At 68.9% G+C, this 56,276-nt stretch carries 55 protein-coding genes and 3 pseudogenes (1 of these 58 running past the window's edge); 27 read left to right on the top strand and 31 right to left on the bottom strand.

Going from position 1 to position 56,276, the window contains the following annotated elements; all coding sequences use genetic code 11:
* The 4 genes and pseudogenes from HOV77_RS19645 to HOV77_RS19660 form a co-directional block, all read right to left on the bottom strand.
* Positions 1-609 (bottom strand): annotated as a pseudogene (locus HOV77_RS19645) (HD domain-containing protein); the annotation flags it as partial.
* Positions 610-1,908: 1,299 nt separating this feature from the next.
* Positions 1,909-3,312: pseudogene (locus HOV77_RS34800) on the bottom strand (trypsin-like peptidase domain-containing protein); the annotation flags it as partial.
* A complete protein-coding gene (locus tag HOV77_RS19655; RefSeq protein WP_290863892.1) occupies positions 3,291-3,641 on the bottom strand; it encodes a CU044_2847 family protein in 351 nt (116 codons plus the stop codon). The gene HOV77_RS19655 and the pseudogene HOV77_RS34800, both read right to left, overlap by 22 nt.
* 531 nt (positions 3,642-4,172) lie before the next feature.
* Positions 4,173-4,424, bottom strand: a complete 252-nt coding sequence (locus HOV77_RS19660) for a DUF6458 family protein (RefSeq protein ID WP_290863893.1) — start codon at positions 4,422-4,424, stop codon at positions 4,173-4,175.
* 314 nt (positions 4,425-4,738) lie between these two features.
* Between HOV77_RS19660 and HOV77_RS19665 the strand changes: the two genes are divergently transcribed.
* Positions 4,739-14,317 carry a calcium-binding protein gene (locus HOV77_RS19665; RefSeq protein WP_290863894.1) on the top strand — a complete coding sequence of 3,193 codons (9,579 nt, stop codon included), beginning with the start codon at positions 4,739-4,741 and terminating at the stop codon, positions 14,315-14,317.
* A gap of 61 nt (positions 14,318-14,378) precedes the next feature.
* Positions 14,379-16,301, top strand: coding sequence for a M14 family zinc carboxypeptidase (locus HOV77_RS19670; RefSeq protein ID WP_290863895.1), 1,923 nt, complete (start codon positions 14,379-14,381; stop codon positions 16,299-16,301).
* Positions 16,302-16,313: 12 nt separating this feature from the next.
* Here the strand turns inward: HOV77_RS19670 and HOV77_RS19675 are convergent, their stop codons facing one another.
* The 4 genes from HOV77_RS19675 to HOV77_RS19690 are packed head-to-tail and all read right to left on the bottom strand — an operon-like array spanning position 16,314 to position 18,588.
* Positions 16,314-16,682: a VOC family protein gene (locus HOV77_RS19675; protein WP_290863896.1), complete on the bottom strand. Its 369-nt coding sequence runs from the start codon at positions 16,680-16,682 to the stop codon at positions 16,314-16,316.
* Positions 16,683-16,740: 58 nt separating this feature from the next.
* A complete protein-coding gene (locus tag HOV77_RS19680; RefSeq protein WP_290863897.1) occupies positions 16,741-17,085 on the bottom strand; it encodes a DoxX family protein in 345 nt (114 codons plus the stop codon).
* A gap of 2 nt (positions 17,086-17,087) precedes the next feature.
* Complete coding sequence (locus HOV77_RS19685) at positions 17,088-17,756, bottom strand: NAD(P)H-binding protein (RefSeq protein ID WP_290863898.1); 669 nt, start codon at positions 17,754-17,756, stop codon at positions 17,088-17,090.
* 22 nt (positions 17,757-17,778) lie between these two features.
* Positions 17,779-18,588: an NAD(P)H-binding protein gene (locus HOV77_RS19690; RefSeq protein ID WP_290863899.1), complete on the bottom strand. Its 810-nt coding sequence runs from the start codon at positions 18,586-18,588 to the stop codon at positions 17,779-17,781.
* A 67-nt stretch (positions 18,589-18,655) separates the two neighbouring features.
* Here HOV77_RS19690 and HOV77_RS19695 point away from each other — a divergent pair, with 67 nt between their 5' ends.
* Positions 18,656-19,180, top strand: a complete 525-nt coding sequence (locus HOV77_RS19695) for a MarR family transcriptional regulator (RefSeq protein ID WP_290863900.1) — start codon at positions 18,656-18,658, stop codon at positions 19,178-19,180.
* 2 nt (positions 19,181-19,182) lie between these two features.
* Here the strand turns inward: HOV77_RS19695 and HOV77_RS19700 are convergent, their stop codons facing one another.
* Both HOV77_RS19700 and HOV77_RS19705 read right to left on the bottom strand, forming a co-directional pair.
* Positions 19,183-20,112, bottom strand: coding sequence for a YegS/Rv2252/BmrU family lipid kinase (locus HOV77_RS19700; RefSeq protein WP_290863901.1), 930 nt, complete (start codon positions 20,110-20,112; stop codon positions 19,183-19,185).
* A 23-nt stretch (positions 20,113-20,135) separates the two neighbouring features.
* Complete coding sequence (locus HOV77_RS19705; RefSeq protein WP_290863902.1) at positions 20,136-21,377, bottom strand: MFS transporter; 1,242 nt, start codon at positions 21,375-21,377, stop codon at positions 20,136-20,138.
* A gap of 47 nt (positions 21,378-21,424) precedes the next feature.
* Between HOV77_RS19705 and HOV77_RS19710 the strand changes: the two genes are divergently transcribed.
* The 5 genes from HOV77_RS19710 to HOV77_RS19730 all read left to right on the top strand — a co-directional run bounded on the left by HOV77_RS19710 (position 21,425) and on the right by HOV77_RS19730 (position 24,971).
* Positions 21,425-21,844, top strand: coding sequence for a helix-turn-helix domain-containing protein (locus HOV77_RS19710; protein ID WP_290863903.1), 420 nt, complete (start codon positions 21,425-21,427; stop codon positions 21,842-21,844).
* 9 nt (positions 21,845-21,853) lie between these two features.
* Positions 21,854-22,792 carry a ribose-phosphate pyrophosphokinase gene (locus tag HOV77_RS19715; RefSeq protein ID WP_290863904.1) on the top strand — a complete coding sequence of 313 codons (939 nt, stop codon included), beginning with the start codon at positions 21,854-21,856 and terminating at the stop codon, positions 22,790-22,792.
* A 177-nt stretch (positions 22,793-22,969) separates the two neighbouring features.
* Entirely contained in the window at positions 22,970-23,524 is a 555-nt protein-coding gene (locus HOV77_RS19720; RefSeq protein ID WP_290863905.1) for an EF-hand domain-containing protein, read from the top strand.
* A gap of 19 nt (positions 23,525-23,543) precedes the next feature.
* Complete coding sequence (locus HOV77_RS19725; RefSeq protein ID WP_290863906.1) at positions 23,544-24,005, top strand: DUF6069 family protein; 462 nt, start codon at positions 23,544-23,546, stop codon at positions 24,003-24,005.
* 33 nt (positions 24,006-24,038) lie between these two features.
* The gene (locus HOV77_RS19730) at positions 24,039-24,971 is read left to right on the top strand and encodes a cation diffusion facilitator family transporter (protein ID WP_290863907.1); all 933 of its coding nucleotides are present in this window, start codon (positions 24,039-24,041) and stop codon (positions 24,969-24,971) included.
* A 44-nt stretch (positions 24,972-25,015) separates the two neighbouring features.
* Here HOV77_RS19730 and HOV77_RS19735 read toward each other — a convergent pair whose 3' ends face one another.
* The 5 genes from HOV77_RS19735 to HOV77_RS19755 form a co-directional block, all read right to left on the bottom strand.
* On the bottom strand, positions 25,016-25,366 hold the full coding sequence (locus HOV77_RS19735) for a hypothetical protein (protein ID WP_290863908.1): 351 nt from the start codon (positions 25,364-25,366) through the stop codon (positions 25,016-25,018).
* A gap of 193 nt (positions 25,367-25,559) precedes the next feature.
* The gene (locus tag HOV77_RS19740) at positions 25,560-26,249 is read right to left on the bottom strand and encodes a YcnI family protein (protein ID WP_290863909.1); all 690 of its coding nucleotides are present in this window, start codon (positions 26,247-26,249) and stop codon (positions 25,560-25,562) included.
* Between the two features lie 112 nt (positions 26,250-26,361).
* Positions 26,362-27,216, bottom strand: a complete 855-nt coding sequence (locus HOV77_RS19745; RefSeq protein ID WP_290863910.1) for an SPFH domain-containing protein — start codon at positions 27,214-27,216, stop codon at positions 26,362-26,364.
* A 30-nt stretch (positions 27,217-27,246) separates the two neighbouring features.
* Positions 27,247-27,744 (bottom strand): hypothetical protein, encoded by a 498-nt coding sequence (locus HOV77_RS19750; protein WP_290863911.1) that lies wholly within the window; start codon positions 27,742-27,744, stop codon positions 27,247-27,249.
* Between the two features lie 95 nt (positions 27,745-27,839).
* The gene (locus tag HOV77_RS19755; RefSeq protein ID WP_290863912.1) at positions 27,840-28,343 is read right to left on the bottom strand and encodes a helix-turn-helix domain-containing protein; all 504 of its coding nucleotides are present in this window, start codon (positions 28,341-28,343) and stop codon (positions 27,840-27,842) included.
* 152 nt (positions 28,344-28,495) lie between these two features.
* On the opposite strand from HOV77_RS19755, the gene HOV77_RS19760 reads away from it, so the two are divergent.
* From HOV77_RS19760 to HOV77_RS19785, 6 genes are all read left to right on the top strand, one after another.
* Complete coding sequence (locus HOV77_RS19760) at positions 28,496-28,777, top strand: hypothetical protein (protein ID WP_290863913.1); 282 nt, start codon at positions 28,496-28,498, stop codon at positions 28,775-28,777.
* Positions 28,774-28,983 (top strand): hypothetical protein, encoded by a 210-nt coding sequence (locus HOV77_RS19765; RefSeq protein WP_290863914.1) that lies wholly within the window; start codon positions 28,774-28,776, stop codon positions 28,981-28,983. Before HOV77_RS19760 ends, HOV77_RS19765 begins: the two co-directional genes overlap by 4 nt.
* Before the next feature lie 158 nt (positions 28,984-29,141).
* A complete protein-coding gene (locus tag HOV77_RS19770) occupies positions 29,142-29,633 on the top strand; it encodes a sigma-70 family RNA polymerase sigma factor (RefSeq protein ID WP_290863915.1) in 492 nt (163 codons plus the stop codon).
* Positions 29,630-29,893, top strand: coding sequence for a hypothetical protein (locus tag HOV77_RS19775; RefSeq protein WP_290863916.1), 264 nt, complete (start codon positions 29,630-29,632; stop codon positions 29,891-29,893). The genes HOV77_RS19770 and HOV77_RS19775 overlap by 4 nt, the downstream gene beginning before the upstream one ends.
* Positions 29,890-30,486: a hypothetical protein gene (locus HOV77_RS19780; RefSeq protein WP_290863917.1), complete on the top strand. Its 597-nt coding sequence runs from the start codon at positions 29,890-29,892 to the stop codon at positions 30,484-30,486. Before HOV77_RS19775 ends, HOV77_RS19780 begins: the two co-directional genes overlap by 4 nt.
* Complete coding sequence (locus tag HOV77_RS19785) at positions 30,477-30,698, top strand: helix-turn-helix domain-containing protein (RefSeq protein WP_290863918.1); 222 nt, start codon at positions 30,477-30,479, stop codon at positions 30,696-30,698. Before HOV77_RS19780 ends, HOV77_RS19785 begins: the two co-directional genes overlap by 10 nt.
* Before the next feature lie 30 nt (positions 30,699-30,728).
* On the opposite strand, the gene HOV77_RS19790 is transcribed toward HOV77_RS19785, so the two are convergent.
* Positions 30,729-33,278 (bottom strand): LuxR C-terminal-related transcriptional regulator, encoded by a 2,550-nt coding sequence (locus HOV77_RS19790; RefSeq protein WP_290863919.1) that lies wholly within the window; start codon positions 33,276-33,278, stop codon positions 30,729-30,731.
* A 193-nt stretch (positions 33,279-33,471) separates the two neighbouring features.
* Between HOV77_RS19790 and HOV77_RS19795 the strand changes: the two genes are divergently transcribed.
* From HOV77_RS19795 to HOV77_RS19805, 3 genes are read left to right on the top strand one after another with little or no spacing between them, the layout of a single operon-like run.
* Positions 33,472-34,863 carry a M20/M25/M40 family metallo-hydrolase gene (locus HOV77_RS19795; RefSeq protein ID WP_290863920.1) on the top strand — a complete coding sequence of 464 codons (1,392 nt, stop codon included), beginning with the start codon at positions 33,472-33,474 and terminating at the stop codon, positions 34,861-34,863.
* Between the two features lie 4 nt (positions 34,864-34,867).
* Positions 34,868-35,359 carry an SCP2 sterol-binding domain-containing protein gene (locus HOV77_RS19800; protein WP_290863921.1) on the top strand — a complete coding sequence of 164 codons (492 nt, stop codon included), beginning with the start codon at positions 34,868-34,870 and terminating at the stop codon, positions 35,357-35,359.
* A complete protein-coding gene (locus HOV77_RS19805) occupies positions 35,356-37,455 on the top strand; it encodes a glycogen debranching N-terminal domain-containing protein (protein ID WP_290863922.1) in 2,100 nt (699 codons plus the stop codon). The genes HOV77_RS19800 and HOV77_RS19805 overlap by 4 nt, the downstream gene beginning before the upstream one ends.
* 58 nt (positions 37,456-37,513) lie before the next feature.
* Here HOV77_RS19805 and HOV77_RS19810 read toward each other — a convergent pair whose 3' ends face one another.
* Both HOV77_RS19810 and HOV77_RS19815 read right to left on the bottom strand, forming a co-directional pair.
* The gene (locus HOV77_RS19810; protein WP_290863923.1) at positions 37,514-37,999 is read right to left on the bottom strand and encodes a hypothetical protein; all 486 of its coding nucleotides are present in this window, start codon (positions 37,997-37,999) and stop codon (positions 37,514-37,516) included.
* Between the two features lie 365 nt (positions 38,000-38,364).
* Positions 38,365-38,835 carry a helix-turn-helix transcriptional regulator gene (locus HOV77_RS19815; protein ID WP_290863924.1) on the bottom strand — a complete coding sequence of 157 codons (471 nt, stop codon included), beginning with the start codon at positions 38,833-38,835 and terminating at the stop codon, positions 38,365-38,367.
* A 191-nt stretch (positions 38,836-39,026) separates the two neighbouring features.
* Here HOV77_RS19815 and HOV77_RS19820 point away from each other — a divergent pair, with 191 nt between their 5' ends.
* The 4 genes from HOV77_RS19820 to HOV77_RS19835 are packed head-to-tail and all read left to right on the top strand — an operon-like array spanning position 39,027 to position 40,580.
* Positions 39,027-39,692 (top strand): sigma-70 family RNA polymerase sigma factor, encoded by a 666-nt coding sequence (locus HOV77_RS19820; RefSeq protein WP_290863925.1) that lies wholly within the window; start codon positions 39,027-39,029, stop codon positions 39,690-39,692.
* A gap of 5 nt (positions 39,693-39,697) precedes the next feature.
* A complete protein-coding gene (locus HOV77_RS19825; RefSeq protein ID WP_290863926.1) occupies positions 39,698-39,937 on the top strand; it encodes a hypothetical protein in 240 nt (79 codons plus the stop codon).
* The gene (locus HOV77_RS19830; RefSeq protein ID WP_290863927.1) at positions 39,934-40,389 is read left to right on the top strand and encodes a hypothetical protein; all 456 of its coding nucleotides are present in this window, start codon (positions 39,934-39,936) and stop codon (positions 40,387-40,389) included. Before HOV77_RS19825 ends, HOV77_RS19830 begins: the two co-directional genes overlap by 4 nt.
* Complete coding sequence (locus tag HOV77_RS19835) at positions 40,386-40,580, top strand: hypothetical protein (RefSeq protein WP_290863928.1); 195 nt, start codon at positions 40,386-40,388, stop codon at positions 40,578-40,580. Before HOV77_RS19830 ends, HOV77_RS19835 begins: the two co-directional genes overlap by 4 nt.
* 103 nt (positions 40,581-40,683) lie before the next feature.
* On the opposite strand, the gene HOV77_RS19840 is transcribed toward HOV77_RS19835, so the two are convergent.
* Complete coding sequence (locus HOV77_RS19840) at positions 40,684-41,397, bottom strand: 4'-phosphopantetheinyl transferase superfamily protein (protein WP_290863929.1); 714 nt, start codon at positions 41,395-41,397, stop codon at positions 40,684-40,686.
* Positions 41,398-41,418: 21 nt separating this feature from the next.
* Positions 41,419-41,991 (bottom strand): XRE family transcriptional regulator, encoded by a 573-nt coding sequence (locus HOV77_RS19845; RefSeq protein ID WP_290863930.1) that lies wholly within the window; start codon positions 41,989-41,991, stop codon positions 41,419-41,421.
* Between the two features lie 91 nt (positions 41,992-42,082).
* Here HOV77_RS19845 and HOV77_RS19850 point away from each other — a divergent pair, with 91 nt between their 5' ends.
* Positions 42,083-42,985 (top strand): NAD(P)/FAD-dependent oxidoreductase, encoded by a 903-nt coding sequence (locus tag HOV77_RS19850; protein WP_290863931.1) that lies wholly within the window; start codon positions 42,083-42,085, stop codon positions 42,983-42,985.
* 29 nt (positions 42,986-43,014) lie between these two features.
* On the opposite strand, the gene HOV77_RS19855 is transcribed toward HOV77_RS19850, so the two are convergent.
* Genes HOV77_RS19855 through HOV77_RS19865 form a run of 3 tightly spaced genes read right to left on the bottom strand, consistent with a single transcriptional unit; the run spans position 43,015 to position 45,766 of the window.
* Positions 43,015-44,409 carry a pyridoxal-dependent decarboxylase gene (locus HOV77_RS19855; protein ID WP_290863932.1) on the bottom strand — a complete coding sequence of 465 codons (1,395 nt, stop codon included), beginning with the start codon at positions 44,407-44,409 and terminating at the stop codon, positions 43,015-43,017.
* Between the two features lie 44 nt (positions 44,410-44,453).
* Complete coding sequence (locus HOV77_RS19860; protein WP_290863933.1) at positions 44,454-44,996, bottom strand: XRE family transcriptional regulator; 543 nt, start codon at positions 44,994-44,996, stop codon at positions 44,454-44,456.
* Between the two features lie 41 nt (positions 44,997-45,037).
* On the bottom strand, positions 45,038-45,766 hold the full coding sequence (locus HOV77_RS19865) for a polyprenol monophosphomannose synthase (protein ID WP_290863934.1): 729 nt from the start codon (positions 45,764-45,766) through the stop codon (positions 45,038-45,040).
* A 413-nt stretch (positions 45,767-46,179) separates the two neighbouring features.
* Here HOV77_RS19865 and HOV77_RS19870 point away from each other — a divergent pair, with 413 nt between their 5' ends.
* Both HOV77_RS19870 and pntB read left to right on the top strand, forming a co-directional pair.
* Positions 46,180-47,712 carry a Re/Si-specific NAD(P)(+) transhydrogenase subunit alpha gene (locus HOV77_RS19870; RefSeq protein WP_290863935.1) on the top strand — a complete coding sequence of 511 codons (1,533 nt, stop codon included), beginning with the start codon at positions 46,180-46,182 and terminating at the stop codon, positions 47,710-47,712.
* A gap of 5 nt (positions 47,713-47,717) precedes the next feature.
* The gene (gene pntB / locus HOV77_RS19875; protein WP_290863936.1) at positions 47,718-49,157 is read left to right on the top strand and encodes a Re/Si-specific NAD(P)(+) transhydrogenase subunit beta; all 1,440 of its coding nucleotides are present in this window, start codon (positions 47,718-47,720) and stop codon (positions 49,155-49,157) included.
* A gap of 108 nt (positions 49,158-49,265) precedes the next feature.
* Here the strand turns inward: pntB and HOV77_RS19880 are convergent, their stop codons facing one another.
* The 5 genes from HOV77_RS19880 to HOV77_RS19900 all read right to left on the bottom strand — a co-directional run bounded on the left by HOV77_RS19880 (position 49,266) and on the right by HOV77_RS19900 (position 53,051).
* Positions 49,266-49,772 carry an NUDIX domain-containing protein gene (locus HOV77_RS19880; protein WP_290863937.1) on the bottom strand — a complete coding sequence of 169 codons (507 nt, stop codon included), beginning with the start codon at positions 49,770-49,772 and terminating at the stop codon, positions 49,266-49,268.
* Positions 49,773-49,831: 59 nt separating this feature from the next.
* The gene (locus HOV77_RS19885; protein WP_253752733.1) at positions 49,832-50,038 is read right to left on the bottom strand and encodes a hypothetical protein; all 207 of its coding nucleotides are present in this window, start codon (positions 50,036-50,038) and stop codon (positions 49,832-49,834) included.
* A gap of 111 nt (positions 50,039-50,149) precedes the next feature.
* Positions 50,150-51,388: an amidohydrolase family protein gene (locus HOV77_RS19890; protein WP_290863938.1), complete on the bottom strand. Its 1,239-nt coding sequence runs from the start codon at positions 51,386-51,388 to the stop codon at positions 50,150-50,152.
* Between the two features lie 133 nt (positions 51,389-51,521).
* Positions 51,522-52,688, bottom strand: coding sequence for an SAM-dependent methyltransferase (locus tag HOV77_RS19895; RefSeq protein ID WP_290863939.1), 1,167 nt, complete (start codon positions 52,686-52,688; stop codon positions 51,522-51,524).
* 9 nt (positions 52,689-52,697) lie between these two features.
* Positions 52,698-53,051 carry a YchJ family metal-binding protein gene (locus tag HOV77_RS19900; protein WP_290863940.1) on the bottom strand — a complete coding sequence of 118 codons (354 nt, stop codon included), beginning with the start codon at positions 53,049-53,051 and terminating at the stop codon, positions 52,698-52,700.
* Positions 53,052-53,101: 50 nt separating this feature from the next.
* On the opposite strand from HOV77_RS19900, the gene HOV77_RS19905 reads away from it, so the two are divergent.
* Positions 53,102-54,043 carry a Ku protein gene (locus HOV77_RS19905; RefSeq protein ID WP_290863941.1) on the top strand — a complete coding sequence of 314 codons (942 nt, stop codon included), beginning with the start codon at positions 53,102-53,104 and terminating at the stop codon, positions 54,041-54,043.
* On the opposite strand, the gene HOV77_RS19910 is transcribed toward HOV77_RS19905, so the two are convergent.
* From HOV77_RS19910 to HOV77_RS19915, 3 genes and pseudogenes are all read right to left on the bottom strand, one after another.
* Complete coding sequence (locus HOV77_RS19910; protein ID WP_290863942.1) at positions 54,040-54,540, bottom strand: hypothetical protein; 501 nt, start codon at positions 54,538-54,540, stop codon at positions 54,040-54,042. The genes HOV77_RS19905 and HOV77_RS19910 overlap by 4 nt on opposite strands.
* A gap of 55 nt (positions 54,541-54,595) precedes the next feature.
* Positions 54,596-54,778 (bottom strand): annotated as a pseudogene (locus HOV77_RS34805) (nucleotidyltransferase domain-containing protein); the annotation flags it as partial.
* 6 nt (positions 54,779-54,784) lie between these two features.
* Positions 54,785-55,246 carry a methylated-DNA--[protein]-cysteine S-methyltransferase gene (locus HOV77_RS19915; protein ID WP_290863943.1) on the bottom strand — a complete coding sequence of 154 codons (462 nt, stop codon included), beginning with the start codon at positions 55,244-55,246 and terminating at the stop codon, positions 54,785-54,787.
* Positions 55,247-55,382: 136 nt separating this feature from the next.
* On the opposite strand from HOV77_RS19915, the gene HOV77_RS19920 reads away from it, so the two are divergent.
* Together HOV77_RS19920 and HOV77_RS19925 are read left to right on the top strand one after the other, a co-directional pair.
* Positions 55,383-56,087 (top strand): YbaB/EbfC family nucleoid-associated protein, encoded by a 705-nt coding sequence (locus HOV77_RS19920; RefSeq protein WP_290863944.1) that lies wholly within the window; start codon positions 55,383-55,385, stop codon positions 56,085-56,087.
* Between the two features lie 42 nt (positions 56,088-56,129).
* On the top strand, positions 56,130-56,276 hold the 5' portion of the coding sequence (locus HOV77_RS19925) for a hypothetical protein (protein ID WP_290863945.1). Its footprint extends 180 nt past the window's final position; the window shows 147 of its 327 coding nt (coding positions 1-147); its start codon is at positions 56,130-56,132; its stop codon lies off the right edge, out of view.

Consider the following 56,276-nt stretch of genomic DNA (forward strand, 5'->3'; position numbering starts at 1 on the left):
CTCGAAGGCGAGGTCCTCCAGCTCCCACTTGATCGTGTTCATGCCGAGCCGGTGCGCCAGCGGCGCCAGGATCTCCAGCGTCTCCTTTGCCGCCCGCTCTCGACTGATCGCCGAGAGATAGGTCAGAGTTCGCATGTTGTGCAGACGGTCAGCCAACACAATCACTGGTACTCGCGGGTCCTTGGCGGTGGCCACGACCATCTTGCGGATGGCCTCCGCCTTCGCCGTGTCGCGAAGCCTAACTTTACGGAACTTCGTCGCGCAGTCGACCAGGAGCGCCACGCTCTCGCCGAAGTCGGCACGCACCTGGTCCAGCGTGTACGCCGTGTCCTCAGCAACATCCTGTAATAGCGCTGCGACGAGCGTCGTGGTGTCCATGCCGAGCCCGGCGAGCACCCCGGCGACCGCCAGCGGGTGCGTGATGTAGGGATCGCCAGACTTCCGGTACTGCCCGCTGTGCCACCGGTCAGCCGTCTCGTACGCCTGCTGCAACAGGCGGATGTCGGCCCTCGGGTGCCATTTGCGGTGCTCGGAGATCAGCGGCACGAGCTCCTCGGCGACCAGGGTCGACTGCCAGCGGGCCTTGAACCGCGACAGGCGCCCACGTAATCCAATCCAAAGAACTCGTACCCGCTGTCTGTACGACAGCGAAACTCCAGGTAGGGTTCTGAGTACGGACGCAATATGCTCGCGTTGCCATGCGAATAGCCGATCGTCCACCGTCAGGTAAACAAGCTCCTTGACTCGGGCGATGTCCTCGATGTGGACGAGCGCCTCGAACGCCTGAACGCGGTCACTGACATCGAACCGAGAGTCTTTACAGATCCGGACGAGAAAGTCGAGTGTGTGTGGTTCGCGTGTTTCTGCTAGGGCTCTCAAAGAGCGCCATCGACCTGGGAATCCGGCTCCCGTGTCAACGCAGTACTCGCCGAGTGCGTCGATCGCCAGCTCTCGGGCTTTGGAAGGTGCCGCATGATCGTCGACAATATCCAAGAAGGTAAAGAAGGCCCGTGAGCTGTCGCTTATCTTGACGATCGAGTCCAGCGCGGCGCGAATCGTAGAGATGCTCGCGCTCGGACTTGTGGCGAGCCGCGACAATGCTCTGATCGTCTCCTCGGCAAGTCGTTCATTGATCACAACGCCATCTGAAGCGAGCGTAACGACTAGGTCACATACATCGAAACGGTCCTCCATGAGGGCGTCGATAATAGCGTTGAGGACGCCATTATCGTATGGAAGGGCGGCGGCTAATAGGAATCGCAGGTACGATTCCTGGCGTACCACATTTGATCCGTTGACGTCGGCCCTTTCTGCGGAGATGGCCTCAAGGATCTCCTCCTCAGCAAGCCCGGACACCGAAAATGCGTATTGCGCTGCGAGGAACTCCTGGATGGTCTGATGTAGAAAGTAAAAGTCCTCGACATGCTCGACGAGTATGCCGCTTCGACGAAGAACCTCGCGCAACATCGACTTCCATAAGTCTGCCGGAACTGTCGATGGCCGTAACGCAGCTGTCCATTCGTTTAGGAGAAGATCTGCTTGATCCGATATACCGCGTTGACGTGAATATGCTAGTTGGCATAGCCATCCGTCAGCTTCACGCAGAATCTCTTCAGCTGCGTTTTCTGCTGAACTTCCGAACGGCCTCAAAGTCTGGAGAAGCTGCTCCCTCAGGCCGCGACCGGAGGATTCGAACAACTGCGCGCGAAGCGTCGCCAGATACTCTTGATAGACAAGATATCGGCCTGGTGGGAGGGCCTTGCTCTCGTCCAAAAGGAAAAGCTGCAGGAGCATAGTCGCCATTAATGGGTTCTGAGCCAGGTCGCCGAGCCCGACCATCGTAATGGCATCTTCAAACCGCCGGGTCGATTCATCGATGTCGGGAGCACCCAGGGCTTTTAGCCAGCTCTGCGCAAGTGTCACCACCTGCTCGCCGTTGAAAGGCAACAATTCGTAAATTTGAAGTGCCTCGTAGAATTGTACAGACGCCATTTCGTGTTCCAGCGGTCGCGTCGCGATCATGAATTGGTACACGTCCGGCGACGATTCTGCCAGTGCGCGTAGCTTCTTGAGAATCGCATCGCGGCTGGTCGAGCTTGCAACCTCGTCAAGTCCATCGACGAGAATCAGCCAGCGTGCGCCGGACCACGGTGGACGGGAGAACACGTCCGCTGAAACCGGCGATATCAGGCCGTACGCACTCAACTCTGCGTTGATGCTGGAGGCGAGTGCGTCGGCTACCGTCTGCCGAGCAACCAAATCGGTTGCCATTACGCAACTAGGCACCTTCGTGACGTCAGTGAATGGGAGCTCCGCGAGCTCTCTTGTGACGGCGCGAAGAAGGCTCGATTTGCCGTAGCCTGCAGGTCCGGTAACGCAGAGGTCATCGTCGATATGGAGTAAGTCGTCTGCTGCCATAACGCGATTTGCGCCAGTCGATGTCGGTCTGGTCTGTGCTGCTGCGACCTGTCTGACATAGACGGATGACAGCGCGGGTAGCGGGCGACGATTGGGTCCCGGCGTGAATGAGTAGGGGTGAGTGTCGCTGTATCGCTTAAGCGAATTGATATACCGTCGAAGAGAGGTTGGCGGGTACTGCCATCTCCCCCTCTCAAGCTGTTCGTCCGACAGACTCTCGATCCATGGCAGATTGCTACGCGATGTCAAGGACCCAAGATAGATTCCGGCGGCCGCGATAATTTCACTCGCGGGCAACATGTGTGCGCTACCTCGCTCGTCCGAGGTAAGAAGCATGCCGCAGACGGCGCCCGTGGCTAGATTTAGGACAGCGCTGCCGCTATATCCAGGACCTACGGGGGTACCGAAGACTCTGCCCAACTCGACGTCTGGTGTCCCATCAGGGCGAGATCCACCCTGGTAGGTGAAGTTCGCGGATTGCCCGCGCTGATATCCGTTGGCCGGGTGCCCGAAGGTCCACAGCCTATCACCAATGTCAATGTAGGGATCCATTAGTACGTAGTCGAGTGCGATGCTTTCGCCGTCGATGCCGGTAAGAAACACCAGATCCAGGTCGCGAGATTCCTTGCGAGGTGCCTCTTGGCTGACCTGAAGATGTATCTGCCGACCGTGACTCGTGCGTCCGCGGACATTGGAGGACGCGCCGTCGAAGAGGTGTGCACACGTCGCGACGACACCCGGAGCGATGATGAAGCCGGTGCCGCGGATGGGCTGCAGGCCTTTGTGTGTACCCTCGACCTCTAGAGCGACGGTTGCCGCTCGCAGGATCTTCTCGGGTCCGCCCGCTTCTTCCGATCCTTGATCGGCGCTGTCTAGGCTTGCTCCCTGGTCCATTCAAGTCCGACCTTGATTGATGAATGTACGCTCGCCTTGCCGAGAATCGCCACGAGCCGACCGCTCTCCATGCCGAAGTTGCAGCCGAATTCAAGGGTGAGCTTTCGGGCGTCATGCTCTTGTATCTGACGGATCAGTTCGCCGGCGAAGGCGCAGAGCCCCGGAATGATCTGCTCAAGACCATAAGGGCTGGCCGCAATGTTCGATTCTCCGGAGTGAAACGTGGTGTCGACAAGATCGACTTTCAGGTAGACGAGTTCACCTCCCGCCATCACTGGCACCAGACGTGCGCTGGCCGGATCCTCGGACAGAGATCGTTCATCAATCAAGACGGCTCCCAGATAACCACGTTGTCCTATTCGCAGCCATTGGGCAACGATGCGCCGTTCATCCCAGCCAACGGCTACCCGGTGCGACGACTGTTGCCTGCTACCGTAGCGAACGGTGTCGACATGGGATAGACGGCGCTTCCACTGACTCAGTCCATGTGCCCGTCGGCGAGAGCAGGCCGACTGGTCCCCGCCCACGCCGTACAAGTGGCCTGCTGTCGTGGCTCCATGGCGTGGGTGAACCAAATGCAGGACCACCGACTGCTTTGATCTGGATCCTGTAATGGGCGCTGGCGTTCATTGGGCAGGCGGTTCACCCCGGGCTGAATATGATCTCGTACAACAGCAGGCCTTGGGCGCGCTTCCCGGAGCCGTCAATTTCGAGCCGGGTGTGCAAGGCCTACGCATCGGTTGGACGGCGGACTCTTGAAACGCTGGAAGTAGCCCGTCGTCTGAGCGCTTCCTGGGAGAAATACACATGCGGCCGGCGTACTCCCCTCGAGGTACGCCGGCCGCAGTCTGACGGAACCGTCACCGGACGGGCGGCGGCGGAACGTCCGAGCGCTCCTCGACCCGCCGGTACTCGGCCGGCTCGTCGGCCACCGTGGTGGTGCGCGAGCGGCGGTTGCTCCAGAAGATCGACGTGATGACCAGGCCCAGGGCGCCGGCCGCCATGAGGATCCAGCCGACGGCGTCGAGATCGATCCCGGCGATGCTGACATTCAGCGCGAAGGTCAGGATCGCGCCGACGGCGAGCAGGAAGATGCTGGCACCGATACCCACGACGCACTCCTCTCTCTGCGTACGGCCCCCGTGCTGTCACCGCCGGTACCCAGTCGGCCCGAGGTTGACACCCGACAGTCCGGTCCTGTCCTCCGTTAGCGGCTGCCGGTCTGGCCGTTCGCAGCGAGCAGCCGTGACAGAGAGTGGTCCGATCATCGCGTTCTGCTGTCTCTCATCCGACAACGAGCTGGCTCCCAGTGACGTCCCGATGATCTGATCCGCCGAAGGCATATACATGCCTCACTTTCATGGAACCGGCCTCAGTGGACTGTCCTGTCTGGCCGGCGGGTGCGATCGGACGGGCGACAATGGGGATGGGGAGCAGATCCCGGCTGGCCAGGGCCATCCGGGCAGTGCTGGCGCTGGTCTTGGTGACTCCGCTAGCGGTGGTGGTGGCAGGCGCGCCCGCGCACGCCGATCCGCCCGCTTGGGAGACGGCGCTGCGCCAGGTGGTCGCCGACACGGCGACGTGGTCCACCGGGCTGAGCAAGGTGGGGCAGCTGGCTCAGCCACTGCCCATGCTCGGCGTCAGCGCCGGATCGCTGGTCGACGCCGACCACGTCGTGAAGGCGGCCTCCGACGGGCTGACCGCGTACGGGCTGACCAACAGTGACCGCGATCTCGGTGGCGGCGCCCGGTTGACCAGCACCGTGACGGACACCGGCGGCGTACACGAGCTCGATATCCAGCTCTCGGTGAAGCGCGAGGTGACGGCCAAGGACTTCGCCGCCGCGGGGATCACCGCCGCGCAGGCGGTCACCGTCACGGGGTGGGCGACGCTGCGGCTCAAGGCCCGCTCCGACGGCACCACCACCTACCTCGTGCGCGACGCCGACGCGCCGCGCCTGGACATCGACGCCGTCGCTCACTTCCGATCCGATCTGGACAAAGCGACAGCCTCGGTGGGCATCCTGGAGGTCGCGCTGCAGCCGGGCACGACTCTCTCGGCCTCGACGCACCTAGTCGTACGCGTGAACGACCCCAACGGCGACGGCAAGCTGGCCTTCGGAACCGGCGGTGAACTGAGCGCGCCCGGATCGCTGACCGGCCTGCTCACGGCGGCGTTGGACGGCGCCGGCGGCGGCAAGGTCTCCGACGACGCGACCGAGGCGGGACCGGGCTCGATCACCGCCACGATCAAGCTCGGGGCGGCCGCGACCGGCGCCCCCGTCGGACTGCCGACCCTGGCCGCTACGATCCTCGTGAGCTGGCCCGACGTCAGTACCGGTCAGCCGACGGTGAGCGCCACGGGGCTCGACGGCACGATCGCCAAGTTCAAGAACATGAGCCCGCTCGACCTCGCGGCCGGGCTGGCTCAGCTCGCGACGTTCCTGTCGGGCGTGCAGAACAGCAAGGCGGCCGGCAACCTGAACCTGCCGTTCCTGCGCGGCACGTACGCCGACGCGGTCGCCGTCAACGAGAAGCTCACCTCGTTCCTCAAGAAGAACACCTACCCGAAGCCGGAGGACCCCGACTTCGTCGCCGGGACCGACGACCCGGCCAAGGCCGGTCAGCCGCGGTTCACTTCGTTGCAGCAGCTGCTGAAGCTGCTCTCCGACGAGGGTCTGCTCGGTGCGACACCGATGTCGTTCGCCAATGACAAGCTCGTCTTCTCGCTGGCGTTGGCGCGTACGCCTGGCTCGGCGATCGCGCTGGACCCGGGTGCGGCGAGCGTCTCCGGCAAGGGGGCGACGTTCACCCCGAGCGGCTTCTCCGTCGCGACCAACCGCTTCACGCCGGGGGCGTTGAAGGGCCAGCGGGTGGTGGCCGGAACCTCAGCCGGAACCGTGCAGGACAACACCGCGAATTCCGTCACGCTGACCGGCGAGTGGATCGGCGGCCGGCCAGGTGACGACAGCAGCTGGGTCATCAGCAGCTCCGATCCGCACATCGGCGCGGTGCAGCTCGGCGACGCCTTCACCCAGACGCTCGACGACGGCAAGAAGACCGGGCTGCGTACGGCGAACGCGCAGGCGAGCCTCGCTCAGGTGAAGCCGGCCTACACGGCCGCGATCACGCTGGTCCTCGATCTGCGGGACAACGTCGGCGACGCCGCCGCGAACGTCGACCGGGTGCTGTTGCGGACCGATCCGAACACACCCCTGTTCACCGCCGACTTCCCGATCACCTCGACGATCGACTTCTATACGAAGATCGGCTTCCTCAAGCTCCGGGTGAACGGCTCGCTCACCGTGGCCAAGGCGTCCGGCGTACCCGCCATGCTGAGCGTGAAGTTCAAGCAGGCCCAGGATCTCAGTCTCGGCGCGTTGTTCCAGAAGTTGCAGTCCGACCCGGCTGCCCTGCTCGACGTCACCTCCTCGGTACGCACCACCGGATCGGTCCGGCTGACCGTGCCCGGCGACACCGGCGTACTCGGCGAGGGGGTCAGCGCCACCTTCAGCCAGACCGCCGGGGGCGACCCGGTGATCAACGCGACCAACCTCGACGGGCTCTTCTCGCTGGACTACAACCCCGATGACCCGAACGCCCTGTTCGGCACGGTCGTCGAGGCGATCAAGCTGATCAACCAGGCGCTGGCCTCGGCCAACGGCGGCAGCGGCATCATGGACCAGAAGATCCCGCTGCTCGGCAAGTCGCCGCGGGAGATGATGGGCAGCGACGAGAGCGGCGTCGGCACCTCGGTCAGCTACACCGCGGAGAACGACAACTTCCTGCTCAAGGACACCAGCCGGGATGTGAACTCGAAGTTCCCGCTCCGGTTGAAGGATCGCACCGTCGTCATCGGGACGAAGGCGTACCGGATTCTCGACGTCGTCGACGACCAGACGCTGCGGATCGCGGCGGCCGGGTCGGCGACGCCCGAGGCCGGTGCGGCGTACGCCGTCCGCCCGGAACTGGCCGAGGCGGTCGACCGGCTGCTGGCCAACCCGCCGGAGACGCTGCAGGACGCGCTCGACATGGTCAACAAGACCATCGGCGAGGGCAGCGGCCTGAGCTTCGCCCTCGATCAGCGGGAGGGCGGCCCTTACCTGCGCATCGGATTGGACTGGAAGCGCAAGTTCCACACCGGTACGCCCCTCACCTTCGCCTGGTCGGGCGCGGGCGACCTGGTCAGCCTCGACTCGTCGGGGACGGTGGCGCTGGACGTCACCGGCGAGGCCAGCCTCGGCCTGCTGTTGCCGTTGGCGCTGGACTCGGCTCCATTGCTCGACCACTCCTCGCACGCCGGCGTGACCGTGTCGGTCGCTGCGAACCAGGTCGCCCTGGCCGCCCGGGTCGGCCCGCTGGCGCTGGAGCTCGGCAAGCCGGGGGACTACGCGAGCGTTCAGGGCAACCTGAAGCTCGGCCTGACCACCGGCGCCGACGAGGACAAGCCGGTGCTGGACGGGTTCCTCGGGCTCAGCCCCGCGCTGACCACCGACGGCGTGGACTGCGGTGGCGGCGTCGGCGGCGCGAACGTCGCGCTGTGCGCCCGGGCCCCGATCTTCCTGAACGACTGCGACCCGCCGGCGGGCAGCAACGTGCTGTCGCTGACGGCGACCAAGGACTTCGACCTCACCCCGCAGCTGCCCGATCTCGGGCCCTGCCTGCAGAGCCTGGTACTCAAGCTGACCGACTTCAACGTCGGCATCGACGGCTACCTGGCGAAGCTGGAGGACGCGCTGCGGCTGGCCAGCTTCGACGGCAAACTGCCGTTGGTCGGTGACGACCTGCAACAAGGCCAGCGGTTCATCCACCAGTTGCGGGAGGACATCAAGGCGGCCATCGGCCCGGTCCTCGCCAACGCGCCCGCCAACAGCGACGGCCTGGACACCGCGTTGACCGCCGCGATGCAGCAACTCGATCCGGCGCTGTCCGTCGACGTCGCCTGCCGCCAGGGCGTACCCGAGCCGTGCTCGCTCGCGGAGGTGCAGTCCGTCCGCATCCAGCTGACGACGCAACGCGGCAATCCGTCCGCTGTGGACGGATGCGCCGGAACCGAGTGCCTGGGCACCGACGTCCCGCTGGATCTGGGCGTACCGGGGTTGGCGTTGAAGGCCAAGAAGGGGGCGACCGGTGGCGTGCACGTGGCGCTCGGGTGGAAGCTGCACCTCGACCTGGTCCTCGACCGGACCGAGGGCTTCTACGTGGCCACCCACTCGGGCAACGACCTGTCGCCCGAGCTGCAGATCGGCGCGAAGTTCGACGCGGACGACCTGGAGGCGCAGCTCGCCTTCATCCAGGTGCTCGCCGAGAAGAAGTCGTCCGCTCCGCTGGCGAGCGCGTACTTCGGGATCGACCTGAAGGGCTCGGCGGCCGAGGAGAGCTGCTTCGCGCCGAACCCCTGCACCGCCGACCCGAACGCCAAGCTGACCCTCGCGGAGCTCGGTGACCTCGGTTCGCTGATGAAGACCAACCTGACCGCGACCATCGCGATCGACTGGCAGCTGACCGCCAAGGTTGATCCGAGCACCGAGGTCGGCTCGGCGTTGCCGGGCATCAGCGCCCGGTTCAAGCTGGGCTGGGGGATCAGCAACCACACCGGCGAACTGGTCCCGGGGAACCTGAACATCGAGTTCTCCGACATCGCGCTGGACGCGGGTGCGTTCTTCAGCAAGATCCTGAAGCCGGTCCTGGACAAGGTGAAGTCCGTGACCGGGCCGCTCCAGCCGGTCATCGACACCCTGTACGCGCCGATCCCGGTTCTGTCCGACCTCTCCAAGGCGGCCGGTGGACCCGACATCACCCTGATCTGGCTGGCGAAGACGTTCAGCACCCTCAACGGCGGCCCGAACCTCGACTTCGTGGACACCGTCCGGGCGGTGATCGACTTCATCAACCATGTTCCCGACTGCACGACGAGCTGCAAGATTCCGCTCGGCACCTTCTTCGTCAACCCGGCGAAGGCGCTGACGACGCTGGCCTCGCCGGCCTCGGCGGCGGGCCTGATCGACAATCCGCAGCCGGTCAGCGCACAAGAGGTCAAGTCCAAGGTGGACGGAGCGTCCAACGGCGCGAAGCTGTTCGACGCCCCGGCCGGGCAGAAGAGCAACGCGGCGAAGATCGGCTTCACCTTCCCGATCTTCGACAATCCCGGGTCGTTGTTCGGCCTGCTGCTGGGCCAGGACGTCGAGCTGGTCGGCTTCGACTCGGGCCCGCTGGAGCTCGGCTTCTCCTGGCGGCAGTCGTTCGGCCCCGTGTACGCGCCGCCGCCGGTGATGATCACGCTGTCCGGCAGCGCCTCGGTGACCGCCCGGTTCATGGCCGGGTTGGACACCAAGGGGATCCGGCACGCGATCGAGGCGGCGACCAACGGCACCGCGGTCAACGCCGTGAGCCTGCTCGACGGGTTGTACTTCAAGACGACGGATGCCAACGGCGTGGTCGTCCCGGTGGTGACCCTACGCGGGGAGATCGCGGCGGGAGCCGAGGTCACCCTGCTGATCGTGAAGGCCGGCATCGAGGGCGGCGTACGCCTGACGGTCGGGTTCGCCTGGAACGACCCGGACAACGACGGGAAGTTCCGCCTCAGCGAGTTCCTGCAGGCGTTGCTGACCAACCCGATCTGCCTGTTCACCACGAGCGGTCAGCTGTCGGTGTTCCTGCGCGTCTACATCACCATCGACCTGTTCCTGTTCTCCAAGACGTGGAGCTTCACACTGGTCAACGCGGTCCTGCTGGACTTCCGCGCCCAGCCCGACTGTTCGCCGCCACCGCCGGAGCTAGGCGGGGTGAGCGGGGACACCCTGGTCGTCTTCGCGGGCAAGTTCGGCAAGTCGGCCCAGCGCGGTCACTCCGCGTGGGACAACACCGCCGGCACCTACCCCGGTGACGTCGTCAAGGTGTACGCGTTGCATTACGCCGACGCGAACGACCCCGGCGGCAGCGACGACTTCGACGGCTTCGCGGTCGAGGCGCTGGGGCGTACGCAGCAGTTCCTGGATCCGAACCTGAAGCGGGTGGTCGTCGACGGCCGGGGTTACTCGGTCAGCGACGCCGACAAGACCGCGATGTCGGTGATCTTCCTCGGTGACGGCGACCCGTCCGGCAACGGCACGGCGTCCCCGTTCGACAAGACCGCCGTCGTCTTCGGCTCGGACGGCAAGGACCAGATCCGCACCGGCACCGGCCCGGCGTACGTGGACGGCGGCCCCGGCGACGACACCATCGTCACCGCCGAGTCGGCGGGCACGACCGCGTGGGTCGCGGGCGGCTCCGGCAACGACAACATCACCACGGGCGACGGAACCGGCACGGTCGCCGGGGACAGCGGCCTCGGCTACACGACCCAGGACGTGACGGCGGGCGGCAAGACCCTCTCCGGCGTCGTGAACTGGTCCAGCCTGACCCCACCGGCGGAAGATCCCGACGGCGGGTCCGGAGTGGACACCGTGACCGTCGGCCACGGCGGGAACACCGTCTACGGCAACGGCGGTGACGACACGCTTGCCGCGATGGTCGACGACGCCAAGACAAACGGCACGAACATCATGGTCGGCGGAGCCGGGGCGGACAGCGTCAACGGCGGCAACGGGCCGGACAAGATCTACACGTACGCCCAGAGCGAGCCGTCCGACGCCGACGCCGACGGGGTGGGCGACGCGGGTCTGACCAACATGGTGGACACCGGCGGCGGGCAGGACGAGGTCTACGGCAGTGCGGGCGTCGACCTGGTCGTCTCCCACTCCGCCAACGGCCAGACCGGCACGATCAAGGGATTCGGCTCCGACGACGTGCTGATCGGCGGCTACGGCACCGACCAGATCTTCGGCGGCCCGGGTGACGACTACCTGATCGCCGAGCCCTCCGACGTCGGAGCGCCGGACGGAACCGACGGTTATGGACCGTTCCGCCCGGTCACCCACCACCCGCTGCCCGCAGGTACGCAGTCGCAGACCAAGCTTCTGGTCGGCGGCCTGGGTAGCGACCACATCATCGGCGGCGACGGCGGCGCGACGATCTTCGGGGACAAGCACCTGGTCGCCGAGGCGTGCGCCGACAGCGCCACCTTTGCCCAGCCGGTCCCGGCTGTGCAGGGCTCGGCCGACCTGATCCTGGGTGGCGCCGGAGTCGACGTGGTCACCGCGGGCGGTGGCGACGACCGCACCGACCTCGGCAGCGGGGCCGACCGCGCCTGTGGCCAGCTCGGCGACGACATCCTGGCCCTCGGCGGGGACGACGACAAGGCCTGGGGCGGTGACGGCGTCGACCAGATCTTCGGCGACGCCGGGCTCGACACCGTCTACGGCAACGCCGGAAGCGACGGTCTCTACGGCGGCACCGACGTGGACACCGTGGAGGGCAACGACGGCGCCGACCAGATCTACGGCGGCGACGGCGCGGACGTCCTCTACGGCGGAAGCCGGGCCGCGGGCGAGACCGACCAGGGCACCGACTACGTCTACGGCGAGGAGGGCGCGGACCGGATCGTCGGCGACAACGGCACTCCGGCCGACGGCTCCGCCGGGGCGTACCCGTTGGATCTGGCCGGGACCGTCCCGACCGCCGGCGCGGCCGACGTGCTGCACGGCGGCGGCCAGGACGACCGGATCTTCGGCGGCCTGGGCGACGACCTGATCACCGGTGACGGCGACCAGGACGTGATCGAGGGCAACAACGGCGCGGACACGGTCAGCGGCGGCGACGGCGACGACCAGATCATCGGCGGGTCCTCCGAGGAGGCCTCGGCCGGCGTGGGCCGTCCCGACGGCTCCGACATCTTGGTCGGTGACGCGGACGACGACCTCATCGCCGGTGACAACGCCAAGTTCACCGACGGCACGGTCGCCCGGATCGTGGCGGGACGGGCCGTGCCGCAGCGTGCCATCACGCTGCTCGACCTCGGTCTGAACCCGGTCGCGGGCACGAGCGCCGGCGACTACCTCGCCGGGCTCGGCTCCGACGACGTCCTACTCGGGCAGGGCGGACCGGACCGTGTTCTCGGCGGCGCGGGCGCGGACTACGCCGAAGGCGGTCCGGGCAGCGACTGGGTCGAGGGTGACCTCGGCGACGACGACCTGGTCGGCGGTTCCTCTACCGTGGACAACGCGGTCAGTGGAACCGGCCAGCCGGACGGCGCGGACGCCCTCTTCGGCGGGCCGAACTCGGACGTCGTCCTCGGCGACAACGGCGCGATCCTGCGCCCGTTGGCCGGGGAACCGGCGGCAGCGGTGACGGCGCGACTCGCCGCCGACGGCTCGGCGTACCTGCCGAGGGTCATCTCACTGCTCGACCGGGGCAACGCCGATCCGCTGCGTCAGGGCGGAGACCGCATCAGCGGCGGCGACGGCGTTGACATCGCGTACGGGCAGGACGGCAACGATGCGATCTCCGGTGACGGCGACGCCGACTACCTGGAGGGCAACGGCGGCACCGACACGCTGCGCGGCGACCTCGGGCTCGGCCAAGCCGGGCACAGCACGGTCACGCCGCTACCGGCCCAGCCGTGGCCGGGCGCACCGAGCGCGGCGGATGACCTCATCGGCACCGGTACGCCGGACGGTCAGGACGACCTGATCGGCGGCAGTTCGGCAGCCGGCTTCCGGGACGAGGCCGACGTCGTCGAAGGCGACGGCGGCGACGACGTCATCCTCGGCGACAACGGGTCGCTGCTCCGGACGGTGACCGCCGGCAAGGAGAAGGTGTACGCCGAGCGCTACCCGACCGGGGCGGATCTGACGAACGCCACAGTGGTGCGTACGCACGACCCGGCGTTGCCCGGCCCGTCCACCCGGTTCTGCACGACCGCACAGGCGACCTGCGAGCCGACCGGCGCCTGGGGTGCCGACCAGCTCTACGGCGACGGCGGGAACGACGGGATCTGGGGTCAGGACGGCGACGACACCGTCTGGGGCGGCTCCGGTGACGACGACCTGTTCGGCGAACTCGGCTCGGACACGATCTACGGCGAGGCCGGTGAGGACGCCATCGTCGGCGACCGCGGCGGCCTGATGAACCAGTACCTCAACGCCGACGACGTGGCGGCGCTCGGGTTCACGATGACGCTGTCCAGCGTTCCGCAGGAGACGTTCACCGGGTTCCGCCTCGGCGCGTACGACCGGCGGGCGGACCTGCGGCACGACACCGACGGCGACGCCTGGATCGGGTCGCCGACGGACCCGGCGATGCCGCACAACGGTCTGACCGAGGGCGGCTTCGACCTGATCCGCGGCGGTTCGGGCAACGACGACATCCACGGTGGCTGGGGTGACGACGTCATCAACGGCGACAGCGGTGGCGACGACATCTTCGGCGCGGCGGGCTCGGACGTCCTGTGGGGCGGCAAGGGCTGCGACCCGGTCCTCGACGCGGCCACTCCGGACTGCCTCGTCAACGGCGTGTTCACCGCGTCGTCGCGCGGCACGAACGACCGCTTCGTGGACCACGTCTTCGGCGGGTCGGGGGAGAGCCTCGACGAGGGCTTCGGCTCCGACGTGCTCGACGTGAAGCCGCGCGGGGTGTACGCCGACTGCCAGCCGGGCCGGTGGCCGACCGAGGTCAACGGGATCACCCGCGATCCGTGCCTGTGGTTCCAGTGGACCGACATGACCAATGCGTCCGATGTGGACAACCAGCACCACCAGGGCACCGACTGGATCTACGGCGGCTGGGACCGCGACGTGATGGAGGCGGACGTGGCGCAGAACGGGCCGAGCGCGGGTGACCGGCTGCTCGACTGGAACGGCGCCTACAACCTCTACCTCCACTGCAACGCGGCGTACGGCGGCTACAACGACGTCCGCCAGCACAGCCCGGCGATGCAGGACTTCATCACCCGGCTGGCCTGGGCGTCCGGAGCCGGGCGTACCGCGGCTGACATCGGCACGGCGGGCACGTCCGCCTTCGGCGAGCTCGCCTTCACCTACGTCGGCGACACCGGCGACCACGGGGCGGGCAAGGCGTACCCGGGCTCTCCGGGCCACTTCTCCGACCCGGTCTCCTGCACCGACTGACCCTCACGGCCGGTGGGCGGCTCCCGCCCACCGGCCCTCCCATTCCTCGCGGAGGTAATCCATGCGGCGACGAGTCGCGTCCGCCCTGTCGGTGCTCGCTCTGGGCGCCGCGTTCAGCCTGTTCAGCACGCCCGCGGAAGGCGCGGCCTCCGCGCAGACCTATCGAGTACGCGGACTGGAGCCGGGCCAGGAACTCCTGCTCGATCGGGCCGGAGCCGTCATCACCGACGTCGACGAAGGCGCGGTCTACGTGAAGGCCCGCCCGGATCAGGCAGCCAGCCTGCGCAAGCAGGGTTTGAAGGTGGACACCATGTCGGCGGCGACTCTTGCCGCCGGCCTGGGGCCCGTGGACCCCGGGTACACGGACTACACCGAGATGCAGGCCGAGGTGACCCGGCTCGTCGGCCTCTACCCGACGCTGGCTTCGCAGCAGGTCATCGGCAAGTCCTTCGAGGGCAAGGACATCGTCGCCCTCAAGATCTCCGACAACGTGGGGGTGGACGAGACCGAGCCGGAGATGCTTTTCACGGCGAATCAGCACGCTCGTGAGCACTTGACCGTGGAAATGGCGCTGTATCTGGCGAACATGCTGCTCAACGACTACGGGACCGATCCGGCGATCACCAAGATCGTGGACAACCGGGAGATCTGGATCATCCCGATGGCCAACCCGGACGGCGCCCAGTTCGACATCGCCTCGGGCACGTACCAGAACTGGCGCAAGAACCGGCAGCCGAACTCCGGCTCGACCGCGATCGGCACCGACCTCAACCGTAACTGGGGTTACAAGTGGGGCTGCTGCGGCGGATCGTCGAACGTCAAGTCGTTCGACACCTATCGCGGGTCGGCGGCCTTCTCGGCGAAGGAGACGCAGGTGATCCGGGACTTCGTGCTGAGCCGCCGGATCGGCGGAACCCAGCAGATCGCCGAGCACCTCGACATCCACACGTACTCCCAGCTCGTCTTGTGGCCCTTCGGATACACGACGTCGACCGTCGTCGGGCCGATGACCGCCGACGCGTACGCCGTTCACCGCGCGATCGGCACCGAGATGGCCGACCTCAACGGCTACTGGCCGGGGCAGTCCAGCGGCCTCTACATCGCCGACGGCGTGATCGGCGACTGGATGTGGGCCGACCAGAAGATCTTCAGCTTCACCTTCGAGATGTACCCGAAGCGGTCTGATCTGCTGGAGCAGTTCTACCCGCCGGCATCGGCGATTCCGGCGCAGACCAGCCGGAACCGGCAGGCCTTGATCCGGCTCGCCCAGTACGCCGACTGCCCCTACCGGTCGATCTCGAAGGAGAACACGTACTGCCCGGTGGCCGACGACTACACGCTGACGGTGCCGGGAGCGACATACCTGGTGGCCCAGGGCAGCTCGGTGAGCACCACGATCGCGGCGACGATGACGACCGGGGCGAACCAGCTGGTCTCGCTGACCGCGACCGGTGCGCCGGCGGGGATGACTCCCGTCTTCGGGCTGGGCTCGATCCCGACCGACGGGTCGACGCATCCGATCACGTTCTCCACCTCGGCGAACACGACGCCGGGGGAGTACACGATCGTGGTCCGGGGAGATGGAACCGCCGGCACCGTACGCACGACGCCCGTCACGGTGATGGTCACCGGCTCGGCGAACTGCCAGGGAGCGAACGCCACCGACGTCCCGATTCCGGACGATGGGACTGCCGTGACGAGCTCACTCACCATCGCGGGCTGCGGCGGCAACGCGAACGCGACCGCCCGGCTGGAGGTCCACATCGCCCACACCAACATCGGTGACCTGCAGCTCCGGCTCGTGGGGCCGGGCGGCGCTGTGCTGATCCACGACCGGGACGGCGCCGACATGAACAACATCGACAAGATCTACACGCTCGACCTGTCCGGTCAGACCGCCGACGGGACGTGGTCGCTGGAGGCGACCGATCTGGAGAGCGGCTCGACCGGGAAGATCGACTCCTGGACGCTGACCCTGAAGTAGGTTCGGCCCCAGTCAGCCGACGAGGCAGAACGGATGACCGGCCGGGTCGAGGAACACCCTCGACCCGGCCCGATTCGGCTGGTACGCCGCCTTCTTACCGCCCGCCGCGAGCACCACCGGCTCGGCGGCGTCGAGGTCGGCGACCCGCAGATGCAGATGGAACTGCATCGAGGAGGCCGGATCGGGCCACACCGGCGGCCGGTGGCCCGGAGACCGCTGGAACGACAGGTGGAAGGCGGACGACTCATCCTCGCCGAGCGAACACCAGTCGTCCGATTCGTAGACCAGCCGCCAGCCGGTCAGCCGCGCGTAGAACCGGGCGAGCGCGCGGGTGTCGGGGCACTCCAGGGCGACACCGCTGAGGCGGGCCAACGCTTCCATACCCGTCAGTATCCGCCTTGCGGATACCTGCATGCCGTCAGTATCCGCTACCCGGAGATCAGGTCGCCGCCTGAATCTGGACCAGCAACGCGGCCACTGAGATCGCCAGGTACAGGTGATGCAGTCCCAGGGCGAAATCGCGTACCCGGAAGTGCGCCACGAAAGCGGCCACGAAGAAGAGCACGAGACCCGCGGCCGCGGCCACCCCGAGGGGCGGATAGCCGAACCCCGCGAGCAGGCCGAGCGCACCCGCGGCCTTGAGCACCCCGAGGGGCGTCATCCACGACAGCGGCACCCGGCCGCGCTCCATGACCACCACGACCTGTTTGTAGCGGGCGAAATCGAGCGTGGCCGAGAAGCCGTTGGCGACCACCGCGAGCAGGGTGAGCGTGACGTAGGCCATGGTCAGTGCGCCACCCCGACGACTTGCCGGACCGTTTCCGGCTCGCCCAACAGCTGAAGCATGTGGTGGGCGACGTCGGCCCGCGAGATGGAGAATCCACTGCGGATATTGCGGTTCAACGCCGTCCGATAGTGGCCGGTGAGCGCCTTGTCGGTCAGCTTCGGCGGCCGGGACACCGTCCACTCCAGACTGCTGTCGCGCAGGATCTGTTCGGTGGCGGCGAGATCGGCGTAATGCGGCCCGAAGAGCGTACGCGCGATCCGGATGCCCAGATGCCGCATGAAGAACCCGTCGCCGGGGTCGTGCTTGGGCAGCACCCGCTGACCGGGGACGGGCACCGGCCCGACCGGGGCGGCGCTGACGATCACGATGCGGCGTACGCCTTCGGCCGCCATCGCGTCGACGATCGCTCGAGTGCCGCGTGAGGTGATCCCGGCGTCCTTCTTGGGATCGCGCGGGCCGAGCCCGGACAGCACGGCGTCGGCGTCCCGCACCGCAGTGCGCAGCGCGGCCGGGTCGGGGTGCTCGAAGTCGACCGCAACGGTGCGTACGCCGGCCGGCAGGTCCCGGGGTCGCCGGGCCACTGCGGTGACCTCGTGACCGGCGGCGACGGCCTGCTCGACCAGGTGACGTCCGATGCCGCCGGTGGCGGCGATGATCGTGAGTTTCATGGTTGTGCCCCCCATGCTCTGGCTATACGCGGAAGGCGGCGGCGTGATCCGCGGCCCACGTCGGGAAACTGCGAGCCGGACGGCCCAGCAGACGGCGTACGGTGTCGGTCGTCGGGCCGGGCTCGCGGGCGTAGTCGGCTTGGGAACCGAGCAGACGGGCCGGGACCTCGGCGGGCAGTCCGGCGGCGAGCAGGCCCTGGCGCACAGCCTCCGGCTCCACTTCGACGAAGGACAACTCCCGGCCGATGGCCGTCCCGATCGCGGCCACCTTCTCCGCCTGGCTGAGCGACTGCTCGCCGGTCAGCACGTACGCCTCACCGGCGTGCCCGTCGCTCGTCAGGGCCAGCACGCCGACCTCGGCGAGATCGCGCTCGTCGACCGTCGAGGTACGCGCGGCGGCGTACGCCCCACGCACGGTTCCGGTCGCCTTGATCTGCCCGGCCCAGGCGAACGTGTTGGCCGCGAAGTCGGCGCAGCGCAGCATCGTCCACTGCGGACCCATTGCTCGGACGGCGTCCTCGGTCGCCGCGAAGTGCTCGCGGAACCGCGGTTCGCCGACCGGAAAGGGGATCGTCAGCGAGGAGACGACGACGATCCGCTCCGGGCGCAGGGCGGCGATGTCGGCCAGCCGGTCGCCGAAAGCGCGCGGGCTGAGCAGTACGCCGTCGACGCCGCCGAGGGCCGTAACCTCATCGGGATGGACGAGCTGAGCTTCGGGCGGCAGCGCCGCGTGCGGATCACGGGTGACCGCCACGACCTTGAGTCCTCGTTCGGTCAGCAGGCGCACCGCGGTGCGGCCGACCATGCCGGTTGCTCCGGTGATCAGGAACATCTCCGTTTTTCCTCTCAGAGCCGTATCATATGAGAACCATACTAGTTGAGTTTGAGGTTCAGACAATATGAGTCACGTAACATCTCGCGCTCATACGGGCGACCCCGACAGCTCGGGCGACGGCGCTGCGGGTGGGCGTACGCGGCGGCGGTTGACGTCGCAGGTCAAGGACTCGCTGCGCGACCTGCGCAATCAGTTGTCGATGCTGAACCGGCAGGTGAGCGGAAAGGTCGAGCTCAAGGAGATCGACCTGGACTGCCTGGACCTGATCAGCCGGGAAGGTCCGTTGACTCCCAGTACGCTCGCTCGCCGGGCGGGGCTGCATCCGGCCACCCTCACGGGCATCCTCGACCGGCTGGAGAAGGCGAACTGGATCGTCCGCGAACGTGACCCCGCCGACCGGCGCGCCGTCACGTTGCGGGCGCTACCCGATCGCGGCCGGGAGCTGTTCGGCCTGTTCAGCGGGATGAACAACGCGATGGACGACATCTGCGCCGGCTACAGCGAGGCGGAGTTGAAGCTGATCGCGGAGTTCCTCGTGCGCGCCCAGGCGGCCGGTGACACCGCCACTCGCGACCTCGCCGTGTCCTGACCTCAGCGGTCGGGGAAATCCTTCGACACCATCACCCGCAGCGCGTTCGGCACGATGCGCACCCGCACCGGCGTACGCCCGAGCACCTCGCCGTCGACGTCGAGCGGCAACGACGGACTCGTCTCGACCAGCACTTCGGCGGCGGCGAGAAAGGGCCAACCCTCGACCGTCCGCAGCCGGCCGGTCAGCAGGTGCTGAAGGGTCGCACCGAGTAGATGCCTTCGCCCGTGCCGCCCCAGCGAGTACGCAATGAGCAGCTGGTCGTCGGCGCTGCCGTCGCGGGCGATCGGATTGCCCGCGTGGGAGTTGCCGTTGGCGATGTTGAGCTGATGCGTCCGGAGCCGGCGTACTTCGCCGCCCGCGGTCACCACCGCATCGAACGGCCGATGGCCGGGTAGCCGGGACAACGCCGTCAGCGGGTACGCCACCCGCCCGAGCCGCCGCTTGAGCCGATGCGGGACGTGCTCGGCGACCTGCGCGGACAGCCCGATCGACACGAGGTTGGTGAAGATCCGCCCGGCCGCCTCGCCGAGGTCGACGTCGGCCACCTTCCCCTCGGTGAGCAGAGCGAGCGCACCCGGCACCTCCAGCGGGACGCCGAGCGTACGGGCGAAGTTGTTGGTCGTGCCCAACGGCAGCAGCCCCATCGCCACATCGCGGTGGGCCAGATGCCGCGCCGTCTCGCTGATCGTGCCGTCGCCGCCCCCGGCCACGAGCAGATCGGGGCCGAGCGCGATCGCCTCGGCCAGAATCTCGGGCAGCCGCTCAGGCCGCTCCACCCCGTATCGCGCCAGCAAGTCGAACCCGGCCGCGTCCAGGTGCCGCGAGATCTGCTCGAAGTGGTCACGTCCGCGGCGGGATCGGGTGTTGACGAGCAGCACCGCCCGTCGATCCCGGCGGATCGCGGCGTCCAGCTCGATCTTGCTGCGCATGGCGGGAGATGTTACCGACCTGCTCACCATGTTGTACGCGGCTTTTCGGCGGCCACCGGGCGAAGCCCGGCTTCCGGCGTACTGCGCGGATCGGTTGCGATGGCTGCGGGCAGAGTCAGCCGGGCGACGATCGCGGCCACAAGGACCGTGGCGCTGGCCAGGAGAAGCGCTCCGAACAGGCCGATCCAGCCCGACAAAGCCGGTCCGAGGAGCGCTCCGGCCAGCGTCGCGAGGGAATCCGTGGCGTAGAAGGCAGCGAGCACCCGGCCGCGTACGCCGTCGGGGGTGGCGCTTTGCAACCGGTATTGCGTTGCCGCAACTGCGATCGCACCCGGTACGCCCGCCGCAGTGATGCCCGCGAGCGCGATCGGGAGGTTCGGTGCGGTGAAGAGGACGAGGAAGCAAAGTCCGACCGCGAAGTAGGTCGCACCGAGCAGGGTTCGAGTGGAGTAGCGGGGCAGCAGTCGTCCGGCCACAGCTGAGCCGAGCAGGTAACCGACGCCGAGACCGGTGATCAGGAGCCCCAACGTCTGTGGCGGTTGCCCGAGACGTACGGCGAGGAAGGGGATGAGCAGTGCCGTGAGCGCGGCGTTCGCCGTCCAGTACGCCCACGTCGTCACCGCCAAGGCCCGCAGGAACGGCGTACCGATGAGAAAGGCGAGACCAGCGCGGAGAGTGCCCGATGCGGATGCCGGTCCGACCGCGGACCTGATCGGAAGCCGGGCGAGCAGACCGGCGGCGACCAGGTAACTCGCGGCGTCGAGCAGGACGACGTGCGCGAACGCGCCCTGAGTGAGCAGCGCGGTGCCGAGGACGGGCGCGGTGAGCCGCAGGACGGATTGCGTGATCGAGGTCGTGCCGGTCGCGGCGATCAGGTCGGCGTCGGCCGGAACGACCTGCGGGGTGAGGGCGCGGATCGCGGGCTGGAGGAAGGCGACGACGGACGTCTCGAGAACCAGTCCGATGTAGATGGACGTGGTGCCCGGAAGGAGCATCACCAGGACCGCTACGGCCGCTGCGAGGTGAGCGACGACGAGCAGACGTCGGCGGTCGAAGCGGTCGGCCAGGACACCCGCCCACGGGGCGAGCAGAATGGCCGGCGCGGCTTCCAGGGCGAGCGCGAGCCCGGTCGCGGTGGCCTGGCCGGTGAGCCGGTAGACCTGCACCGGCACGGCGATGGTGAGCAGCCAGGAGCCGAGCGAGGAGACGGTGGCAGAAGTCCACAAGAGACGGAAGCCGGAGTGGCGGGCGAGGACGGGCCGCATATTCCGGAGGGTATTCTCAGGGGACAGTCTGTGGCAAGATATGTCGTGTGGAAATAGGCGACCTGGGCGCGCGGCTCCGCGCACGGCGTACGGCCGCCGGGCGGACAATCGCGTCGGTGGCGGCGGACGCCGGATTGTCGGTGCCCTACATCGCGAACCTGGAGAACGGCCGGGGCAACCCGACGCTCGCGGCGATCGCGGCGCTGGCCAGGGCGCTCGGCCTCACACTGCGGATCGAGTTCGCCGAGGATGCGGCCGACGCGGGGCCGCCCGACTCGCTGATCGAGTTCACCCGTGGGCGGCGCTTCCATGAAGAGGTGCGACACCTTCCCCCGGAGGCCCGGGAGCGCCTGCTCACGGCGATGGCAGCGCTCGGCGAAGTGGCCGGACGCCCGCTGACCGAACTCGACTGGCATCGCGTGCTCGACACGGTAGTCCTGCTCAATCGGCGTACGCCTGCCGGTTAGGCTGACGGCGTGCGCGACATCGCGGTCTTTTCCGGAAGTGCCCATCCCGAGCTGGCCGAGGAGATCTGTGATCAACTCGAAGTGCCGCTGCTGCCGACCCGCCTCTCCCGCTTCGCCAACGACTGCCTGGAGGTGCAGCTGCAGGCGAACGTCCGCGAACGGGACGTCTTCCTGATCCAGCCGCTCGTCCCGCCGACCCAGGACCACCTCGTCGAGCTGCTCATGATGATCGACGCCGCCCGGGGCGCTTCAGCGAGCCGGATCACCGCCGTCATCCCGCACTACGCGTACGCGCGATCGGACAAGAAGGACGCGCCCCGGATCTCCATCGGCGGCCGCCTCGTCGCCGACCTGCTCGTGTCGGCCGGCGCCAGCCGCGTACTCGCCATGGCGTTGCACTCGCCGCAGGTGCACGGGTTCTTCAGCGTACCGGTCGATCATCTGCACGCCCTGCGCGAGCTAGCCCAGCACTTCCGCGGATACGACCTGAGCAACACGGTCGTGGTCTCGCCCGACCTCGGCAACGCCAAGGAGGCCGCCGCGTTCGCCCGGCTGCTCGGCGTACCGGTGGCGACGGGGGCGAAGCAACGCTTCAGCGACGACCGGGTGGAGATCAGCGCCATCATCGGCGAAGTGGCCGACCGCGACGTCATCGTCCTCGACGACGAGATCGCCAAGGGCACGACCATCGTCGAGCTGCTCAAACACCTGCGGGAGCGGGGCGTCCGGACAATCCGGATCGCCTGTACGCACGGTCTGTTCACGGCGGGTGCGGTCGACCGGCTGGCCGAGGAGCCCGGGGTGGCCGAGATCGTCTGCACCAACACGGTGCCGATTTCGAAGGAGAAGCGCATCCCGAAGCTGACGGTGATCTCCGTCGCGCCGGCGTTGGCCGAGGCGATGCGGCGAATCCACAACGGAGAATCCGTCAGCGTCTTGTTCGGCTGACCCTCCCGCCGGGCGGCCGGCCGGGTTCCTGCAGATCACGGTTATCCATGCTTCCCAGCGCTGGGAGGGATGGATAACCGTGATCTGCAGGGAGACAAAACCCTGATCTAACGCCCAAACCGACCCCGGCGAGTTAGCGTCGTACTCGACGACTGCTTTCGCCGCCGGGAGGGCGCGATGCTGACGACCGAGGCCCGGCGGTTCCTGACCGCCAAGCTGGACCGGCGGTTCGACCTGCTCGATGTGGACGGCGACGGCCATCTCGGCGAACGGGAGCTGGACGATCTCGCCGTGGGCATCGCCGCCGGGTTCGACGTTCCGCTGGACGCGCCCACCGCCGTCGCGCTGCGGCAGGCGTACGGGCGGATGTGGAGCGAACTGTCCCAGCTGGACGCCGACGGTGACGGCCTGATCAGCCGGGGGCAGTACGTCGACGTCTGGCTGCGTGAAGCCGAGCATCCCGGGCTGCTCGCGGAACTCGTGCGTACCTGCGCCGAGGCGGTGGCCGCGGTGGCGGGTGCCGAGGGTGACTTCTACGAACCCGCCTTCGTACGCCTCCAGGCGCTCTCCGGAGCGCACCCCGACCAGGGAGCCGCGGCGTTCGCCCGGCTGGACAGCGACCACGACGGGATGGTGTCGGTGACCCAGTTCGCCGACGCCTACGCGGACTTCTTCAGCAGCACCGATCCGGCTGCGCCGGGTAACGCCCTGTTCGGCCGCATCGAACCGTGATGAGGGCTATCGTGAGCCTATGTCCGTGTATCACGCACGGCCCCTGGTTGATCCGCGCCGACTGTGGACCGGTGGCGTCGTCGCCGCGATCGTGGTGGCCGGCGTCGCGGTGGTCTGTTTCCTGATCGTGCGCGGCATCCTCGACATCCCGGTGCTCGGCGTCGACCTCTCCGGTGGCGTGTTCCTGCCCTCCATGCTCGGGTATGCCCTCGGCGCAGCGGCGCTGACGCTGATCATGACGGGCCTGGCCCATCTGCTGCTGCTCACGACGCCGCGCCCGCGCTTCTTCCTGGGCTGGATCATCGGTGTGCTCACCGCGATCGCGGTGATCGTCCCGTTCACCAAGGGCGCGCCGTTCGAGGTCCAGCTTGCGACCGCCACCGTCAACCTGATCGTCGGCTCCACCATCGGCGTCATGCTCTCCACCACCGCCGCGGCCAGCGCCGGACGCAACGTGCCACCTGCGTACCCGGTGGCATGACCGGCCCGGGGACGGTCATCGGCCGGCACGATCATGACCGAGACTGAGGCGCCCGCCGAGCGCGAGAGCCTCGGCACTGTCATCGTCGCGGGCCTGTCCAACCTCGCGATCGCCGTCGCCAAAGCGATCGCGGGCCTCATCTCCGGTTCGGCCGGCATGCTCTCCGAGGCTGCCCACTCGGTCGCGGACACGGTCACGGAGTTGTTGCTGCTCACAGCGTTGATCCGGGGCGATCGGCCGGCCGACGACGAGCATCCGTTCGGCTACGGCAAGTCTGCGTTCTTCTGGGCCTTCCTCGCCGCGATGGCGACACTGGTCGCGGGGGCTGGATTCGCAGTCACGCACGGTCTCCACACCATCCGCAACGGTGAGGAGATGGGCGACTACACCATCTCGTACATCGTCCTCGCGGTGTCGTTCGTCCTGGAGGGAATCTCGCTGCGGCGCGCGGTGCGCCAGGTCCGCGGTTCGGCTCGGCGGCTGCATCTCAAGGCGATGGCGTACCTGCGGCTCACGCCGGACACCTCGGTCAAGGCGGTGGTCCTGGAGGATTCGGCCGCACTGGTCGGCCTCGGCCTCGCCGGGCTCGGCCTGCTGCTGACCGAGCTAACGGGCGACACGTTCTACGACGGCGCGGCCTCGGTCGCGATCGGCTTGCTCCTGGCCGTGGTCGCGCTCACGCTCGCGCGCGCCAACGTGTCGCTGCTCGTCGGTCAGGCGCCCTCGCCTCGCTGGCAATTTGCGATACGCCGAGAGCTGGAATCGGATCCGGTGATCCAGCGGGTGCTGACCCTCAACGCCATGTTCCTCGGGCCGGACAGCGTGCTGGTGGCGGCCGAAGTCGACGTGGCCGACTCGGCGACGGGGGCCGAGATCGAGGCAGCCGCCGACGCAGCGGCGAAACGGTTGCAGGAGCGGTATCCGGTGATCCGCCACGTGTACCTCGACCCGACCGCCACCCCGTAGCGGCGCGGTGACCCTAGGGAGAGTCGCCGCGCCGAGGGGATGGGCTACTTCGCCGGGGCGGACGGGGCGCCGGACGGGGGAGTGCCGTGTGGACGGCCGGGGCCGCCGCCCAGCAAGCCCAGCTTGGCCGCCTTCAGTACGGCGTCAGCCTCGGCCTGGGTCAGCTTGCCCGCCTTGACGGCGGCGTCGAGCCGTTCCTTGAGCTTGGCCGTCCGGTCCACATCGGACTTGCCGTGCTCCCGGGGCTGGGGCTTGCCGGACTCGGTCGTCGACGCCGAGCCGGTCGGCTTGGGGGTTCCGTCGGCGGCCCAGGCGGCCACCGGGGCTGCGATGCCCAGCGCGAGTACGCCGGACGCCCCGAGCGTCACCACCATCTTCTTCGAAAGCTTCACCATTTTCTTCGCCTCCTCGCGATCGGGTGAGCCGTCGAAGCTGGCTGGCAATTCTCAATGCAAGACCCGGTCAACCTCAGGGGAGCCGCAAAGATCGGTCAATGTGCCGCCCGTTTCGTGGCCGGCCACCCGATCCGTCCGGTGGTGCGTTCAGCCGGTCGGCAGGTGGCGGGCAGGCGTACCGCAGCGATCTTCGTCAGTTCCCCGAGGGTCGGCGACGCCAGGCGAGCCCGGCGAAGACCGCCGCGAGAGCCGCCACGGCCAGCGCCGCGACGGCCAAACCGGTGCTCGCATCGGAGGAGTCGTCCGCGGTGGCGGTGACAGCGGCCGTAGACGGCGAGGCGGCGGTCTTGCCGGTCAGCTTGAGCACCGGCGCCGGGCGGTCGGGCTCGGGCCGGCCGTCCTGCGGGACCTCGATCCAGCGCACGACGTCGCCGTCGGAGTACGTCTGCAACGCCTTGAAAACGATCTGGTCGGCCTGCGGCAGCGGCCCGGCGGAGACGTCGAACTCCTGGAACTGGCCGGGCTTGATGGCGGCGTCGCCGGTGGCGGTCCAGGTGATCTTCGTGACCGCCTCGGTGATCTCGCTTTCGCCCGTCTTGACCGGGGCGGGCAGCTTGGACTTCTCGGTCGCCACCGTCCAGCCCGGCACCGGCTTGACGGAGATGTGCCCGATGGGCTGCTCGACGGGCAGGACGACCTCGAGCTTGGTCGTCGTGGCGGAGTCCTTCTCGTTCGGCACCCGGAAGGTCAGCTTGGCGTAGCCGCCCTGCACCGCCTGGCTCGGGTTCACCGTGACGTGCGCGGACGCGGCGCTCGCCGAGACGGCGACCACGGCCGTGGCGACGGCCAGCGTCACGAGTGCACGCTTGAAGAGACTTCTCATCGGACCTCATCCCATGTGACGTGCCCTGGCCCAGGAGCGGGCGAGGGTGCGCCATGCAGGTCGCCGGGATGCGCGGCTAAGTTCCCGCGGAGATCCGGATTGGCCGGAGATTTCAGTCGCTGGCCGGACGGGAGTGGGGGATCTCCGGCGGGATGGGCGGTTCGCGGCCGGCCTGACCCGCGTCGGCCTCGGGCTGGGCCATCCGGTCGAAGAATCGCAGCAGCTCGACGGGGAACGGCATGACCAGCGTCGAGTTCTTCTCCGCGGCGACCTCGACGACGGTCTGGAGGAGCCGCAGCTGCATCGCGCCCGGGGTCTCGGCCATGATCGTGGAGGCGTCGGCGAGACTCTGGGCGGCGCGGAACTCGCCGTCGGCGGTGATGACGCGAGCGCGCCGTTCCCGTTCGGCCTCCGCCTGCTTGGACATCGCACGCTTCATCTGCTCGGGCAGCTGCACGTCTTTGATCTCGACCCGATCGACGTGTACGCCCCACGCCTGTGTCGGCGAGTCCAGGAGCGCCCGCAGCTCGCGATGCAGCTCGTCGCGGTTGGACAGCAGATCGTCGAGCTCGCTCTTGCCGATGATCGACCGCAGCGACGTCTGGGCCAGCAGTTCCACCGCGACGATGTAGTTCTGGACTTCGATCACGGCTCGATAGGGATCGGAGACGCGGAAGTAGACCACGGCGTCGACCTTCACCGAGACGTTGTCCCGGGTGATGCCCTCCTGCGACGGCACGGGCAGCGTCACGATCTGCACGTTGACCTTCCGGAGCCGGTCGACGAGCGGGATGATGACCGCGAGCCCCGGTTGGCGTACGCGGGATCGGGCCCGGCCGAACCGGAACACGACACCCCGTTCGATCTGGTTGACGATCCGGACGCCGCCGAACAGCACCCAGACGAAGACCAACGCGGCCAGCGCGCACAGCGCCGTCCCCAGCAGTGTCGCGACCTCGCCGTCCATGACGGGCAGACTATCGAACCTTCACAATGCTTAGGGGGCCTCGTCGTCCTCTTCGTACGCCGACTCCCGGCCCTGCAGGAAGATCCGCAGGTCGTTGGAGATGACGGAGTCGCCGTTCTCCCGTCGTCGCAGGCCCCGCCGGATCGGCTGCGACCGCTTGCCGTTGCGGGCCGCGCCCGGCTGCGGCTGCAGCGTACGGATCTCGGCGCGCAGACCGGAGCAGGCCGCCTCCACGGTGGCGATCAAACGCGCCTCCGTCTGCGCCAGCTCTCGGCGTACTTTGGTCACCTCGGCTCGGGTGTACCCCACGACCAGCGCCAATACGGCCGCCGCCGCCAGTCCGATCACGACGCTGATCGTCTTCAGATGCCCGTCGCCGAGACCGGCGAGGATCCAGCCCAGGCTGACCACGAGTCCGGAGGCGGCGCAGATGGCCACCCGGATCATCAGCTCACCGCCCCGGCCGGTCGGCGTACGCGCGGCCGGCACGACGACCGGGGGCACCTGTTCGGAATCGCTCTCCGCCATGGCCGGCCTCCCGAACTGACTCATCGGTCAACTTCACTGGGGTATCACAACCACCCAACGGGCGCACGGCCAGGCGGCGAAGCTACTCGATGAGGCTACCTTCGACCGACCCCGGAAGGCTTCGGCCGGACGGCCCCGGGAGCGGGCTCCGGTTCGGCCTCCGGCCGGGACGGTCCCGCCGGGACGGTGTGCAGGTCGAGCTGCTGCCGCCAGTACGCGATCGCGCCCTTGACCGTCGCGCGCAGGTAATCCTTGACCTCGCCCGGGAGGCGGGGATCGGCCAGATGTCGCTGAGCATCCGCGAGCACGGGGTCGACGCGCGGCTTCGGCGACGGCGGCGCGACCATGCCGAGTTCCTCGCGAGTGGCCAGTCCGGACTCGACCATCAACTCGCCGAGGCGTACGCCGAGAACCGGGGCCAGCTTGCGCAGGTTCTCCGGCGTCGGGGTGATCTCGCCGGCCTGATATCGCGAGATGAGCGAGGCCGACACGCCCGAGGCCGCTTCGAGGTCGCCGTCGGATAAGAATCCATGGCTGTCCATGAGTCGCCGGAGATACCACCCGAAGGGACTCTGCGGGTCTCTGCGGCGGCGGCTCACGTGCCCGATGGTACCGACCGGTAAGGGGCGCCGGGCGGGCGCGGGACGCCGCTTTCGTGCGTCCGTGAAAGAGGGACTCCTCCAAATGGCTTGCAGGCTGTCACCCATCCGGGCGACTAGGCGTCGTGCATGCATGGCTCTATAGTGCATGCGTGCACGAATTTAGCAAGCTTCCACGCCTGGCGTACAACGGAAAAGCGTTCGACGAGATCTTCGAACTGCTGGGCCTGCGTACCGACGCCGAAAAGGCCAGATTCCTGGGCATCGCGGAGAGCAGCTTCAACCGGATCCGGCGCGGCGTCTCCATCCCAGGTGGACAGTTCGTCGCGAGCGCGCTGCACGCGATGAAGTCCGAACCCCGGCTCGGCGGCCTGCCGGCCGAGCACACCCGGTTCGACCGGCTTTTCACGGTTGCGGTGGGCCGGCCCAGGTGAGGCGCGCGCTGCGCCGTCACCTCCTCGTCCTGCTGTTGATGGTGCCGATCTGCGCGGTGGCGGTCGTGACGACGCTGCTCGACCCGTGGGCCGCCGCACTGATCTTCACCGGCATGGCGATCGCGCTGGGCGCGGGAGGCGAGGCGATGCGCGCGTTCACCGACGGCGACGCCGCCGATAGTTCGAAGGAGAGGCAGACGACGTGAGTGATTGGGTCAGGTGCACCACGGGGTCATACCGTCTGATCGGCGGCGATTCCCGGCACCGCAGGCCGAACGGTGGCCCGCGGCCTCGGCCCGTGGTAGCCGGCGCGGGACGGGGCCGGGCCGCGCCGGCGGCGGGCCGCACCGAGGCTTGGCACCTCGTGGAGCGCATCCAACGGGGCGACGTCCAGGCGGTCGGTGAGTTCTACGACCGCTTCAACACCGAGGTCTACAAGTACGTCTGGCTCTGGTGCGGCGAGGAGAAGCTCGCCCAGGAGCTGGTCCAGGAGGTCTGGGACCGGGCGCTGCGGCTGATCGGCGGGCTGCGGGCGACCGCCGATTCTCCGTTGAGCTGGTTACTGGGCCTGGCCCGCGACCGGGCGGTACGCCATTTCCACTCCCGCCGATATCGGCTGGGCCTCATCGACCTGGGTGCATTGCGGGGTCCCGAGGACGACGGGCGCGAACTGCTCGCCGCCGTACGCCGATTGTCGCCGCCGCAGCAGGAGGCGATCGCGCTGACGTTCTTCTGTGGACTCGACGACGTCGACGCGGCCGCCGTGATGGGGCGTACGCCGGCGATGGTGCAGGCGCTGACCCATCGCGGCCGGGTGAAACTGGCCGCGATGCTGACCGGCGGCGGTCTGCCGTGAACGCGCTGACTTCGCTGACCGTCGGCCAGCTGTGCCTGGCGCTCGTCGCGATCGTCGTCATCGTCGCGACGGCCACCGCTCTCCTGGCCCATGTGCGGGGCCGGGAGATCCAGGAGTTGTACAGCTACGTCAATCGCTGGGCGGGCGTCGACGACGACCTCGCCGGCACGTCGTTCATGGACGGCGTACCGCATGGGCCGGATCGCCGCCGGGTCAGTGATCCGAGGGCGACCGCACGGCATCGGGCGGCGCTGCGATGAGCCGGGCGCGACGGTCCGGCAGCGCAGCGCGCGCGGCCAAGCGGACTCATCTGGCCCGCCGGAAAGCTCTCCCCGAGGCGGTACGTCAGCTGGAGGTGCGGCCGAGTGCTCCCGACACGACGGCCGCGCCTCCGGCGGAGAGCCGGAAACGCAAGACTCCCGTGAAGCGCACGGGCAAGAGCGCGGCGGGATCGCCGGCGGCGGTTTCCCGGGAGAAGCCGAAGATCCCGCCGCCCCGGGAGCCGCACATCCGGGACCGGGCGAAACCCGGCAACGGTGCGGCGGGCCGCGGCGAAGTCGCCGGGTTGGGACGCACCGCGGTGGCCATCTTCGACACCTCCGTTCCCGTGTACATGCAGACGGTCCGGGAGACCAGCATCTGCCCCGAGCTGAGCCCGCTGCGGTCGTTGATCGCCGCGGCCGACGTCGCCGCCGCCGACCTGGCCGCGTACGCGTTCCGCACCGGAACCGTCGAGCCGAGCGGGCCGCCACCCGGCCTCGATCCGGCGTTCCTGTCCAGCAGCGAACCACCCCTGACCGCCCCGCACGACGGCCCGCCGGAACCGGCGGGGGAGGAGGAAAGATGGAGCTAGAAACGGTCGAGCAGACGCCGCAGCACGCGCATCCGCTCATGCGGACCGGCGAGGTCGCCCGGCTGTTCCGGGTCGACCCGTCGACGGTGATCCGCTGGGCGCAGAAGGGCAAGTTCCAATGCGGCCGGACTTTGGGCGGTCAGCGTCGTTACCTCCGCTCGGAGATCGAGGCGTTGGCGGAGGCCGACGGGATGGGGATGATCTGGCCGTGATCCACGCGGGCGGGCGCGCCGCCTCGGTGCTTACAACAGCCCGAGGCGGCGTGCCCGGCCGACGGCGTCTCGCCGGGTGCCGACCGACAGCTTGCGGTAGATGCTGCGTACGTGGGTCTTCACGGTGTTCTGCGAGACCGACAGCTCGGCGGCCACATCCCGCACGGTGAGCAGGCTCGGCAGGTACCGCAGCACCGCCAGCTCGCGATCGGTCAGCTCCTCCAGCAGCCGGTCGCCGCCGTTCGCGGTCGCGGCCGGGCGTACGGCGTCGAGGCGGACGCTCAACAGTGGATAGTCGGCGACCAGGTCCCGGTTGCGGTCGAGCAATGCCTGCGCTTCGCTGCCCGCCTCGCTGAACGGCGCGACGAGCCCGTCGACGTCGGCGATCACCAATGCGGTGCCGAGGGCGATCCGGACCGCGCCCTCGTGGCCCAGCCGGTCGGCCACCAGGCTCTCGGCCAGCCACGCGTTGACCTGCGCCCACGGCCCCGCCCCGGCGCTGGACCGATGGACCGCCTCCAGAATCCGGGCGGCGGCGTTCAGCTCGCCGTCCGCCAGGTGCGCCCGCGCCGCTAGCACACAGGCATGACTGTCCAGCGGCGTACGGCCGTCGCGCATCGCGTAGCTCGCCGCCGTCACGGCCTTCGCCGGCCGGCCCTCGGCCAGGTGCAGCTCGGCAGTGGCGACCGCGCGCCAATCGTCTAGAAGGGACGGTCCGGTCGCGGGACCGGCCAAGGTCAGCGCCTCCCGGGCCGCTGGCAAGTCGCTCAGCGTGAGAAGAATCCGGGTCCGCACAAGGCTCATCGCGTACGCACTCGGCCGGTCGTCGGCGTCACCGGGTTCGGCTGCCGCCACGGTCAGCGCGTCGGCGGCCGATCCCCGAAGCCACAGCACCAGGCCACGGGCCAGCCGCGCCGGTTGCCGGTACGCCGGAGGCACCTCCACCGCCGCCAGTTCGCGGGCGTACGCGAGTTGGGCGGCCTGCCCGACGTCACCGCGGAGGGCGTGCACGAGGGCCAGCCCACCCAGCGCCGCTCCGGCGGCCAAGCCGAGCTCCTGTCGGCCACAGTGGACGGCGGCGGTCTCCAGGCTGGACCGGGCCAGGTCGAGATCGCCGGACCACAGGGCGGCGTGCCCGAGACACTCCGCGGCGATGGCCCGCATGCCGTCGGCCGACGGGACCAGGCCCGGAACGGTCGCGTCGAGCAACTCGAGCAGGGCGGTCAGGGCGAGCCCGATCGCTTCGACGTCCTCGCTTTGCCGGGCCAGCAGCAGATCACCGAGGCACAACGCCGCCTGCATCGGCAGCCGGCGTTCGGCGGCGACCTCGCCGAACCGCTCCCGGGCCAGTCTCGCGTACGCCCCGGCGGTGTGCGCGTCGTCGCGGGCGGCGGCGGCCAGGGCGAGAACGGTCGCCGTCTCGGGATGGCGCACCGCTTCCCGGGCGGGCATCCAGGTGGCCAAGTCGAGGAAGACGTCCCGGGCACCGCCCAGCACCAGCGGAGCGGCTACGCGTACGCCCACCTCGGCGGCCAGCTCGGCGCGGCCGGAGGCGGCGGCGTGCCGCAGAGCCGCTTCCGGCCGATCATGCTCGGTGTAATGCTGGGCGGCCCGGGCGTGCACATCTGCGACGTGCTCGGCGATCAGCAGCCCGGCTTCGTCGCGCAGAAAAGCGGCGTAGGGTCGCCGCAGCCGCAACCGATCCGGGTTCTCCGTTGGGCGTACCAGTAAATGATGTTCGCGGCGCAAGTGATCCAGTAAGCGCGCGGCGTCGCGGCGGCCGGTGACCGCCTCCGCGGACCGGGCGTCGACGTCGTCGAGCAAGCTGCAGCGCAGCAGGAAGTCGCGTTGGTCGGCCGGGAGACGGCCGAGGAGCTCGGCCCGCAGGAAATCGGCCAGGACCTCGGTGAACCCGGTGGTGTGCGCGTCGGGCGCGCAGACACCGGCCGCGAGCCCACCCGTGCGTTCGACCAGCGCGGCGGCCTCGGCCGGGGTGAGGGCGCGATCCCGCAGCGACCAGAACTGAGCCGCTTCGCGCGGGCTGAACGCGAGGTCGTCCGGGCCGACCTCGGTGAGCCGCCCGATGAGCCGCAGCCGGCTCAGATGCGCGGCCGGGGCTTCCCGCGTGGCGAAGACGACGCGGACCTGCGGTAGGTCATGACTGAGCAGCGCGGAGACCGTGCCGGTCGAGCGGCGCAGATGCTCGCCGTTGTCGAAGACGATGACCAGCGGTTGCCGCAACCGGCCCAGGGAGTGAGCGAGCGCGCCGACCGATTCCGGCTGATCGAGGTCGCCGGTCGCCCGGCTGACCGCGGTCGTGAGCGAGGTCCAGAAGAACGCCGGATCGGAGTGGAGCGGACCGAGACTGAGCCAGGCGATCTGAGCCGTCGTGGCGACGTCGGCCGCCCACATGGCCAACGCGGTCGTCTTCCCCGAGCCGGGCGGGCCCGTCACCACCAGGAGATCTCCGGCTGCGCCCCGATCGAAAGCCTCGTGCAGCCGTGGCCGGAGCAGACCGGCGGCGGGCGGCGCCGAACTGTCCACAGTGGCCGATGCCACATTGTCGATGACGTGAGTCATGGTGTCCCCGACCCCCCGCGGGAGCGAAACCGCCCCGGCTGAAGGAGTCCGGCCGACTCCGAGCCTGGGCGCTTTCGTAGCATAAGCCCAATATGATGGCCTTCGTGGGCGAGTCCGGCCTTGCGTTTTGGCATCCCGTTTTCACCTGGCGCGGGTGACGTCGCGACCCGTTCGAGGCGGCGAAGGTGGGCGGGTGAATGCCGTCGAGTTGCGCGCCCGGGTGCACGGCCTCATGTCGTCGGCCCGGGACGATCTGGCCGAACTGATCGCCCTCCGGTCGGTCGCCGGCCCCGATGACCACACCACCGCGGAGTGCGTCCGGGCCGCCGATTGGGTGGCCGAAACCCTGCGAGGCGCGGGATTCCCGCAGGTCCGGCTCCTGACCGTGCCGGACGCCGGTCCGACCGTCTACGCCGAACGGCCCGGTGGCGGGCCCGATGCGCCGACCGTCCTGTTGTACGCCCACTACGACGTTCATCCGGCGCTGGACGAAGACGTCTGGAAAACGCCGCCCTTCGAGCTCACTGAGGTGGACGGCCGGTGGCACGGCCGCGGCGCCGCCGATTGCAAGGGCAACCTGCTGATGCACCTGACCGCTCTGCGCGCCTTGGGCGAGCCGCTGCCGGTCAACGTCAAGGTCCTCGTCGAGGGATCGGCCGAGCGGGCATCGGGCAGCCTGGCCCACTCGCTGGGGGAGTACGCCCCACTGCTGGCGGCGGATGTGTTCGTCATCGGCGACGCGGGGAACTTGGCGGTGGGCGTACCGGCGATCACGGTGAGCCTGCGCGGGCAGGTCGCGCTGTCGGTGACGGTGCAGACGCTGGAGACCGCGCGCGAAGCGGGCCCGTACGCCGGACCAGCGCCGGACGCGCTCGCAGCGCTGCTTCAGATGCTCGCGAGCTTCCGGGACCCGGCCGGCAACACGAACGTGCTCGGGCTGGACAACATGACCTCCTGGGGTGGGGCCATCTACGCCCCGGCCCGGCTCCGGGAGGACGCCGCCGTCCTGGACGGGGTGGGACTGCTCGGCAACGGCGCCGTCGCCGACAGCCTGTGGGCGCGCCCGGCGATCACCGTGCTGGACATCGATTACCCCGTACGCGGGGAGCACGCCATGATTCAGCCGTGGGCCCGCGCCCGGCTGGATTTGCGCGTACCGCCCCACGTCGACGAGGCGAAGGCGGCCCAGGCGCTCGTGGGGCACCTGAACTCGGTCGCACCCTGGGGAGCCCACGTACGCATGGAGCGCGAGTCCACCGTCCCGCCGTTCCTGGCACGTGCCGGCGGCCCCGCGTACGCCGCTCTCGCCGCCGCCATGCGCGACGTGTACGGCGAGGAGCCCGCCCAACTGGGCCGGGGCGGCACGAACCCGCTCTGCGTCGGGCTCGCCGAGAGTTTCCCGGACGCGGAGATCCTCCTGATCGGGGTGGAGGAGCCACTGGCTCGCCGGCACGAGCCGGACGAGAGCGTGGATCCGGCCGAGATCGCCGATATGGCGCTGGTCGAGGCCCTGTTTCTGCGACGATGTGGACGTGTCTCACCCATGGCGGGCGAAGACCCGGGCGGCGGGGGCCCCGGACGATGACCGGATGAGCAACCCGACCGAAGAATTCTTCACCGCGCTGGCGGATCGAGGTCAAGATCCGCGGCTGGCCGGTGCCTCGGGCGCCCTGAGGATCGACATCCACACCGATGGTGACCTGGCGGGCAAGCCCTCCGGGCACTGGTTGATCACCTTCGGCGACGGCGAGGTGGCGGTAGCCCGGGGCAAAGCGCCCGCGGACTGCGTCATCCAGGTCGCCGACGACCTGCTCGACCGCCTGGTGACCGGCGAGGCCAACGGCATGGCCTCCGTGCTGCGCGGCGCGATGGCCATCCAAGGCGACATCGAGCTGCCCATTCAGCTCCAGCGGATCTTCCCGGGGCCGCCTTCGTCGGCTCCATTCGTCCCACCTTCCGGGGGGCGGGCGCGGACTTCGGCTTCCGCGGCTTCTTCCGCCGGATCAGCTTCGGCGGGGTCGGCGGAGGTTCAGGCGGCCGGCAAGGGCCGGGCGCGCGACAAGCAGGGGGGTGCGCGATGAGCGTCAGCATCCTGCACGGGAACACGTTCGTGGTCAGCGACGACCGCGGCGACATCGAGGCGACGCCGACCGACCCGGGCGGGCTGTTCGCCTGGGACACCCGATTCCTGTCCCGCTGGGTCCTGACCGTGGACGGTCAGCGGCTCACCGCACTGTCCACAGACGACATGCAGTACTTCGAGACCAGGTTCTTCCTGGTCCCGGAGACCGGCACGGTGTACATCGACGCGAAGTTGTCGGTCATCCGGCGGCGTACGGTGACGCCGAGCGGCTTCGACGAGCAGCTCACCCTGCTCAACCACGCCGACGAGCCGGTGGAGCTGCACGTGCGGATGGACATGTCGTGCGACTTCGCCGACCTGTTCGACGTCAAGAACGCGCAGGAGAAGAAGGGCAAGCTCTACACCCGGCTGGACGGCGACCGGCTGGTCTGCGGCTACGAACGCGAGACATATCACCGCGAGACGATCGTCTCCAGTTTGGTGCCCGGCGTCGTGGACGACCACGGGATGTCCTTCTACCTGCACATCGCTCCGCATGAGCAGTGGACGACGGATCTGCATGTGGCTGCGGTGATCGTCGGGCCCGGCGGGCACCAGGCGACGCTGGCCCGCGATCGGACCAAGCCCGACCTCGAGAAGGATCTGGAGCACTGGATCCGGCAGGCGCCGCGCACGGAGTGCGATTGGCGTCCGCTGGCCGACATCTACCAGCGCAGTCTGACCGACTTGGCGGCGTTGCGGTTCTCGCCGCTGACCTCGGGCGGGCGGAGTCTGCCCGCGGCCGGGCTGCCGTGGTTCATGACGATGTTCGGCCGGGACAGCATCTTCACCAGCCTGCAAGCGCTACCGTTCGAACCGGAGCTGGCGGCGACGACGCTGAAGGAACTCGGGGCACGACAAGGCACCCGGCGCGACGACTTCCGGGACGAGGACCCGGGCCGCATCCTGCACGAGATGCGGTACGGCGAGTCGGCCGCGTTCGAGGAGCAGCCGCACAGCCCGTACTTCGGCAACGCCGACGCCACCCCGCTGTTCGTGGTTCTGCTGGACGAGTACGAACGCTGGACCGGCGACACGAAGCTGGTGAAATCGCTGGAGTTCCAGGCCCGGGCGGCGCTCGACTGGATCGACGACTACGCCGACCTGATGGGCAACGGCTACATCTCCTATCAGCGGCGCAACGAGGAGACCGGGCTGGAGAACCAGTGCTGGAAGGACTCCTGGGACTCGATCTCCTATCACGACGGCCGGCTGCCCGGCTTCCCGCGCGCCACCTGCGAGCTGCAGGGGTACGCATACGACGCGAAGGTGCGGGGTGCCCGGCTGGCCCGGACGGTCTGGGGCGATCCCGATCTGGCCGATCGGCTGGAGAAGTCGGCGGCCGACCTGAAGAAGCGGTTCAACCGGGACTTCTGGGTCGCCGAGGGCAAGTATTTCGCCCTGGCGCTGGAGGCGGACGGGTCGCAAGTGGACGCGTTGTCGTCCAACATCGGCCACCTCCTCTGGAGCGGGATCGTCGACAACGGCAAGGCCAAGGCGGTCGCCGGGCATCTGATGAGCCCGCAGCTGTTCTCCGGCTGGGGCGTACGCACCCTGGCCACCGACGCGCAGCGGTTCAACCCGATCGGCTACCACACCGGCACGGTCTGGCCGTTCGACAACTCGTTCATCGCCTGGGGTCTACGCCGATACGGGTTCAAGCGGGAGGCGGCCCGGGTGGCCGCCGGCATCCTGGACGCCGCGACCTACTTCGACGGTCGCCTGCCGGAAGCGTTCGGCGGGTACGAGCGCGAACTGACCCGCTATCCCGTGCAGTATCCGACGGCGTGCAGTCCGCAGGCGTGGTCCACCGGAGCGCCGCTGTTGTTCCTGCGTACCATGCTCGGACTCGAACCACTGGGTGACCACCTGGTCGTCGACCCGGCGCTGCCGGCCGGCATGGGTCACCTGGCGTTGCTCGACATTCCGGGCCGCTGGGGCGAGATCGACGCGTTCGGGCGCGGCCGGATCGACGTCGGCCCGGGGCGCAAGTCCCGGCGGCAACAGCTCGGCACCGACCAGGGACAGGACACTCTGTCCAGCAATTCCGCGTAGGTCTGGATCGTCCATAGTCCATCGTCCTGAGCTCAGTGCTCCTTCGCGGGTGCTGGGCTCAGGGCTCGTTGAAGCGCGATTCGCGTCCCTGCAAGTACATCTGGAACTCGTTCGAGAGGATCTGTCCCGGATCCTCGGCGCCCGGCCGCTGAGCCGCCCGGCGTCGGCGCCGGGGTCGATTCGGCCGCCGTTGCGCCGGTGCCGGTTGGGCCTGCGCCGCGACGGACTGAGCGACGGCGGCCACCGCCGACTGCATCCGCGCCTCTGCGACCACGATCTCCCGGCGTACCCGGGCCACTTCCATGAGGGCGTGCCCGGCCAGTAGCGCCGCGGTCACGGACAATCCGATGATCACCGACCAGGCCTTCACGACGGGATCGACCGCACTGCCGACGATCCAGACCAGGCTGACGACCATGGCCGAGACCACTCCGTACGCGATCCGCATGACCGTGTCGGTGCTGCTGCGCCCCGATTCCTCCGGGACCTGCGTGATGATGACCGGCCCGACGCCGGCCCAAGACTCCTTACGCTCCTCCGCCATTGCGGCTCCTCCCGGCGGCGTGACTGGTGCGTTCGGACCTTGGGGCCGACGTTCGCATCCGCCACGCGATCGAGTAGCCACCGTCCGTCACGAGCGAGGCGGTGCGACATCGTACTTTCGGGTATGCATCGCTAGCCGGTCAGGCGCGTATGCAAGTTCCACATTGCAAACCGCTGGTGCACGTGCATGCATGGACAAACATCGAAACATGACGTCAGAGGCGATACGACCGGCAGAAGCTGACAGGCATCCGTGGAACTTCCATCACCGAATTCCCAATTGGACGGGTGCCGTTCGGCCGAACAGCCGACCGCGTACGCAGGAAGCGACGGATAACGCTCTGTCAATGAAGGAGTGATGCCGGATCAGGCGGCGCGTACGCCGCGGCCGACGGCGCGTTCGGCCGCGCTCGGCTCGGCCGGTGCCTTGAGACCGGTCTGCTGACGCCAGAAGGCGATCGCCCCCCGCAACGTGTCCCGCAGGTACTCCTTGGCGGAGTCCGGGCGCGTGGGGTCGGACAGCAGCCGCTGTGCCTCGGCGAGACTGGCGTCCAGCTTGGTCGTCGCCGCCGCCCGGGGAACCATCCCGAGTTCCTCGCGGGTTGCGAGGTTGGCCTCGACCATCAGCTCGCCGAGGCTGACCCCCAGATAGGGGGCCAGGCGTCGCAGGTTCTGCACGCTCGGCTCGATGTCGCCGGACTGGTAACGAGAGATGAGCGAGGCGGAGACGCCCGTGGCCGCGGCCAGTTCGCCGTCGGAGGCGAAACCATGGGCCTCCATCAGGGCCCGGAGGTACCACCCGAAGGGTGTCTGCGGGTCACGGCGCTTCTTGCTCACATGCAAGATCCTACGCCCCAGGTCAGACGGCCGTCACGACAACGTGACGTATTTCTTGCACGTGTGCAGGACATTTCGGGTTAACCCGGGCTGCTATCACTCGAACGGTGGATATGATCCATGCATGCATGACTTTACTATGCATGCGTGCGTGAACACAAGAACGCTCTTCTGAGCCCGGTGGTGACGAGGTGACCTTGCGGAACGTTCGTCACCCCGCACCCCGCACTGTCGATCACCCCTCCGGTTCCGGCCGCGTACGCGACCGGGCAGCCCTGGCCGAATCCGACGGCGACCCGTGGTCGCTGATCGAACGGGCCCAACAGGGCGATGTCAGCGCCTTCGGCGAGTTGTACGCGCGGTACAACGCCGAGGTCTTCCGCTACCTCTGGCAGCGTTGCGGTCATGTTCAGCTGGCCCAGGACCTGGCCGGTGACGTCTGGGAACGGGCGTTGCGCGGCATCGGCCGGCTGAACTACCGAGGCGCGCCTCCGCTGGCCTGGCTGATGACGATCGCCCGCAACCGGGCCATCGACCATTTCCGCTCCGGCCGGTTCCGGATGGAAGTGCTCAGCGACGCCACCCGAGACATGGGTCAGATCGACGACTCGGCCGACATCGAGCAGATCGCGGTAACCCGGCTGGAGTCGGCCGTCGTGCTGCGCGCGGTCCAGGAGTTGTCAGCCGCCCAGCGACAGGCCATCACCTTGACCTACTTCGCCGGGCTGACCTGTCCCGAGGCGGCCGTCCGGATGGGTGTCACCGAGGACGCGGTGAAGGCCCTCAACATGCGAGCCCGCCGGACCATGGCCCGGCGGCTGAGCCACGGCGTCGAACGCGCCGCCCTGGCCGGGTGATGAGGATGCTGCGCGACTTCGGGCTCCTGATCGGCGGCGGACCGCGCCCCGGGTGGGCGGTGCTCCCGCCGCCCGACCGGGGTCCCTATCGGCAGGCGGTGCAGCTGCCGGACGCCGAAGTCAACGCATTACGCGCGCACGGCGTCGCCGCCCTCGGCGACCTCTCACCCAGCCGGGTCGTCGCGATCGCGCGGGCGGCTCGCGTACCGAACTTCCGCACCGCACCGCGAAGGAGAATCCGGTGAGCCTGCACGACAACGTGACGGTCGGTCTGCTGTGCCTGTCCTGCGGTGCGGCCGCCTTGGTGACGGTGGTCGCCACTTCGCTCGTGGTCCACCTGCGCCATCGCGAGGTGCGACGGCAGGCCGAGCACATCCGGCGCTGGGCCGAGTCCCGGCCGGAACAGCGGACTCGGCCGGCCCTGCCGCCGTCGTTGCCCGACGGGTTCGGCGAGGTGGCCGGGGCACCGGTCGTGTACGCCTGGTGGACACCGTCCAAGGAGGAGCTGACCGAGACGGCCGTCCTGCCCCGCATGACCGACGACATCCTGACGGCAGAGGCACTCCGCTTCGAGGTGACCCAGGTTCTGCAGACGATCCCGTGGCGGGACGCCGAGACGATTCCCGCCCGGCGCGGTCACCTCGACGTCATCGAGGGGTACGCCCGCGCCGGGCGGCACCGGGCGGGACCGCGGTGACCCCACCGGCCTCGACCCTGACCCAAGCCGGACCGGGCCGGCATCGGACCCCGGATCCGCCGTACGACCACCGCCGCGTCGCCGTCCTGGTGGTGGCGGCGGTGGCCCTCGTCCTCGCGGCCGGGATCAGCATCGCCGCCTTCGTCGCGGTGGCGTCCGATCCCGGTCCGCCCGCCGGCACCCGCCGCTGAGCCCGGTGGGTGATCATGCTGCCGCGAAGTCGATCAGGGAGCCGTGGACACGACACGCCGGGCGAGCACGCCCGATAGTTCATGATCGCGCGCAAAGGCAGCGCTAGGGGAGGGGGCCGCAGATCACCACGGTGTCGAGGGAGACGGTCGTGGCGACAGCCACGACGAGGTCCCCGCCGACGCGTACATCGGTCAAGTGGATGTCCTCGGCAGGCCAGTCCGGTGCCACGCCCTCGCCGGTCGCGAGCGGCCCCAACGTGTCGAGCGCGTCGAAGCGTACGGCGATTCCGTGGCCGGTCAGTTTGACGGCCGCTTCCTTGCGGGTCCACCGCCGCAGGAACCAAGCGGTTCGCTCGGAGGGTGGAACTGCGGCGAACTCGGCTCGCTCGGCGGGGGTGAGCGTACTGGTCAAGGTGTCCAGATCCCGGGCGGTTCCCCGCTGTTCCAGGTCGACACCGATCCGGCCCTGGCCGACGACGGCGAGGACGACCCACTCCCGCGTGTGCGTCACCGACAGATCGATCGACTCGCCCACGGTCGGCCGTCCGTGCGCTCCGCCACATCGATGACAGGTCCGCTCGATGGTCACGGCATCAGGCGCGATGCCCAGATATCGCGCGGCGATCTCGCGCTGCGAGCTGCGCGAGGTCAGGAAGGTGCGCCTTGCGTGGTCGGCCACGAACCGGTCCGCCTGGGCCCACTCTTCGTCCGAGATCCAACTGGTACGCGAGGAGACCGGAACGGGCCACAGATGGCAGACGCCGGCCGGGGGAGCCGACGCCGCGGGAAGGGTTGGCGCGCCCCAGATCTCGTCCACGGGGCATACCCTAGCGCGCGGTCACTTGCGCACGCTGCGCGCGCGGACGTGGAGGCGTTCGCCTTGGCGGCCGAAGAGGCTGAGCAGCTCGACCGGCCGGTCGGTCGCGCTGCCGAACCAATGCGGCAGACGGGTGTCGAACTCGGCCGCCTCGCCGGCCGGCAGCTCGAGGTCGTGGTCGGCCAGGCACAGGCGCAGCCGCCCGGACAGGACGTAGAGCCATTCGTAGCCCTCGTGCGTCTTCAGGTCGGGCTGCTCGCCCGCCGGCAGGATCAGCTTGTACGCCTGGAGCCCGCCCGGTTGCCGGGTCAGCGGGATCATGGTGCGGCCGCCTTCGCGAATGGGCTTCGCCCGGATCCGGGGATCGCCGACGGCGGGCGCGCCGACGAGTTCGTCGAGCGGGACCTTGTGGGCCTGGGCGATCGGCAGCAACAGTTCGAGGCTCGGCTTGCGCCGGCCGGTCTCCAGCCGGGACAGCGTGCTCTTGGAGATGCCGGTCGCCTCGGAGAGCGCGGCCAGCGTCACGCCGTGCTGTTTGCGTACCTCCTGCAGGCGGGGGCCGACCTGAGCCAGGGTCTTCGTGATCTCGTCCACCCGTCCAGGAAAGCTCGGATTCCCGGTTTCGGCAACAAAGGTTGTCGAAATTCCGGCGTACGCCGCACCATCGGACGCGGAGGTGAGCGCGATGAACGCGTACGACGTGGTGGTGATCGGAGGCGGTGCGGCGGGGCTGAACGCCGCCCTGGTACTGGGCCGGGCCCGTCGCCGGGTGGCGGTGGTGGACGCGGGCGAGCCCCGAAACGCTCCGGCTGCCCATATGCAAGGGTTCCTGTCGCGGGACGGTATGCCCCCGGCCGAGCTGCTCTCGGTGGGCCGGGCCGAAGTCGCCGGCTACGGCGTAGACCTTGTCGACGGCCGGGTTGCCGGGATCGAACCCGGCTTCGCGGTACGCCTGACCGACGGAACTACCCTGGGCGCGCGGCGCATCGTGGTCGCGACGGGGTTGCGGGACGAGTTGCCCGAGGTGCCCGGAGTCGCCGAGCGGTGGGGACGCGACGTGATCCACTGCCCCTACTGCCACGGCTGGGAGGTACGCGACCAGGCGATCGGCGTACTGGCGGGCGAAGCGCGCTCGGTGCATCAGGCGGTGATGGTGAAGCAGTGGAGCGACGATGTCGTGTTCTTCGCCCACGAGTACGCCCTGACCGCGGAGGACCGGCAGCAGTTGGACGCGCGGCGCATTCCGGTCGTCGAGGGACCCGTCGCCCGGCTGGTCGTGGCAGACGACGTGATCCGGGGCGTGGAGTTGCGCGGTGGCCGGGTGGTCGAGCGGTCGGCGATCTTCGTGGCTCCCCGGTTCGTGCCGATCGACGGGCTGCTCCGTGAACTCGGCTGCGAGGTCGACAACGGGCTCGTCAAGGTCGACCAGTTCGGGCGCACCACTGTGGACGGAGTATGGGCCGTCGGCAACGTGGTGACGCCGATGGCCTCCGTCGTCATGGCGGCGGCCGCCGGGGCCGCCGCCGCGATGGTCGTCAACGGGGATCTGGTGGAAGAGGAGGTCAGCGCTGCGCGTATCGCCGGATGAGCCGGCGGAAACCCGCGGGCGTCTTGGCTCTAGTGATTTGCTCGCGCGGCGTGGACGGCGTCGAGGATCGCCTCGGCGTCGGCGCTGCTCATCCGGGGGTTCACGACGCAGGCGCGGAACGCGAAGCGGCCGTCGACCGTGGTCCCGGCGAGGAACGCGCGGCCCTGGCGCTGGAGCTCGGCGAGGATCGCGCGATTCTCCTCGTCGGTCGCGCCGGAGCAGCGGAAGCAGACGACGCTCAACCCGTGCGCGAGCAGTTCGAGGGCGGCATCGGCGTCGACCGCGGCGGCGAGCCGATCGGCGATCGCGAGATCGCGCGCGATCAGCTGCCGGTAGCCGTCGAGACCGAGATGCCGCAGTTGCGCCCAGACCTTCAGCGCGCGGAACGGCCGGGTCTGCTCGAAGCCGAATTCGCTGAACCACGGCTCGTCCTCGGTCCGCAGATAGGGCGGCACGAGGCTGAAGGCGTCGCGGGTGAGCTGCCGATCGCGCAGCAGGACCAGCCCCGCGTCGACTGGCGTGTAGAGCCATTTGTGCGGATCGAGCGCGATGCTGTCCACTGCGGACAGTGCTGTTCTGGTGTCCGCGTACGCGTCCAGCAGGAGCACCGCCGGACCGCCGTAGGACCCGTCGACGTGCAGCCAGAGCTCGTGTTCGGCGCAGATCTCGGCGATCTCGGCCAGCGGATCGATCGCACCGGTGTTGACCGTGCCGGTGCTGGCCATCACGGCTACCGGAATCACGTCCGTCGCCAGGTCCGCCTCGACCTGCTCGCGCAGCAGATCCGGGCGCATCCGGTGATCGGCGTCGGACGGGATCAGCCGCACGTTCGCCGAGCCGAAGCCGAGCAACTCGGCGGCTTTCCGGGCGGTGCCGTGCCCTTCGGTCCCGAGGTAGAGGACGAACCTGCGCCCGGCCAGGCCGTCTCGGCGTACGTCGAGACCGTGGCGCTCGGCCGCACGGTGGCGGGCGACCGCGAACGCCGTGAGCGTCGCCATCGAGCCGCCGCTGACCAGGAGACCCGTGCCAGCCTCGGGGAACCCCGCCAACTCCCGGAAGACCCGGATCACTTCGCGCTCGACGTGGACCGCCGCGTGATCGCCGCCGGCGACGCTCGGATTCAGCGTGGCCGCCAGGGCGTCGGCGTACGCCCCGAGCACGTGCGGGGGAGAGTTGACCCACGCGGCGTACCGGGGATGGCCGTTGCCGAACGGATAGGGCATGACCTGCTCGGCGATCTCGTCCAGCACCTGATCCAGATCCACCGGGCCCGCGTCGGCCGGTGGCACCTCGCCCCGGTACGCCTGCCATGCGGGCTGCTCCGGCAACGTCGTCAGATGCTCGGTGATCAGCTCCGTCACCCGGTGGCCGATTCGGCGTACCTCGGCGGGGCGCCACTCCCAGGCGGGCGGAATCTCTGTCATCGCAGGTCCATGCGTCTCCGTCATCGCAGGTCCATGCGTCTCCGTCATCGCAGGTCCATGACGAGGTAGTAGACGCACGGTTCGTCGCCCGGGTTGGCGAACCCGTGATGACAGTCGCCGGCGTAGAAGACGCTGTCCCCGGCGTGCAACTCGGTCACCTCGTCGTCCAGCGACAACCGCAGCGTGCCCGACTCGACGGCGAGGTACTCCCGCGTACCGGGTCCATGGGGGGTGAAGACTCCGGCGTCCACCCCGGGTTCGACGGTCGTCCGCATGAACTCGAACTCGACGCCCGGCAGCACCGGGCTGAGAATGCGGCGCTGCCAGCCGTCGGCCTGGGCCACGTCCTGCTTCTCATGGCGGAGCAGGATGCGCCGCTCGGGCGACTCCGGCCGGAGCAGCCGGGCGACGCTGGTGCCCAATCCGGTCGCTATCCGGTCGAGGACTCCGACGGTCGGCGTACGGCTGCCTCGTTCCACTTCGGACAGCATGCTCCGGCTGACGCCACTGGCCGTGGCCAGTTCGTCCAGGGTGAGGTCACGACGGCGGCGTTCTTCGCGAACGCGTACGCCCAACTCGGCGATCATGAAAATCCACTATAGCGGAATTCCGCTATAGTGGAAGAGGCTCACTTCTTGCCGAAGCGGAGCTTCCACGGAACCATCGCCGACTCCAGCTGTACGCCCAGGCTCATCTTCGAAGCGCCTTCGACCCGCTCCTCGAACCGGATCGGCACCTCCGCGATCCGCATGCCCCCGCTGACCACCCGATAGTTCATCTCGACCTGGAAGGCGTACCCGTTGCTCTGGACCGAGGCGACGTCGATGGCCCGCAGAGTCTCCGCGCGCCAGGCCTTGAAGCCGGCGGTCGCGTCCTTGACGTGCAGCTGCAGGATCGTGTTGACGTAGAAGTTCGCCCAGGCCGAGAGGGCCTTGCGGTGCCACGGCCATTCGCTGGCGGTCGCGCCGCCGGCGACGTAGCGGGATCCGAGAATGACCGCCGCGTCGGTCGTGGCCAGCTTCTCGATCATCACCGGGATGGCGGTGACCGGATGCGAGAGGTCGGCGTCCATCTGCACCACGACGTCGGCGCCTTCGTCGAGTGCGCGCGTCATGCCCGCGACGTACGCGCGGCCGAGTCCGTCCTTGACCGTCCGATGCAGTACGCCCACCGGAATCGGGGCCTCGACGCCGAGCTTCTCGGCGATCTCCCCGGTGCCGTCGGGCGAGTTGTCGTCGACCACGAGGACGTGCAGGCCGGGCAGGTCCAGGCCGGCGAGGAGACTGACGAGTTTGGGCAGGTTGTCGCGCTCGTTGTACGTCGGCACGACGACAGTGATTTTGGGCGCGCTGCTCATGTCCACCTTCGTATGGTCGGTCTTCGTTGATGGGCGGCGGTTCTCGGACACCCGAGCGTACTATTCACCTCGCCTGATCAAGCAAAACCGCAGGTCCCGGACGTGTCGCCCGGCCACCGGACATCGGCAGCCGGGCGGGGAACCGATCTCAGGCGGCGGCGCAACTCACCGTCGGCGTGGCGTTCGCGGCCTCAACGCGCTCCACCAAGGAGGCATCGCCGGACGTTGATGTTAGCGCCTCGCAGCGCGTGTGGGCAATTTCACCACCGCCGACCCCGGCCTGCTAGCTGCCTGAGCTGCATGTTCTCAGGCCGTGGACCTTGCGCCGACCCGCTTCACGATCGCGCGGGATTGACCTAACCTGTTGTAACTTTCGCGGAAGGGTCACCTTCGCGTGACAGACAGGAGCGGACATGGGTCAACGGCTCGGTGTGGTGTCGGAGGCGGACGCCGGGGAAACCCGGGTGGCCGCGACGCCGGCGACTGTGCGCCAGCTCGTGAATCTCGGGTACGAGGTCATGGTCGAGGCCGGAGCCGGCGCGCGCGCCAGCTTCCCCGACGACGCCTACGCCGAGGCCGGCGCCAAGATCGGCAGTCACGACGACTGCTGGCAGTCCGACATCGTGGTGAAGGTGAACGCTCCTTCCCCGACGGAGATCGCCGAACTGCGCGACGGGGCGACGCTGATCGGTCTGCTCAGCCCGGCATTGCGGCCGGAGCTGGTGGACGCGCTCGCCGCCCGGCCCGTGACGGCGCTGGCGATGGACGCGGTGCCGCGTATCTCGCGAGCGCAGTCCATGGACGTGCTCAGCTCGATGGCGAACATCGCGGGATACCGAGCGGTCGTCGAGGCCGCCCATGCCTTTGGGCGGTTCTTCGCCGGGCAGGTGACCGCCGCCGGCAAGGTTCCGCCCGCGAAAGTCCTCGTGGCCGGCGCCGGAGTCGCCGGCCTCGCTGCGATCGGGGCCGCGAAGAGCCTCGGCGCGATCGTCCGCTCCACCGATCCCCGGCCCGAGGTGGCCGAGCAGGTTCGGTCGCTGGGCGGCGAGTTCCTCGCCGTGACGGTGGAGCAGGAGGTCAGCTCGGACGGGTACGCCAAGGCGACCTCGGCCGACTACGACCGGCGTGCCGCCGAGATCTACGCCGAGCAGGCCGCCGACGTCGACATCGTCATCACCACCGCGCTCATCCCGGGGCGTCCCGCGCCCAGGCTGCTCACCGAGGAGCACGTGGCGAGCATGAAGCCGGGCAGCGTCGTCGTCGACATGGCGGCCGCGCAGGGCGGCAACGTCGCCGGGACGAAGGCCGGTGAGGTCGTCGTGACCGAGAACGGCGTGACGATCATCGGATACACCGACCTTCCGGGCCGCCTGCCCGCGCAGGCCTCCCAGCTGTACGGGACCAACCTCGTCAACCTGCTGAAGCTGGTGACGCCGGGCAAGGACGGTCAGTTCACCCTCGACTTCGACGACGTCGTGCAGCGCAACATGACCGTGGTACGCAACGGCGAGAAGCTCTGGCCGCCACCGCCGGTGCAGGTGTCGGCGGCTCCGACGGCCGCGCCGGTCGCCCAGGTGGCGGCGCCCGTGAAGAAACCCGTCTCGACCGGCCGGGTCTACACCCTCGTCGGCGCGGCCGCCGCCGCGTTGTTCCTGATCACCGCGTTCGCCCCGAACCAGCTGATCGGCAACTTCACCGTCTTCTCGCTCGCCGTGGTCATCGGGTACTACGTCGTCGGCAAGGTCCACCACGCGCTGCATACTCCGCTGATGTCGGTCACGAACGCGATCTCAGGCATCATCGTGGTCGGCGCTCTCCTCCAGATCGGCCAGGGTGACGCCGTCGTCACCGGGCTGTCGTTCGTCGCCGTCCTGCTGGCCAGCGTCAACATCCTCGGCGGCTTCGCCGTCACCCGGCGCATGCTGAGCATGTTCTCGAAGGGCTGATCGAGATGAGTGCTGTCACCGCCGCGCAGGCGGCGTACATCGTCGCTGCGCTCCTGTTCGTGCTCAGTCTCGCCGGACTGTCCAAGCACGAGACGTCGCGCAACGGCGTGGCCTATGGCATCGCCGGGATGGCCATCGCGCTGGTCGCCACGGTCGGGCTCGCCTCGCGCACGATCAGCGCCATGGGCGTCGCCCTGCTGGCCGTCGCACTGATCGTCGGCGGCGGCGTCGGCATCTGGCGCGCCCGGGTGGTCGAGATGACGGGCATGCCCGAGCTGATCGCGGTCATGCACAGCTTCGTCGGTCTCGCCGCCGTGCTCGTCGGCTGGAACGGCTACGTCGAGCACAACGACATGACCGGCGCGCTGCTGCGCATCCATCACGGCGAAGTGTTCATCGGCGTCTTCATCGGCGCGGTCACCTTCACCGGCTCGATCGTGGCGTACCTCAAGCTGTCGGCTCGCATCAAGTCCGCGCCGCTCATGCTTCCGGGCCGCAACCTGCTCAATCTGGGCGCGTTGGTCGCGTTCGCGGTCCTCACCGTCGTCTTCGTGGTACGCCCGAACGTGTGGCTGCTGGCCGCGGTGACCGTCCTAGCGCTCGCCCTCGGCTGGCACCTCGTCGCCTCGATCGGCGGCGGGGACATGCCGGTTGTGGTCTCGATGCTGAACAGCTACTCGGGGTGGGCCGCAGCCGCCTCGGGCTTCCTGCTCAACAACAACCTCCTGATCGTGACCGGGGCGCTGGTCGGCTCGTCGGGTGCGTACCTGTCGTACATCATGTGCCAGGCGATGAACCGCTCGTTCCTCTCGGTCATCGCAGGCGGCTTCGGGGTCGAGGCGGCCACGGGCGGCGACGAGGACCTCGGCGAGCACCGCGAGACGAACGCCGAGGAAGTCGCCGAGCTGCTGCGTAACGCGAGCTCGGTAGTCATCACACCCGGCTACGGCATGGCGGTGGCACAGGCCCAGTACCCGATCGCCGAGCTGACCCGGATTCTGCGGGCGCACGGCGTCGAGGTGCGCTTCGGCATCCACCCGGTCGCCGGTCGCCTGCCCGGCCACATGAACGTGCTGCTCGCCGAGGCTCATGTCCCGTACGACATCGTGCTGGAGATGGACGAGATCAACGACGACCTCGCCGACACCTCGGTGGTGCTCGTGATCGGCGCGAACGACACGGTCAACCCGGCCGCGGCCGATCCCGGCAGCCCGATCGCGGGCATGCCCGTCCTGCGGGTCTGGGAAGCGGCCAACGTCGTCGTGTTCAAGCGCTCGATGGCCACCGGGTACGCCGGTGTGCAGAACCCGCTGTTCTTCCGGGAGAACACGCAGATGCTGTTCGGCGACGCCAAGCAGCGGGTCGACGACATTCTGCGGGCGCTGGCCCCGTCCGTCGGCAGTCAGCGGGAACCCGCCGACGCGGTGCCGGCCGGAGTGCGCTGACGCCTGCTCCGGCGCTGGCCCCTGGCGCTGGCCCCTGGCGCTGGATCACGGATCTCGGTCGAATCTTGGGCCGAGATTCGACCCGGAACCCTGATCCAGCGCTGAAAGCTACAGCGCGTGCGGCAGGGAGAGTTCCTCATGGGACTCGCCCTGTTTCGCGTACCAGGCCGGCTCGTCTTTCAGAGCGACGTCGATGCGCAGGCGTATCCAGGACTCGACGGCGGGCAGGTCGTCGGGCCGGAACCAGGCGACGTCGAGGGACTCGTCGTCGTTGACTCGAGCCTCGCCGCCGACCGCGCGGCAGCGGAACCAGACGTTGAGGTACTCGCACTGGTCGCCGTTGGGGTAGACCACGGGGTGCATCGCCACTCCGGCGAGGCGTTCGACGACGATCTCGACCCCGGTCTCCTCGAAGACCTCCCGCACGATCGCGTCGGCGGGCTGCTCGCCGGGGTCGACCGCGCCGGCCGGCAGGGACCACTGCCCCGAGTCGCTGCGCTGCCCGAACAGGATCTCCCCGGCGTCGTTCACCACGACGGCGCTCACGCTCGGCAACAGCAGGACGTCGTGGCCGACCAGGCCACGAAGGCGGCGGACGTACGGAGACATCGGCATCCGCCGGACACTACAGCAGGCCCCACAGTTCTGCGGGGCCTGCGGCGCGAACTATCGGGTCAGTCGGCGAGGGTGACGATCGCCTGAGCCCACTTGAAGTGCTTCTGCTTGGCCAGGTCACGGACCGTCTTGATGCCGAACGCCTTATCCAGGTACTCGGCGTCCTCCTTGGTCAGACCCTCCAGGGCGGTGACCGGGGCGTCGGCGAGCTCCTGGGCGCTCTTGCCCTCCCACTGCTTCATGAGCTTCTTCTCGAGTCCCAGCAAGGGATCTCTCCTTACGATCGGTTCGGGGGCTGCGACGGTCCGCCGGGACCGCCGGGAGGGATGCTATCGCCCACGCTGTCCTGGTGCGACGGTGTGGCGGGAGCCCGACAGTCACGGCGTACGCGCGTCGCGGACGATTTCCCCGTTCTTCATGATCACGACAAGGTTGGCGGGGTCGGCGAGCACCGTGAGATCGGTGAGCGGGTCGCCGTCGACGAGCAGGAGATCGGCGTACGCACCCGGCTCGATCACGCCCAGCGGCCGGGGATAGGGATTGCGCTCGCCCGACATCGCCAGCAGCTCGGCGTTGCCGGAGGTCGCCATGCGCAGCACTTCGACCTGGGTGAACCAGCGGGTCATCTTCGCCAGTTGTGCGCCCTGCCGCGTGGCCAGCTGCGGATCGAACAGGGTGTCGGTGCCCCAGGCGACGCGTACGCCGTGCTTGCGTGCAAGTTCGTAGGCCCGGTCGGTGCCCTCGACCATGGTGAGCTGCTTGGCGCGGTTGACCGGGTCGGTCATCGGAATGGCTTCCTCGTCGTCCAGGAACGGCTGCAGACACCACCAGACTTCCTGCGTAGCCATCTGCGCAGCGGTTTCGTCGTCCAAGAGGTGGCCGTGCTCGATGCACCGCACTCCCGCCCGGATCGCCTGCTGCACCGACCGGGGCGTGTACGCGTGCACCATGACATAGGTGCCCCAGTTCTCGGCGGCCTCGACCGCGGCTCGCAGTTCGCCCTCGGTGTACTGGGTGACGTCGAGTGGGTCGTGCGGAGAGGCGACGCCGCCGCCCGCCATGAGTTTGAGCTGGCTCGCGCCGAGCATCAGTTGCTCCCGGGCGGCGCGCAGCACCTCGTCCACCCCGTCGGCGATCGCGCTGACGCCCGAGGTCTCGATGAAGGTCAGCCCTTGTTTCGGCAGGTCGTGGGCGGTGCGGAAGTCGCCGTGGCCGGACGTCTGGCTGATGAACGCGCCGCTCGGAAAAATCCGGGGTCCCCGGATCAGTCCTTCGTCGATCGCTCGCTTGAGGCCGAAGCTCGGTCCGCCCGCGTCTCGGACCGTGGTGAACCCGCGCAGCAGCGTACGCTCGGCTTCCCGGCCGGCCGCCAGAGTGATGTAGCCGAGGTCGGCCGTGGCCAGCTGAGCCATCGGCAGACTCGCCATCATGGCGTGCCAGTGGGCGTCGATCAGGCCCGGCATGAGCACCCGGCCGCCGCCGTCGATCACCGTGCCAGACCTGTCGTCCGCGTCGACCGCGCTGATGAGGCTGTCCTCGACCGCTACCCGGGTGGGCGCGGTCAGCTCTGCCGCCCGACCGTCGAAGACTCGGACGTTGTCGAAGATCAGCGTCATGCTGTCGAGTGTCTCGACCGCTGGTGGATTTGTCCGGCGAATGCGTGGGATCGTTGCCGCCCGGATCTTTCGCCCGGCTGATGTCGTCAGGTGGTGCTGAGAACATCAGGAGGGCGAAAGTTCGGCACCGCAGTCAGGGGCGTCGAGCCACCACGTGCCAGATAGGCCGCTCGGGGTGGATCAGCCGAGCCGGCGGAGTCGGCACCAGCCCACTCGATCCCAGGTCGGCCGCCAGGTACGCCGACGCCGTCCAGCCGTGCCGGGCCAGCCAGGCGACCGGATCGGCGCTCGCCCCGACGAACGGCGAACCCCGGTCGACCATGTACGCGAGGAACTCCGCGTTGGTCGGGTCGGTGGCGTACGCCGAATGCGGGATGTCCAAGGCGAGCCGGGAATCGTCGGCGGCCACGGAGCCGAGCCGGTCGAGCAACTCGTCCGCCGCTTCGGCCGGAAAGTAGTAGAACAGGCCCTCCACGAGCCAGACCGCCGGTCGCGCCGGGTCGAATCCGGCGTGCGTGAGCGGCCCGGCCCACGGCGTACGCAGATCCACGTCGACGATCACCTGTCCGGCGGGGCCGATCCCGGCCTGGGCCAGCGTCGCGATCTTCGTCTCGACCTGACCTGGGAGGTCGGCTTCGTACACCGTCGCGCCCGGCGTCGGCAGCCGCCACGGCCGGGTGTCCGAGCCGGAGGCGAGGATGACGACCTGGTCGACGCCGGAGCGTAGTGCCTCGCCGATCACTGCGTCGCCGAGGCGGCCGCGGGTGATCACTACTTCCGACGGCCCGCCCAGCTTGTCCAGGGACGCCACGAGCTGATCCGGGCCGGCCAGCCACTCGGCGTACGGGTCGACGAGGTAGGCGTCCGGCTCGGCCGACTCCCGACGACGGATGACCGCCATCCAGTCGCTCGTTGTGCGTACCGCCGAGGCATTCTCGACCTGGTCAGCCACGTAGCCGAGCCTATCGGCGCAGCCGGGCCGGGGTGGTCCGGACGCCGAAGCCGACGGTCGCGCGGTGGGCCACTGACGCTGCTGGAAGGTTGCCCGCTCGCGAGCCGGACGGTCGAAGCGGTCGTGCCGGTCGCGGCGGTCGTCGAACTTCGAATGGCGCGGCCGATCATGCCGGTCGTCGAAGTGGTGACCGGCGGCGAAGCCGATGCCCAGGCCGATCACGCCGCCGACGGCGAGCCCGGCGACGCCCATCGCGCCGAGCTGGACGGCCCGATTGGCGAAAAACGGCGAGCGCCGCGAAGCGACCGGCTCGGCCGGAGGTTCCGGAGTCTCAGAAGGGGTGGTCATGTGAAAACGCTACAGCGAAGAAAGGTAGAACCATTGTCCGCCCTCGCGCCGGAACTCGCTGTTCTCCTCCAGCACCCCGGCGGTGTGAAACGCCCGGAAATGCACGGTGGCGACGGTCTCGAAGAGTGAACCACCGGTCTGCCCGACGATCTCCAGGCGCGTGTAGCGCGGGCCGCCAGTGAGGTCGAGCCGCCGGGGCCGCGTGCTCGCATGCCACGTACGCAGCAGATACGCGGTGTCGCCGCGCACGAAGGCGGTGAATCGCGAGCGCATCAGCAGTTCGGCGGTGGGCGCATCGGCGTGCTGCCAGCGGCCGCAGCAGTCGGCGTATGCCGGGCCGAGGCCACATGGGCAAGAACTCATGCTGTCATCGTCGCAGGATCATGGTCACAATGGGCGCGGGGGTGATCGATGTGGCGCGCGCCATCTGGACCGGTGTCATCAGCTTCGGCCTGGTCTCGGTTCCGGTCGAGATGTTCTCGGCGACCAAGGAGCACGAGGTCTCGTTCCACCAGTTCCAGCGGGGCACCAACGACCGCATCCGCTATCTGCGGGTCAACGAGCGGACCGGCGAGGAGGTCCCGTACGGCGACATCGTCAAGGGGGCCGACGTCGGCGAGGGCGAGTACGTCCTGATCGAGAAGAAGGAGCTCGACGAGATCGCGCCGGGCCGGTCGAAGATCCTGGACATCCACCAGTTCGTCGACCTGGACGAGATCGACCCGATCTTCTTCCAGAAGACCTACTACCTCGGCCCGGGCAGCGACGAGACGGTCAAGACGTATGCGCTGCTCCGGGACGCGATGGCCGAGGCGAACCGGGCGGCGATCGCGACGCTCGTGATGCGCAGCAAGGAGTACCTGGCCGCGATCCGGGTGGACAAGGATCTGCTGGTCCTGGAGACGATGTACTTCGCCGACGAGGTCCGCGCCGCGGCCGAGGTGATCGAGCGCCTGCCCGGCAAGGTTCGCAGCACCTCACAAGAGCTGCGGATGGCCGGTCAGCTGATCGACTCCATGACCGGCGAGTGGCGGGCCGAGGACTTCCGCGACACGTACACCGATCGGGTGAAAGATCTCGTCGAGGCCAAGCGCGCCGGCTCCGAGATCGTCTCGGAGGCCAAAGCGCCCGAGGCCACCAACGTCATCGACCTCATGGACGCGTTGCGGCGCAGCGTCGAGAAGGCCCGCAAGGAGCGCGCCGGGGACGCCGCGCCGGACGAGTCGGTCGCGCTCGAGGACATGAGCAAGTCCGAGCTGCTGGAGATCGCCCGGGAGCTCGACATCTCCGGCCGTTCCTCGATGAACCGCAAGGACTTGGAGAAGGCCATCGCCAAGTCCCGCAAGGCCGCCTAGACCAGTCGCGCGATGCCCGCGATCATCAGGTCGCGGGCCAGCGCTGCGCGTACGTCACGCTCCTGTTCGGTCAAGGTCACGGGTTCACCTGCGCGCCGCCGCGCTATTTCTTCGCGCAGATCATCTGGTACGCCGAAAGCAGTGAGCCGCTCGATCGCCTCGCGTTTGGTGATCAGCCGGTTCTCGGTGACCGTGGCTTGCACCCGGGCGAGTGTGGTCAACCCGAGATCGACGTAGACGTCCTCGCGCCACAGCTTCGGTTTAGCGACCGCCCTCGACCAGTACCCCGTGAGTTCTGCCCGGGACTCGGCCTGGAGGGTGGCGTCGTCGACGGGTGGGATCAGGCCGGCCGGGGGCGGGCCGTAGACGGTGATCCCACCACGGAGCACTTCGGCGCGGGCGATGCCGCTGATCGTCCGGCGGTACAGCTCGCCGTGCGCCCAGTAGTAGTGCTCGCGCGCAAGATCGTCCGCCTTGCCCAGCGACAAAGTACGCACAGTGCAGCTTCTTGTCCGGTGTGGACTGATGCAGCTCGGTCACCTGGCGGCGTTGCTTTCGATCGAGGTCCCGGTCGATCACGGCGATCACGTCGAGGTCGCTGATGCCGGGGCGGTAATCCCCGTACGCCAGCGACCCGCCGGCGTAGAGACCGGCGACTCCGGCGAGATCGCGTACGCGGTCGCCGAAGGTCGTCAGGACGGGGACCGCGGTGAGCCGTGCATCCATGCTCAGCATGATCCCTTACAGCAGAGTCGGCTGCAGCGCGCCCTCCAGCGTCAGCAACTCGCGTTTACGGTCCAGGCCACCGGCGTACCCGGTGAGGGAGCCGTCCGCGCCGACGACCCGGTGGCAGGGGCGTACCACGAGCAGGGGGTTCGCCCCGATCGCGGCGGCCACCGCGCGAATGCGATCCCGGGGTACGCCGATCCGCTCGGTCAGCTCGCCGTAGCTGATCGTCTCCCCGTACGCGATCTCGTCGAGCGCTGCCCACACCCGGTGCTGGAACGCAGTTCCCTGCGGAGCCAGCGGCAGCTCGAATCGCGTACGCGTGCCCTCGAAGTACTCCGTGAGCTGCCGGACCGCCGGGTCAGCCGGATCTCCGGCAGCGTTCCCGCCGAAGCCGATCCGGGTCAGCCCGTCGTCGCCCGACAGGATGGTGAGCGGTCCCAGCGGACTGTCCATCGTGGTCTGCTTGATCGTCATGTAATCAACGTTAGGCCTGCCCGGACTGAATGACTGGCGGGATTCGGACGGCGCGTCGTGCGATGATCACGTAAGTTCCCGCCGAGTTATCCACAGGGGGTTCCGGTCGTCGTCGAGGTCGCCTACGGTCGCACGCATGGCGCAGCTCTTCGATATCGACGAAGGCCTCCGACAGGCGGCCGCCGAGGCCCGGCAGCAGTCGGCACGGCTGGCCGCTCTCACGTCCGCCGAGGTCAGCGGCTCGGATGCGGGCGGAGCCGTCGCCGTCACCGTCCGCGCCGACGGTGCCTTCGTGGCACTCAGCCTCCACGACGAATGGCGTAAGCGCAGCGGCGGCGATCTCTCGGCGGCCGTCGTCGCCGCGCTCGCCGCGGCGCAGCAGTCGGCGACCGAGGCGTGGTCCGCTGCGGTGGCTTATGACTCACCGCAGACGCTCGACCTTCCCGGCGAATCCGCTCCCTCCACCGCGGACAGTGGCGACCCGGCGCTGTTCGCCCAGTCGCTCGACAGCCTGCTCCAGCAGGTCGAGGAACGGCTCGCTGAGCTGCCCGACCGCGCCGCCGAGGCGGCCACCCGGGTCGTGGAGGCGACCGGACCGGCCGGCGGAGTCATCGCGGTGGCCCGCGAGGGCGCGCTCGTCCGCGTCGACTGCGACGAACGCTGGCTCGCCGAGGCTCCGCGTACGCGCATCGAGGCCGAGCTGACCGCCGCGCTCGCGAAGGCGCTGCCGGGACTGCGCAATCAGGTCGACGCGGCGATCCGGGTCGGCCCGGTGGGAGAGCTCCTCGACCTGGCCGCCGATCCCGCCGCGCTGTTCCGGAAGCTCGGCCTGACCACCTAACCGTCAGATTCCGCAGGACATCGGATTGTTCCGGACAGGGGAATGAGCATGCAACCGGACGGGCAGCAAGTGCAGGCCGCCGTGGCGGCGATGCGGGCCGACGCCACGATGTGGCGCGACATGGCCGCCGACCTGACAGCGGCGGCGAGCACCGCCGGCGGACTCGACCTCGGCCGCCGCCAGTTCTCG

It is taken from the genome of Hamadaea sp. (assembly GCF_013362815.1).
Classification (GTDB): domain Bacteria; phylum Actinomycetota; class Actinomycetes; order Mycobacteriales; family Micromonosporaceae; genus Hamadaea.

Coding starts and splice junctions, on each gene's coding strand:
- pntB (WP_290863936.1), top strand. CDS start 47,718: ATGAGTGCTGTCACCGCCGCGCAGGCGGCGTACATCGTCGCTGCGCTC.
- HOV77_RS19725 (WP_290863906.1), top strand. CDS start 23,544: ATGTCCGTGTATCACGCACGGCCCCTGGTTGATCCGCGCCGACTGTGG.
- HOV77_RS19705 (WP_290863902.1), bottom strand. CDS start 21,377: ATGCGGCCCGTCCTCGCCCGCCACTCCGGCTTCCGTCTCTTGTGGACT.
- HOV77_RS19780 (WP_290863917.1), top strand. CDS start 29,890: ATGAGCCGGGCGCGACGGTCCGGCAGCGCAGCGCGCGCGGCCAAGCGG.
- HOV77_RS19850 (WP_290863931.1), top strand. CDS start 42,083: ATGAACGCGTACGACGTGGTGGTGATCGGAGGCGGTGCGGCGGGGCTG.
- HOV77_RS19685 (WP_290863898.1), bottom strand. CDS start 17,756: ATGAAACTCACGATCATCGCCGCCACCGGCGGCATCGGACGTCACCTG.
- HOV77_RS19700 (WP_290863901.1), bottom strand. CDS start 20,112: ATGCGCAGCAAGATCGAGCTGGACGCCGCGATCCGCCGGGATCGACGG.
- HOV77_RS19680 (WP_290863897.1), bottom strand. CDS start 17,085: ATGGCCTACGTCACGCTCACCCTGCTCGCGGTGGTCGCCAACGGCTTC.
- HOV77_RS19860 (WP_290863933.1), bottom strand. CDS start 44,996: ATGATCGCCGAGTTGGGCGTACGCGTTCGCGAAGAACGCCGCCGTCGT.
- HOV77_RS19690 (WP_290863899.1), bottom strand. CDS start 18,588: ATGTTCCTGATCACCGGAGCAACCGGCATGGTCGGCCGCACCGCGGTG.
- HOV77_RS19785 (WP_290863918.1), top strand. CDS start 30,477: ATGGAGCTAGAAACGGTCGAGCAGACGCCGCAGCACGCGCATCCGCTC.
- HOV77_RS19890 (WP_290863938.1), bottom strand. CDS start 51,388: ATGACGCTGATCTTCGACAACGTCCGAGTCTTCGACGGTCGGGCGGCA.
- HOV77_RS19865 (WP_290863934.1), bottom strand. CDS start 45,766: ATGAGCAGCGCGCCCAAAATCACTGTCGTCGTGCCGACGTACAACGAG.
- HOV77_RS19735 (WP_290863908.1), bottom strand. CDS start 25,366: ATGGTGAAGCTTTCGAAGAAGATGGTGGTGACGCTCGGGGCGTCCGGC.
- HOV77_RS19750 (WP_290863911.1), bottom strand. CDS start 27,744: ATGGCGGAGAGCGATTCCGAACAGGTGCCCCCGGTCGTCGTGCCGGCC.
- HOV77_RS19720 (WP_290863905.1), top strand. CDS start 22,970: ATGCTGACGACCGAGGCCCGGCGGTTCCTGACCGCCAAGCTGGACCGG.
- HOV77_RS19920 (WP_290863944.1), top strand. CDS start 55,383: ATGGCGCAGCTCTTCGATATCGACGAAGGCCTCCGACAGGCGGCCGCC.
- HOV77_RS19810 (WP_290863923.1), bottom strand. CDS start 37,999: ATGGCGGAGGAGCGTAAGGAGTCTTGGGCCGGCGTCGGGCCGGTCATC.
- HOV77_RS19880 (WP_290863937.1), bottom strand. CDS start 49,772: ATGCCGATGTCTCCGTACGTCCGCCGCCTTCGTGGCCTGGTCGGCCAC.
- HOV77_RS19825 (WP_290863926.1), top strand. CDS start 39,698: ATGCTGCGCGACTTCGGGCTCCTGATCGGCGGCGGACCGCGCCCCGGG.
- HOV77_RS19790 (WP_290863919.1), bottom strand. CDS start 33,278: ATGACTCACGTCATCGACAATGTGGCATCGGCCACTGTGGACAGTTCG.
- HOV77_RS19665 (WP_290863894.1), top strand. CDS start 4,739: ATGGGGAGCAGATCCCGGCTGGCCAGGGCCATCCGGGCAGTGCTGGCG.
- HOV77_RS19870 (WP_290863935.1), top strand. CDS start 46,180: ATGGGTCAACGGCTCGGTGTGGTGTCGGAGGCGGACGCCGGGGAAACC.
- HOV77_RS19800 (WP_290863921.1), top strand. CDS start 34,868: ATGAGCAACCCGACCGAAGAATTCTTCACCGCGCTGGCGGATCGAGGT.
- HOV77_RS19855 (WP_290863932.1), bottom strand. CDS start 44,409: ATGACAGAGATTCCGCCCGCCTGGGAGTGGCGCCCCGCCGAGGTACGC.
- HOV77_RS19895 (WP_290863939.1), bottom strand. CDS start 52,688: ATGACCACCCCTTCTGAGACTCCGGAACCTCCGGCCGAGCCGGTCGCT.
- HOV77_RS19915 (WP_290863943.1), bottom strand. CDS start 55,246: ATGACGATCAAGCAGACCACGATGGACAGTCCGCTGGGACCGCTCACC.
- HOV77_RS19745 (WP_290863910.1), bottom strand. CDS start 27,216: ATGGACGGCGAGGTCGCGACACTGCTGGGGACGGCGCTGTGCGCGCTG.
- HOV77_RS19805 (WP_290863922.1), top strand. CDS start 35,356: ATGAGCGTCAGCATCCTGCACGGGAACACGTTCGTGGTCAGCGACGAC.
- HOV77_RS19730 (WP_290863907.1), top strand. CDS start 24,039: ATGACCGAGACTGAGGCGCCCGCCGAGCGCGAGAGCCTCGGCACTGTC.
- HOV77_RS19670 (WP_290863895.1), top strand. CDS start 14,379: ATGCGGCGACGAGTCGCGTCCGCCCTGTCGGTGCTCGCTCTGGGCGCC.
- HOV77_RS19900 (WP_290863940.1), bottom strand. CDS start 53,051: ATGAGTTCTTGCCCATGTGGCCTCGGCCCGGCATACGCCGACTGCTGC.
- HOV77_RS19740 (WP_290863909.1), bottom strand. CDS start 26,249: ATGAGAAGTCTCTTCAAGCGTGCACTCGTGACGCTGGCCGTCGCCACG.
- HOV77_RS19695 (WP_290863900.1), top strand. CDS start 18,656: ATGAGTCACGTAACATCTCGCGCTCATACGGGCGACCCCGACAGCTCG.
- HOV77_RS19675 (WP_290863896.1), bottom strand. CDS start 16,682: ATGGAAGCGTTGGCCCGCCTCAGCGGTGTCGCCCTGGAGTGCCCCGAC.